General features: G+C 69.2%; 39 protein-coding genes (1 of these 39 running past the window's edge). 16 read left to right on the top strand and 23 right to left on the bottom strand.

The genetic code is table 11. The features are described 5' to 3' along the window. On the bottom strand, positions 1-273 hold the 5' portion of the coding sequence (locus tag ACWFR3_RS17580; protein ID WP_453735466.1) for an ATP-binding protein. The gene continues 147 nt to the left of window position 1, outside the view; the window shows 273 of its 420 coding nt (coding positions 1-273); the start codon lies at positions 271-273; its stop codon lies beyond the left edge, outside the window. A gap of 255 nt (positions 274-528) precedes the next feature. Between ACWFR3_RS17580 and ACWFR3_RS17575 the strand changes: the two genes are divergently transcribed. Continuing rightward, positions 529-1,422, top strand: a complete 894-nt coding sequence (locus ACWFR3_RS17575) for a helix-turn-helix domain-containing protein (protein ID WP_453735465.1) — start codon at positions 529-531, stop codon at positions 1,420-1,422. Beyond that, the gene (locus ACWFR3_RS17570) at positions 1,419-1,631 is read left to right on the top strand and encodes a DUF397 domain-containing protein (protein ID WP_453735464.1); all 213 of its coding nucleotides are present in this window, start codon (positions 1,419-1,421) and stop codon (positions 1,629-1,631) included. Before ACWFR3_RS17575 ends, ACWFR3_RS17570 begins: the two co-directional genes overlap by 4 nt. A 66-nt stretch (positions 1,632-1,697) precedes the next feature. Here ACWFR3_RS17570 and pglX read toward each other — a convergent pair whose 3' ends face one another. The 3 genes from pglX to pglW form a co-directional block, all read right to left on the bottom strand. Next, complete coding sequence (pglX, locus tag ACWFR3_RS17565) at positions 1,698-5,336, bottom strand: BREX-2 system adenine-specific DNA-methyltransferase PglX (RefSeq protein ID WP_453735463.1); 3,639 nt, start codon at positions 5,334-5,336, stop codon at positions 1,698-1,700. Positions 5,337-5,441: 105 nt separating this feature from the next. After that, the gene (locus ACWFR3_RS17560) at positions 5,442-12,188 is read right to left on the bottom strand and encodes a DUF3320 domain-containing protein (RefSeq protein ID WP_453735462.1); all 6,747 of its coding nucleotides are present in this window, start codon (positions 12,186-12,188) and stop codon (positions 5,442-5,444) included. A gap of 196 nt (positions 12,189-12,384) precedes the next feature. Then, on the bottom strand, positions 12,385-16,809 hold the full coding sequence (pglW, locus tag ACWFR3_RS17555) for a BREX system serine/threonine kinase PglW (protein ID WP_453735461.1): 4,425 nt from the start codon (positions 16,807-16,809) through the stop codon (positions 12,385-12,387). Between the two features lie 439 nt (positions 16,810-17,248). Here pglW and ACWFR3_RS17550 point away from each other — a divergent pair, with 439 nt between their 5' ends. Next, complete coding sequence (locus ACWFR3_RS17550) at positions 17,249-17,536, top strand: hypothetical protein (RefSeq protein WP_453735460.1); 288 nt, start codon at positions 17,249-17,251, stop codon at positions 17,534-17,536. 190 nt (positions 17,537-17,726) lie between these two features. Further along, positions 17,727-19,607 (top strand): DNA/RNA helicase domain-containing protein, encoded by a 1,881-nt coding sequence (locus tag ACWFR3_RS17545; RefSeq protein ID WP_453735459.1) that lies wholly within the window; start codon positions 17,727-17,729, stop codon positions 19,605-19,607. Positions 19,608-19,874: 267 nt separating this feature from the next. Here the strand turns inward: ACWFR3_RS17545 and ACWFR3_RS17540 are convergent, their stop codons facing one another. Together ACWFR3_RS17540 and ACWFR3_RS17535 are read right to left on the bottom strand one after the other, a co-directional pair. Beyond that, positions 19,875-21,251 (bottom strand): SWIM zinc finger family protein, encoded by a 1,377-nt coding sequence (locus tag ACWFR3_RS17540; RefSeq protein WP_453735458.1) that lies wholly within the window; start codon positions 21,249-21,251, stop codon positions 19,875-19,877. Beyond that, a complete protein-coding gene (locus ACWFR3_RS17535; RefSeq protein WP_453735457.1) occupies positions 21,248-24,301 on the bottom strand; it encodes an SNF2-related protein in 3,054 nt (1,017 codons plus the stop codon). Before ACWFR3_RS17535 ends, ACWFR3_RS17540 begins: the two co-directional genes overlap by 4 nt. Before the next feature lie 168 nt (positions 24,302-24,469). Between ACWFR3_RS17535 and ACWFR3_RS17530 the strand changes: the two genes are divergently transcribed. Beyond that, a complete protein-coding gene (locus ACWFR3_RS17530; protein ID WP_453735456.1) occupies positions 24,470-24,889 on the top strand; it encodes a RidA family protein in 420 nt (139 codons plus the stop codon). A gap of 18 nt (positions 24,890-24,907) precedes the next feature. Here ACWFR3_RS17530 and ACWFR3_RS17525 read toward each other — a convergent pair whose 3' ends face one another. The 3 genes from ACWFR3_RS17525 to ACWFR3_RS17515 all read right to left on the bottom strand — a co-directional run bounded on the left by ACWFR3_RS17525 (position 24,908) and on the right by ACWFR3_RS17515 (position 28,277). Continuing rightward, complete coding sequence (locus ACWFR3_RS17525; protein ID WP_453735515.1) at positions 24,908-25,888, bottom strand: glycoside hydrolase family 6 protein; 981 nt, start codon at positions 25,886-25,888, stop codon at positions 24,908-24,910. Between the two features lie 191 nt (positions 25,889-26,079). Then, complete coding sequence (locus ACWFR3_RS17520) at positions 26,080-26,796, bottom strand: aspartate/glutamate racemase family protein (protein ID WP_453735455.1); 717 nt, start codon at positions 26,794-26,796, stop codon at positions 26,080-26,082. Further along, on the bottom strand, positions 26,796-28,277 hold the full coding sequence (locus ACWFR3_RS17515; protein ID WP_453735454.1) for an NCS1 family nucleobase:cation symporter-1: 1,482 nt from the start codon (positions 28,275-28,277) through the stop codon (positions 26,796-26,798). Before ACWFR3_RS17515 ends, ACWFR3_RS17520 begins: the two co-directional genes overlap by 1 nt. Before the next feature lie 157 nt (positions 28,278-28,434). Here ACWFR3_RS17515 and ACWFR3_RS17510 point away from each other — a divergent pair, with 157 nt between their 5' ends. Continuing rightward, the gene (locus tag ACWFR3_RS17510) at positions 28,435-29,094 is read left to right on the top strand and encodes a GntR family transcriptional regulator (protein ID WP_453735453.1); all 660 of its coding nucleotides are present in this window, start codon (positions 28,435-28,437) and stop codon (positions 29,092-29,094) included. 101 nt (positions 29,095-29,195) lie between these two features. Here the strand turns inward: ACWFR3_RS17510 and ACWFR3_RS17505 are convergent, their stop codons facing one another. The 3 genes from ACWFR3_RS17505 to ACWFR3_RS17495 are packed head-to-tail and all read right to left on the bottom strand — an operon-like array spanning position 29,196 to position 33,306. Continuing rightward, complete coding sequence (locus ACWFR3_RS17505) at positions 29,196-30,395, bottom strand: MFS transporter (RefSeq protein ID WP_453735452.1); 1,200 nt, start codon at positions 30,393-30,395, stop codon at positions 29,196-29,198. After that, a complete protein-coding gene (locus ACWFR3_RS17500) occupies positions 30,392-31,918 on the bottom strand; it encodes a YfcC family protein (RefSeq protein WP_453735451.1) in 1,527 nt (508 codons plus the stop codon). The genes ACWFR3_RS17505 and ACWFR3_RS17500 overlap by 4 nt, the downstream gene beginning before the upstream one ends. Then, a complete protein-coding gene (locus ACWFR3_RS17495; protein ID WP_453735450.1) occupies positions 31,915-33,306 on the bottom strand; it encodes a M20/M25/M40 family metallo-hydrolase in 1,392 nt (463 codons plus the stop codon). Before ACWFR3_RS17495 ends, ACWFR3_RS17500 begins: the two co-directional genes overlap by 4 nt. Positions 33,307-33,496: 190 nt before the next feature. Between ACWFR3_RS17495 and ACWFR3_RS17490 the strand changes: the two genes are divergently transcribed. Beyond that, the gene (locus ACWFR3_RS17490; RefSeq protein ID WP_453735449.1) at positions 33,497-33,994 is read left to right on the top strand and encodes an RNA-binding S4 domain-containing protein; all 498 of its coding nucleotides are present in this window, start codon (positions 33,497-33,499) and stop codon (positions 33,992-33,994) included. Positions 33,995-34,093: 99 nt separating this feature from the next. On the opposite strand, the gene ACWFR3_RS17485 is transcribed toward ACWFR3_RS17490, so the two are convergent. The 3 genes from ACWFR3_RS17485 to ACWFR3_RS17475 form a co-directional block, all read right to left on the bottom strand. Next, on the bottom strand, positions 34,094-34,555 hold the full coding sequence (locus ACWFR3_RS17485) for a DoxX family protein (protein ID WP_453735448.1): 462 nt from the start codon (positions 34,553-34,555) through the stop codon (positions 34,094-34,096). A 239-nt stretch (positions 34,556-34,794) separates the two neighbouring features. After that, positions 34,795-35,511 carry a class I SAM-dependent methyltransferase gene (locus tag ACWFR3_RS17480; RefSeq protein WP_453735447.1) on the bottom strand — a complete coding sequence of 239 codons (717 nt, stop codon included), beginning with the start codon at positions 35,509-35,511 and terminating at the stop codon, positions 34,795-34,797. A gap of 58 nt (positions 35,512-35,569) precedes the next feature. Then, entirely contained in the window at positions 35,570-36,478 is a 909-nt protein-coding gene (locus tag ACWFR3_RS17475) for an acyltransferase domain-containing protein (RefSeq protein ID WP_453735514.1), read from the bottom strand. Between the two features lie 281 nt (positions 36,479-36,759). Between ACWFR3_RS17475 and ACWFR3_RS17470 the strand changes: the two genes are divergently transcribed. Beyond that, positions 36,760-37,032 carry a DUF6343 family protein gene (locus ACWFR3_RS17470; RefSeq protein ID WP_453735446.1) on the top strand — a complete coding sequence of 91 codons (273 nt, stop codon included), beginning with the start codon at positions 36,760-36,762 and terminating at the stop codon, positions 37,030-37,032. On the opposite strand, the gene ACWFR3_RS17465 is transcribed toward ACWFR3_RS17470, so the two are convergent. From ACWFR3_RS17465 to ACWFR3_RS17455, 3 genes are all read right to left on the bottom strand, one after another. Beyond that, positions 37,029-37,430: a tetratricopeptide repeat protein gene (locus tag ACWFR3_RS17465; protein ID WP_453735445.1), complete on the bottom strand. Its 402-nt coding sequence runs from the start codon at positions 37,428-37,430 to the stop codon at positions 37,029-37,031. The two genes, ACWFR3_RS17470 and ACWFR3_RS17465, sit on opposite strands and share 4 nt — an antisense overlap. Positions 37,431-37,480: 50 nt before the next feature. Then, complete coding sequence (coaE, locus tag ACWFR3_RS17460) at positions 37,481-38,143, bottom strand: dephospho-CoA kinase (protein WP_453735444.1); 663 nt, start codon at positions 38,141-38,143, stop codon at positions 37,481-37,483. Positions 38,144-38,210: 67 nt separating this feature from the next. After that, positions 38,211-39,149 carry a PAC2 family protein gene (locus tag ACWFR3_RS17455; RefSeq protein WP_453735443.1) on the bottom strand — a complete coding sequence of 313 codons (939 nt, stop codon included), beginning with the start codon at positions 39,147-39,149 and terminating at the stop codon, positions 38,211-38,213. A gap of 258 nt (positions 39,150-39,407) precedes the next feature. Between ACWFR3_RS17455 and ACWFR3_RS17450 the strand changes: the two genes are divergently transcribed. Beyond that, on the top strand, positions 39,408-40,379 hold the full coding sequence (locus ACWFR3_RS17450; protein ID WP_453735442.1) for a right-handed parallel beta-helix repeat-containing protein: 972 nt from the start codon (positions 39,408-39,410) through the stop codon (positions 40,377-40,379). Positions 40,380-40,542: 163 nt separating this feature from the next. On the opposite strand, the gene rpsA is transcribed toward ACWFR3_RS17450, so the two are convergent. Beyond that, positions 40,543-42,063: a 30S ribosomal protein S1 gene (gene rpsA / locus ACWFR3_RS17445; protein ID WP_365822523.1), complete on the bottom strand. Its 1,521-nt coding sequence runs from the start codon at positions 42,061-42,063 to the stop codon at positions 40,543-40,545. Between the two features lie 398 nt (positions 42,064-42,461). On the opposite strand from rpsA, the gene ACWFR3_RS17440 reads away from it, so the two are divergent. After that, positions 42,462-43,292: a class I SAM-dependent methyltransferase gene (locus ACWFR3_RS17440; protein ID WP_453735441.1), complete on the top strand. Its 831-nt coding sequence runs from the start codon at positions 42,462-42,464 to the stop codon at positions 43,290-43,292. 4 nt (positions 43,293-43,296) lie between these two features. Next, positions 43,297-45,906 carry an ATP-dependent helicase HrpB gene (gene hrpB / locus ACWFR3_RS17435; RefSeq protein ID WP_453735440.1) on the top strand — a complete coding sequence of 870 codons (2,610 nt, stop codon included), beginning with the start codon at positions 43,297-43,299 and terminating at the stop codon, positions 45,904-45,906. Here the strand turns inward: hrpB and ACWFR3_RS17430 are convergent. From ACWFR3_RS17430 to polA, 4 genes are all read right to left on the bottom strand, one after another. After that, positions 45,896-46,888 carry a DUF3068 domain-containing protein gene (locus tag ACWFR3_RS17430; RefSeq protein WP_453735439.1) on the bottom strand — a complete coding sequence of 331 codons (993 nt, stop codon included), beginning with the start codon at positions 46,886-46,888 and terminating at the stop codon, positions 45,896-45,898. The two genes, hrpB and ACWFR3_RS17430, sit on opposite strands and share 11 nt — an antisense overlap. Positions 46,889-46,925: 37 nt before the next feature. Beyond that, positions 46,926-47,060 carry an SPW_0924 family protein gene (locus ACWFR3_RS17425; protein ID WP_160504431.1) on the bottom strand — a complete coding sequence of 45 codons (135 nt, stop codon included), beginning with the start codon at positions 47,058-47,060 and terminating at the stop codon, positions 46,926-46,928. A 193-nt stretch (positions 47,061-47,253) separates the two neighbouring features. Further along, the gene (locus ACWFR3_RS17420) at positions 47,254-48,954 is read right to left on the bottom strand and encodes a lytic murein transglycosylase (RefSeq protein ID WP_453735438.1); all 1,701 of its coding nucleotides are present in this window, start codon (positions 48,952-48,954) and stop codon (positions 47,254-47,256) included. A gap of 376 nt (positions 48,955-49,330) precedes the next feature. Continuing rightward, the gene (polA, locus tag ACWFR3_RS17415) at positions 49,331-52,075 is read right to left on the bottom strand and encodes a DNA polymerase I (protein WP_453735437.1); all 2,745 of its coding nucleotides are present in this window, start codon (positions 52,073-52,075) and stop codon (positions 49,331-49,333) included. A gap of 122 nt (positions 52,076-52,197) precedes the next feature. On the opposite strand from polA, the gene ACWFR3_RS17410 reads away from it, so the two are divergent. From ACWFR3_RS17410 to ACWFR3_RS17390, 5 genes are all read left to right on the top strand, one after another. Next, the gene (locus ACWFR3_RS17410) at positions 52,198-54,477 is read left to right on the top strand and encodes an FdhF/YdeP family oxidoreductase (protein WP_453735436.1); all 2,280 of its coding nucleotides are present in this window, start codon (positions 52,198-52,200) and stop codon (positions 54,475-54,477) included. 45 nt (positions 54,478-54,522) lie between these two features. After that, positions 54,523-54,996, top strand: a complete 474-nt coding sequence (locus ACWFR3_RS17405; RefSeq protein ID WP_453735435.1) for a PaaI family thioesterase — start codon at positions 54,523-54,525, stop codon at positions 54,994-54,996. A gap of 85 nt (positions 54,997-55,081) precedes the next feature. Continuing rightward, a complete protein-coding gene (locus ACWFR3_RS17400) occupies positions 55,082-55,477 on the top strand; it encodes a hypothetical protein (protein ID WP_453735434.1) in 396 nt (131 codons plus the stop codon). After that, complete coding sequence (locus tag ACWFR3_RS17395; RefSeq protein ID WP_453735433.1) at positions 55,468-56,121, top strand: Tat pathway signal sequence domain protein; 654 nt, start codon at positions 55,468-55,470, stop codon at positions 56,119-56,121. The genes ACWFR3_RS17400 and ACWFR3_RS17395 overlap by 10 nt, the downstream gene beginning before the upstream one ends. 256 nt (positions 56,122-56,377) lie before the next feature. Further along, on the top strand, positions 56,378-57,622 hold the full coding sequence (locus ACWFR3_RS17390; RefSeq protein ID WP_453735432.1) for a branched-chain amino acid ABC transporter substrate-binding protein: 1,245 nt from the start codon (positions 56,378-56,380) through the stop codon (positions 57,620-57,622). Positions 57,623-57,671 lie beyond the last annotated feature (49 nt).

The following is a 57,671-nucleotide window of genomic DNA, read 5'->3' as shown; positions in this document are numbered from 1 at the left end:
AGGTGGCTGGTTCTCGGTTCGCGTGTCGGTGACTTCGATGCGGAGAGTACGGAGGTGGGGTGTGCCTGCGTCGCGGTCGGTCGCAGTCAGGCGGAGGCTGAAGTCCCGTCCGGGAACGTGGCCGTGGGTGACGGCGTTGGCGGTGAGTTCGGCGGCGATGAGGGTGACGGTGGTGTTCGCTCCGGCTTCGTAGGGGTGACCCCAGGTGTCGAGGCGGTGGGATACGAGGCGTCGGGCGAGTCGTGCGCCGCGTGGGGTTGACGTGAACCGCATGACGAACAGCCTTGCGGGTTCAGACTGTTGTGGCATATGCCCGTCGAGTTGAGTTGCGTGCTTCATGGGGTCGACGGTCCCGGTACGTGCGTAGCTTTGACCAGGAGGAACGTGCTGGCGAATGCGGTCTGTACGTGTTGGCGGTGCGCTTGTACGTGGGGTGGGGCGTGACCGACTCCGAGGCTTTGCGTTGGGCGCGCGAGGTGCGGTGATCGGTTCGGTGCGTCCTTTTACGGCTGTACGGAGGTGCCTGGCATGGATGAGCAGGGGCAGCGACGGGCGGAGTCTGGGGTGGGGGCGGACTCGGAGGGCTCTGAAGGGTCTGAGGGCTTGGGGGCTGCGGAGTACGAGTTCGGGGCGGGGATTCTGCATGTGTTCGGGCGGCAGTTGAAGTTGTGCCGGCTACGGGTGGGGATGGAGCGGGCGGAGTTCGGGGCGTTGACGGGGTACTCGGCATCGACGATTGCGTCGTTCGAGCAGGGGCGGAGGATTGCGCCGCCAAAGTTCATCGACCGGGCCGATGAAGTGCTGGATGCGGGTGGGGTGTTGAAGGCGGGGAAGGAGGAGGTGGCTCGGGCGCAGTATCCGGCGTTCTTTCGGGATGCGGCGCGGTTGGAGGGGGAGGCGGTTGAGCTGCATGTGTACGCGAATCAGGCGGTGCCAGGGCTGTTGCAGACCGAGGAGTACGCGCGTGCCGTCTTCATGATGATGCGACCGCCAATGGACGAGGAGATCATCGAGCAGCGAGTGTGCTCACGGCTTACGCGACAAGAGATCCTGTGCGGTCGCCCTGCCCCCCTCGTAAGTTTCGTTATCGATGAGGCAGTACTGAGGCGCCCGATCGGCGGCCGACCGGTGCTGCGAGGCCAGCTTGAGCACATCCTCTTGACTGGCCAGCGACGGAACGTTGAGGTTCAAGTCATGCCTCTCGCCCAGGAGGAGAATGCTGGTATGGCCGGTCCGTTCACCTTGATCGAGACACGGGAAGGGCGGAGGATCGCCTATGTCGAGGTGCAGAACGTCAGCCGCTTGCACACCGAGCGACAACTTGTCAGGGCTCTTGAGGTGAAGTACGTGATCATCCGGGCTCAGGCGCTCACGCCTCGCAAGTCATCGGCGTACGTCGAGAAGGTGCTGGGAAAGGTATGAGGGCCGACGAATGTGTTCAGGGAGCGCCCCGGTTGATATGGCGCAAGAGTAGCTACAGCAGCGAGGAGGGCGGCGAGTGCGTCGAGGTTGCGCCCTGCCCCGAAACGGTGCACGTCCGTGACTCGAAGGATAGGACTCGACCGCCCCTGCACGTTTCACCTCAAAGCTGGATGACCTTCATAGGGTTCGCCGCGCAAGGGCCGAGGTGAACAGCCGTCTGCTTGCGGCTCATGGAATGTAGCCGAAGAGCCGCAAGCCTTACCAGGACAGAGAAGTCAGGGGCGCCACGCCTTGAGGTCATCAGCAGAGAGCCCGTACTTTGTGCCCTGCTCGTCGAGGAACATCTGGTACTCCTCAGCCGGAGTACCACCCCATTCCTCGTCGTGTTGACCGTGCCACTGGTGCACCCAGGGCATAATTTCTTGAATACCGGCGAGCAGCGGTGCGAGGCGGGGCGCCTCCCAAGAATCTTTGTCCGTACGGTCGTTAATGAGGTTTACCAAAGCCTGGACCTGGTCTTTGTGGTCCCAACCCGCCCAGCCGAGCAGGAGGGTGGGGTCGGAATCCGGCGACGCGCCCAGGTAGGAGATGAACCGCTCCTTCGGGATGTCTAGCTTTCCGCGGTGGGACCAGTAGGAGGTCCTCAAGAAATCGCCAGAGGCGTACTTCGGCGGTACGGGGATACCAAGCGGCTTACCGGTACGGTCTTCCTCACGCTGTAGCTCCCATACGTTCTCCCATTGCTCACGCGCACGGAGGCCGGAGTCCTTGTAGCGCATGGCGGCTAGGTAGGGCACGTGCTCGGTGGCGATGACGTCGGCCAGCACAGTCGCCAGGGTCGCGTCCCGCTTGCCGAGGTGATCGGCGGCATACAGCTCGGCAACGGCCTGTACGTTTGCGTCCTGGCGGAGGACATCCGCAAGTTGGGACACAGTGAGGGTGCGGGGCTGCCGCATCCCATCCCGCAGACCGAACCAGAGCTTCTCGTCCTCGCACCGGTCGAGCAACCAGGTGCGGAGGGCTTCCTTCTCCTTCTTCTCCCAAGGATCGGATGCCCATCGACGCTTACATTCGGGTCGCTCGATAAGGGCGATATCCATACGGGATGTGATGATATCGATTCGGGCTTGCACGACGCCCTTGTAGGCATCAGGCCAGTGGGCGGGAATCTCGGTGGTGGGATCTACACCATGATGCGAGAACCATCGCGTGTGGACTCGGCCGGCCTCCACGTCTCGCGCAAGCACAATCTCAAATGCCCGCTCTCCCGCGACAATTTCAGGGATGTCGACCTGGCTGAGCAATGTTGTACGAGCCACTTCATCGGGGGTGAGGAGGTTGTACAGACCGTAGACGGTCCAGTCCAGTTCTTCTTGGAGCGCGATCATCTGGGCACGCACAGAGGAATACACCTCACGCGCCACCCTAAAGCTGGCGCGGCCAGGGATCCCAGCCGCGGCAATAGCAAAAGGCTCACAATCAGCCCCCTTTTGAGCCAGCAAATCCAAGCTGCACCCGAGATTAAGGGGCAGCTCGGCGGGTAGTGGGAAGTCCAGCAATTTAGTGCCCGTGAACTCCCAGTTCCAGGACCACGGTTGATCTGGCATCCCGCTCGATGCGGTGGCATTGCCCTTGCTGTGGCTCACCTGCTTGAGCCAGAAACACCCCACCGACGAGTTCAACACTCCCAACAACTCCAGGTGCTGCTCCTCCGACGCGCCCTCCGGCAGCTTGATAACCGGAGCGGACTGCTTGAACACCTTCCCGCCCCGGTCGAGCACAAAGTGGTTGTGCGAGGCCACAAATGCGAACGTGATCGACAGCGGCGTCCGATAGGCGGATGCCGTATGCTGCATATATTCCCACCACTGCAGCCCTGCCGCTGCAATATCCCCTTGAAACGTCCGCCGTGCAGCCAAAAACGTCCGCCACGGAAAGAGCTCCGCCTCAATCGCCACAGGCGTCACCGCACTGTCATACGGATACCAAATCCCGTCCACGGGGTCGGCAGCCCAGTCCCGCACGACCTCCCCAATCATCAGGGGCCTCAGCGCCCGCCGATCCAGAACTGTCCGCAAGGTCGGCCGCAACGGCCGCACGAACGCCTCGTCCGCTCCCGCCCGGATCGCCCTCCCAATCGGCTTCTCGATGCGCGTACGCAGCGGCTCGCACGACCGAGTGATCCGCTCGGCCAGCTCACCGGCACCACCACCGCTCAGCGACCACGGATGCGTCGCGAACGCCTTATAGGCCGCGTCGATCGAAGACACCCACTCCGATTCACTTTCCTGCTCGCCGGTCTGGTCACGGATCGCCCTCCAGACCCGCCCCTCGGCGGCAACCTTCGGCTGCTCCGGCTCGCCCCTAACACCCAGCACCGCCCTAATCGTATTCTTCTCGCTGGGCACGCGGTTACGCCCTGCCAGAATCACGGTGGGCGTACTGTGCCCGGGAATGTAGGCACCCGACGTGTCGACGACATGCGTCAGCGTCACGCCTACGCGGTCGCTGACGAAGTACTCCTCGATCAGCTTCTTGCCGAACTCTCGCTTCATGAAGGAATTCGCCGTGATCTGCCCGGTGAACCCGGCAGGCTGCAGACCCTCGCCGCGTACGGCCAGTTCGAAGATCCGCTGGGCGAACGGCACCGACAGCGCATACGTCCCCGCGCACGCGTCGTACGCCTTGCGATAGTTCTTGTTCTCTTGCTTGTCCTTTACCGTGATGTACGGCGGATTGCCCACCACGACGTGGTAGCTGCCCCGTCCCAGCAGGTCGACCCCGTCCGAGAAGTCCCAGACATCCTCGGTTCGGTACGCGAACGTCCGCTCGTCTCCGTCTCCCGCGAACAGCGTGTCGAGCGTCTCTGTCACGGACTCGATCCCACGCCCGTGCAGCAAGGAGTCCCCCACCGCCACGTTGATCGGAAACCCGGGAAGCGCCGCCAACCGCCGCTCGTCGTCGCCACAGGCCTTCAGTACTGCAACAAGCAGCCGGAATCGGGCGATCCCCACCGCGAACGGGTTCTTGTCGCACCCGTGGACGGAGTCCAACGCCCGCCGCACCAGTACCCAGTCCTCGGTGCCCGGCTCAACCGCCCGCCACTTCTGCAGGAGCCGCTCGAACATGCCCAGCAGGAAGTGGCCGGACCCGCAAGCGGGGTCGATACACCGCAGTCCCCGCGCGACGGGCTCGCGGCCCTCCCGCTTGCTGGGCACGTACTTCCATTCGGGGTCGAGACCGAACTCCTCGACCGCAGGCTCCAGCGTCAAGTCAAGGATGAACTCCTCGACGAACTCCGGCGTCTGCAGCAGCGCATACGTCTTCCGCGCATGCTCGCTCAGGTCCTGATACAGGTCGCCGAGGAACCGCGTGTCCAGCTCTTCCTGGTCCGTGAAGTCGTACCGGATGTCACCCTCGGCATCCCGCTCCCGCCAGAACGCGAGGAGCCGAGTCGCCGCCTCGTACGAGGGGCTCAACTCCCACAGCGGGTTGTGCCCCCGATCGAAGAGCCCGCCCACAGCCTCATGCGACTCGGCCAGCGCCTCAAAACCCGCGACCAGCCAGTCCCTGTCATTCAGCTCGGGCCGCTTCCGGAAGAACGCCGCCTGTAGCTCCTCCGCATCCGTGAGCCGCTCGCCCGGCCCTGCGATGAACGGGTCCTCGACCAGCCCGTTGTCCTCGCAGAACCGCACGAACACCGTCGCGAGGACCCACGCGGCTGCAACCTGAATGACCCGCTCGTCGCGCCACGCCCCGTACGTCGCCGCAGTACGGTTCGCTTCCCGCGCCGCCGCATACTCCCGCTCAAAATCCGCGCGGAACTCGTCGACCGACTCGGTCCGCTCCCGCAGATCGTCTTCCAGTGCGGTGACCTGCTTCCGCAGATCCTTCAGCAGTGCGGCCTTGTCCACCGGGGAGTCCTACCTTCGCTCACGTTCCATCGCATGACTGCTCACCCAATCGTGCCAGCTCAGCGGGTCGCCTCCGGGCGGCTGGAGACAACCCACAGTCATACTTCAGTCACCTTGTGCAGGCATCAAACCACCGTCTGTTTCCTCTACGAATCCCTGCTCGATCAGCTCGTCGACATCCCCCGTCAGCGCGTCCCTGATCTCCGCGCCCAGGCGGGTCCAGCCGAAGAAGCGAGCCACCTCCCGCAACAGATCCTCGCGCTGTACGCCGAGCTGTTCCTCGGCCACACGGCGCAGCGCCAGCTGCCGCTCTACCGCCGGCACCAGCCCGACCCTCCGCTCAGACCACTCCGTCGGTGTACGCGCGAACTCCACCTCACGCCCCGGGCGGTCGTACGCCGTACCGATCCGGACGATCGTGCCCCGGCTGACCATCCGCCGCAGGACCTCTCGGATGCGGTCCTGGACGATCTGTCCCGAACGGGCGAGACCCCAAGCCGAGCGGACCCGCGTGAAGATCAGGTCCTCCACGATCGGACCCTCCACCTGGATGGCGTGCAGTGCGACATCGGCGACGACGTCCGCGGCCTCGGGATCCTGCAGTTCGATCCCTTGCAGCATGCGTCGACGGGCCGACGCGATCCGTATCCTGACCAGCTCGGCGGTCTCCGCTTCCTCGTACTCCCGGCTCCACGACGACGGCCCCTCGTCCACCGTCACGAACTCCACCCTGGCCGACGCACTCACCCTGACGACCGAGGCAGCAACAGCGGCAGACTCAGCCACCCTCTCCTCGACCAGATCATGATCAGGCTCGGGCGCCGCCGCAGGCGCATCCACCGCGTCCGCCCTCACCGCGTGCGGATCCTCCGCGCACGCCGCTTCCACGGCAGCCTTCAGCCGCGCCATGGCATCCCGCCGGTTCCGGTACCAGTCCGTGCCCCAGATCCGGTGCAGTTTCCAGCCCAGGTCCCGCAGCACCGACTCGCGCAACCGGTCGCGGTCACGGGCCGCGCGCGACGAGTGGTACATCGCGCCGTCGCACTCGATGCCCAGGGCGTACGTCCCCGGGGCGCCCGGATGACGTACAGCCATGTCGATTCGGAACCCGGCTACGCCTACCTGCGGCTGGACCGAGTAACCCCAGTCCCGCAGCACGGCAAGGACCTCTTCCTCGAAGGGACTCTCCGGCTCCGCGTCGAAGTCGGCCGCCTCGGTCTGGAGAATTTGGGGGCCGTGCTGCGCGTACTGCAAGTACCGCTTGAGGTGCCAGACGCTTTTGTTGGCGCTGTCCGGCAGGTCGCCTCCGTAGAACGAGGCGACGACCTCCATCCTCCGTCGCGCCCGGGTGACGGCGACATTGAGGCGCCGCCAGCCGCCGTCCCTGTTGATCGGGCCGAACGTCGAGCGCAACTTGCCCTGGTGGTCCGGGCCATAGCCGACCGAGAGGATGATGACGTCTCGCTCGTCGCCCTGGACGGTTTCGAGGTTCTTCACGAAGAAGCCGTCGAGTCGGTCGTCGGTGAAGAACCGGTCCAGGTCGGGGCGGGCTGCCCGTGCCTTCTGCACCGCTTCCTCGATGGCCTCGGCCTGCGCCTTCGAGAGAGCTACGACGCCGAGTGTGCGGCCGGGGCGGGTCGCGAAGTGGTGGATGACTCGCTGGGCGACCATCGCGGCTTCGCCCGGGTTGTTGCTGCGCCCTCCGCGGTCGTAGACACCGTCCGACTTGAAGAACTCCACCCCGACGTCCGGACTCTGCTCCAGCGCGCCAGGGAAGGTCACCATGGAGTTGTCGTAGAACTCGTGGTTGCTGAAGGCGATGAGGTTCTCGTGGCGGCTGCGGTAGTGCCATCGCAAGGGCAGACCGCGCAGTACCCCGCTGGCCTTGCAGGCGTCGAGAACGGACTCGAAGCCGTCGCTGCCGTCCTCGTCCCACTCGTCGTCATCGTCGCTGTCACCGGCGGCGCTGAAGAACGACGTGGGCGGCAACTGCTTCTGGTCGCCGGCGACAATGAGCGCGCTGCCGCGGTACACAGAGTTCACCGCGTCCTGCGGCAGCACCTGAGACGCTTCGTCGAAAATGACGACGTCGAACCTGAAGTCCGGCGGGAGGTATTGGCTGACGGTCAGGGGGCTCATCATGAAGCAGGGCTTGATCAGCCGGGTCACTTCGCGGGCTTCGCTCAGGAGTCGGCGGACCGGCATGTGCTTGCGTTGCTTCTCCGACTCACGCCGGATGATGGCCGCCTGGCCGACCGACGTACGGCGCGGGCGACGGGAGTTGCACACCGCGATGACGTCGGCGTGGGCAGCCTGGACCAAGTCCCGGTCCGCTGTACGGAAGCGCTCCACCAACTGGTCGCGTTCGATGGCACGCATGGGCCGCAGCCGGACGTCGACGGCCAGCTGGTGTTCCACCCAGGCCGTGAGAACCGCGCGCTCCACGGCGGCGGGGAAGTCCTCGGCTGAAACGTCCCGCTGCGCAAGCTGGGCCGGTAGCCCCTCGAGCCCGTAGCGTCGCAGTCGGTTGAGGGCATCGGCGCGAGTGGTCCAGGCTTCGGGACCGTGTGGATCGTCGTCCAGACGGGTGAGCAGCTTCCGGGCCTTGTGCAAGGAGCGTCCGAGCCCACGGCGAACGCTCTCCGCACGTTCGTCCTCGAAGAATCCCGCGAGGGTGGCACTCTGCTGCACCCACTCGTCATGGCGGCGCGCAACGGACGTGTCCGGAGCAGCGGTCAGCATCGTGCGCGCGGCTTCCGGAGACAGTGCGGCCGACCGACCACCCTGCGCTGTCCGTCGTACCTTCTGCGCCCAGTCCAAGGCATCCAGGACTTGCTCTCGGTCTGTATCCGTCCCTCGATAGAGGTCGCCGAGCAGCTCTCGATACGTGGCGTCGTTCTCCGCGAAGCTCGCCTCGGCAGCACGCGCGGTCACGACTGCGCGCACCGCTCCACGCGCCCGGGAGAGAGGCAGACCGATCGAGCCGTCAGCCACACGGGCAACGGAGTGAATGAGGTCGGCCGCGTCCTCGAAAGGCTCTACATGAGCGCGAAACCACCGTGCGACCTCGTCGAGAGGGCGCGCGAGGAGCGCGGAGGCCATCGCCGTGAGAAGCGGCTGTTGCGCCTGGCTGTGCCAGTCATCCAGTTCGGCGCGCACCCGCTCCGCCTGCCGCAGCAGCTCGCCCGGCACCGGCCGACCGTCTGCGAGTGATTCCGAGAGCCGCGTCCGACGGACGGGATCTGCCAGCGTGGCGGGCGCCAGACGCGCGACAACCCGTGCCGCGTCGAGCGCGGTGCACAGCGCTTGAGTGTCGGGGCAGCCGTCGTCGACGTAGCGTCCCAACAAACCACGCTGTTGCTCGGTCGCGCTCGAGCCCTGCTTCTGTCGACTCACGTCCAGTGCTCGGCGCAGCAGTTCATGAGCGGAATCCCAATCGCTCGCGCCACCCGGTGCGGCGACACCCAGTCCGCCCGCATCCGTGCCGAGCCCCTGGTACCAAGGGCCCAGCAGCTGGCGGTCCGCCACCTGCCGAGCATCGAACGCAGCCGTTTCCCGCTGTGCCGCGTGAGCGAGAGCGATGGCGGTGCGAGCGGACGAGAGGGTGTGCTCTGCGCCGGCCTCATCGCTACGACGGCCCACGGTCGTAACGGTGTCAAGGAGTGTGATGGCGTGATGGAGCGGGCCGAGGTGGGCGCGCAGCCAGTTGCCGGCGTCGCCCAGAGTGCACTTGATCAGCTCATCTGCGTTCACCGACAGGTACGGTCGGGTCAAGTCCATCCGCCAGGTGCGGAGTTCACCACCGAGCACCGCACCCTGCTCGAGGAGTTCGGCTGCCGGAGCATTGCCGTCGGCCACCTGAGCGGCCAGCAGGCCTCGACGGTACGGGTCCGTGACCGTTCCTGGAGCGAGCCGGTGGACGGATTCCGCGTGCGCCAAAGCATCCTGCAGCCCGGCATCGTCGGGCAGTTCTGTTCCCGCATACCGGCCGAGAAGGTCGGCGTGGGCGATGGCAAGCGACCTCAGGCGGTGGTAGGCGGAGTGCCATGCGACAGCGAGCGGCAGTTTCTCGTAGAGCTCGGTGCGCCACACACCCGTGACGGTGAGCCCCGCGATGACCTTCCGGTCCGCGCGGACACTGCCGGAAAGCATGCCGCCGATGCCCCGTGAGCCGTCCAGCAATCGCTGGACCGTCTCCCGCAACTCCGGTGCGGAGACTGACTCGGGCCGGAACGTGTCACGGGCCGCCTGCTCCGCCTCGGCCAACTCGCGGGCAGCATCCTTGATCTCGGCAACGGCTTCTCGTACGAGCAACAGCACACGCGGGTCCAGCCACGCAGCCAGAGTCCGGTTCGAGGCGCTCGCCAGCTCTACGAGTGCGACCAGTTCCTCGGCCTCGGCCGTGGTCGCGGGCTCAGCGCAGCCGAGCAGCGCGGCAGCGGAGGCGGCGCGCTGCCCTGCCACCTCCACTGTGCGGGACAGCACGTCGAACCACTCGGCCAACTCGCCTGCTCGCCGCCAAGACAGGGACGTCGCGTCCAATCCCGCGGGCTGCAGTTGGGCGAGGGCACTCTCACTCGCCGGTGGTTGTGTGGCCAGGTCCGGGCCGAGGTCCGCCCACCCCGGACCCGCTTGGGCGGTCGCCAGCGCCTGCGCGGACAGCACCTGATCGCGCCGGGAGAAGAAGGCGCTGAGAGCGTCAGCGGTCACGCCCTCGGCCGCCTGGTCGGCCTCGGCCAGCCCTGCGGGATGCAGCCATGGCTCCAACGGGCGATGCGCGCCGCCCGCCAGAGCCACGATGCGGCACACGTCTTTGGCACCTTCGAAAGTGCCAGGGGTGTCGAGACCCATCGACTGGCTGATGCCCATCAGGCCCTGGTGCATGCGATCGAGCGCGTCCGCTGCCGCCGCGAACTCCCGGGACAACTCCCCTGCCCGCTCCTCGGTGAGCTCCAGCGGATCGACCCCGCAGGGCGCGAGTGCTTGCAGCGCACGCTCCTTGTCGCCCACCTCCGGCGTCAATCGGGTCGACAGCTCTTCCCACCGCTCACCAGCCGCTGCCCGCGCGGCGGTCTGAGTGCGGTGCACCTTCCTCAGCTCAACGGTGAAGGCATCGACCGGACCGTCCACCACATCGGTGAAGTCCTCGTTCGTCAGCCAGTGTTCAGGGGCTTCGTGCCGCGAGTCGATGAGCTGCAGCAACGCCTTCAGCCTGCTCAGACCGGGCTCGTCGGAAATCAATTCGCCGTCGGGGGCAAGGGCCGGGTAGCGGGCCACCGCAGTGGTCAGTCCGTCGAGCGCGGCCTTGGCCTGGTCGAGGGCGGGCCGTGGATGAACCTCACCCGCCCGCAGGTCGCGCCACGGGAATGTCGGGTCGGCGACCGCTTCCCACGCGACGGAGATCGCCTTCGTCGCGTCAACGATCAGCTGCAGATCCCGGGCGGTGAGCCGCTCGGCCTGAAAAGCTTCCTGCTGCTCGGCATCAGCGGCCGAAGTGGTCAGGTAGGCCACCGGCGCATCGGACAGGCGCCCCACCTGACCGATCACGTCGTGAAGGGTCTGCCTCAGCGGTTCACGGGCCTCGTTCATCGCCTCGGCGTACGCGTTCAAGGCCACGCGTGCTTCGCGCGCTTGGGCAATGGCCTGCTGTGAGAGCTGCGGTGCGCGCGGTTCCTCCTCCAGCGCACGCCCCAGCTCCTGAGCTACTGCTCTCCGGCTCGTGTTGTGGCTGTGCAGGGCGAGGGCGTACGAATCGAGACCGACGGAGCGCAGGCGGTCGAGCACTACATCCAGGGCTGCGGCCTTCTCACTGACGAAGAGCACACTGCGGCCCGCGTGCATCAGACCGGCGATCATGTTGGTGATCGTCTGGCTCTTCCCGGTTCCGGGAGGTCCGTCCAGAACGAAGGACCGCCCCGCCACGGCCGCGGCTACGGCCTGCCGCTGAGAGGCGTCCGCGTCGAGGACCAGCGGGCTGTCCTCAGGTGGACTCAGTTCGTCGATACGGTCGAGCTCGATCTCTTCGAAGTCGAAACGGTCGGGAGCCAGCCCCGCCCGCGGCCCGAGGGCCACGGCTTTCACCAAGTCGCTTCCCAGGACGTGGCTCTCGTTTTCCAGCAGGTCCTGGTACATGGCTTCTTTGTGCGAGGCGAACAGCGACACGACCGCTCGCGGCCGAACCTGCCACCCCGGCTTGCCTGCCACCGAGCTGGCAGCTGCCCTCAACACCCCCGCGATGTCTGTGGGTTCCTGCTCGATGACCGGAGTCCAGTCGATGTGGAACTGCTCCAACTTCACCTTGAGAGCCGGATTGAGCCGTGGTTCCTCTTCATCGTTCGCGATGAGCCGGACTCGGCCTTTCGCGGTGCGCTCGACTCGGACCGGCAACAGAATCAGCGGCGCGTCGCTGCCCGATTCCGCCCCGTCCTCGCGCCAGTGGAGCATGCCGACACCGAGATGGAGGGTCCACAAGCCGTAGTCGTTGAACAATTGCGTCGACTTGCTGCGCAGACTGAGCAGCGCGCGGTGTAGTGCAGGACTCGTGGTCTTCTGCGTGACGATTCCGCCATCACGATCGACGCGTTCGACCGGGCGCTGAGGCTGCCCTCCGTCCCCCTCCTCCGACTCAGGCTCTTCGTCCGGCAGCGGGGCGAAGTCCCATCCGCGAACCAGCCCCCCTGCGAGAATCTCGGCCGAAGGGGAGGTGATCTCGAGGGTCGCGCTCCGGGTGTGCCGGAAATTCAGCAGGCGGTTGCGTCCGCTGAGGTCCACGAGGGACGTACGCCACCCCGCCAGGACTTCCCTGAGCCGAGCCAGATCTTCGCCGCCGCCAAAGGTGCCCGGAGTCGTCACGTTCGTCCTTGCTTGTTGTCACCTCTGGGGTCGTCGGCATGCAGACGTCCCCAACGTCCCATGTGCGACCAGGGCAACACCGCGACCAAGGACGTTCGTCCCGCACACCAGCCGCGTAAATCCCGCTGATCCCCCATAAGCGTAGAATCCTACGGCCATCACTCCACTGAGTGAAGGGTTGATCACAGCCGTATCGTCACGCCACGCCTGCGCGAAGTCCCTTGAGGAAGAGCGAGTCCAGTACGGCCCACTCCGTAGCCCGGTCCACCACCTCGACCGTCCGGCCGTCCAGGGACGGCGTCTGCTTCGGGTCCTCCATGGGACACAGCCACCACAGCCCGTGCGGGGCCTCGGCAGGGCGGCGGGCAGACTGCTGGAGGCCGACCAGGAGGTCATGACCGCCGCCTTCGTAGTAGCGGCTGATCAGGCCGGCGTTGTGGACGAAGAGCACCGCCTTCGGGCCCGACTCCTCCGCCATCGACCTCAACCGCTCGGCAAGTCTGTCCGTGACACGCTGACTGTACGAACGCAGACCGGGCTTGAGCTCGCCCGACTCCGTGAAAACAGTGTCCGCTCGCAGGACCTTCGACCAGTCTGTGCCCAGCTCGTCCGCGAGCATACGAAACGTACCGAGGAATTCGGCGTTGAGGTCCACCGGCGTCACGTTGAATTCGGCAGCCAGCATCTCGGCCGCGCCAGGCAGATCGACGCCCTTGAGCGTGAGAGCGAGGAAGCCACCTCGCTGGGCTGCCGTCGCAAGCTTTGCTCTCAGCACCAGCTGCGGATCGCGCCCCGCCGCCACCGCGGCCTGCGCTTCGGCGACGAGCACACTCGTCCGCGTATAGGTGGAGCTCGTCCAGCGGGCGCCCTCAGCGGCCGGCGGGAAGAAGCGCTTGCGCGCGGCGTCCCATTCGAGTGGGAAGCCCGCCTCGGCCAGTGCGTCCTCGACCTCGATGTGGGTGGGTGCGTCGGCGATGGCCAGCGACGGAAAACGCGCGTTGACCCTGGACAGCAGTTCGGTGATCGAGATGCCTGTCTCGCGGCGTACTCCGGCAGCGGCCTGGGAAATGCGCAGAGCGCGGGCGAGGCCGAGAGCCTGGGGGTAGAGCTCAAGACGCGGAGAGGCCGCTGCGTCCTGGGCGACCGCCGCAGCCAGTGCCACCAGGCGGGTGTCGGCAAGCGGCGTCATGCCCTCCGGCGCGGCGACCGCGCGCAGGGTGCGCACGACCGTGCCGCGACCCGGCAGCGGATCCTCGTCCGCGAGCCGATCGGCAGCCGTGCCGAGCGCAGCGGCGTAATCGGCGAGCTCCTGCGGAGTGGGGTCATCGGTACCGGGCAGCGACTCCAGGGCGAGCAGCACGCGGGAGCCGCGGCGGAGGACGGCGAGGCGCGGCTCATGGTCGGCGTCGACACCGCGTTGAAGGACTTCCGCGTCGGCAGCGGCACGGACAACGGCCAAAGCCCTGGCGAGGGTTCGATCAGCAGCGTCATCGCCGGCTCCATGCCGGATACGCAGCTCGGCCGCCGCCTCCTGCACCGTGAGAACGCGTCCCGCCTGGACGAGGGTCTGCACCAGCTCATCACGGACCGCGGCGAGCCAACCGGTTGCGCTCCACTCCTCGATCGCGGCGACATGGTGGCGCGAGACGGTCGGCTGGCTGCTGCCGAGGTGCTTTGCGACGGCCGTCTGCGGGGGCCAGTGGCCTAGTGGAGAGAGCGCGCCTCCCTCTGCCTTGGACCGCGGGAGACCGAGCGTGAGCCTTACGACCTCGGGACGGAGATTCCCCTTGCGTGCCGGGGCCGGGGCGAGCCGTGCGGCCAGAGAATCCACTGACTCACGCGCGATGCGCTGCGCCTCGGCTTCCGGATCCCCTGCGTCGGACGCCGGACTCTCCGTCGTCGACGGGACGGAGGGCTCGGGCTGCGCGGCGCTGCGGGACAGCATCGCCGTCCACTGCTTGTGCCGACGGTTCAGCTCCCTGCGGACCAGTGCGCCGGCGCCACGCGCACGGGAGATTGTGTGCGGAGGGATGTCAAGCAGTTCCTCGACGGTACCGGCCCCCAGGCCGCCCGCGACGGAGACCGCACGCAGAGAGAGGCCTGCGGCCTCCAGTCCAGTGCTGAGCTCCGCCGCCGCAGCTGCTGTCTCTCGCGCCTCCTCCGTGGTGGCGGCCACAGCCCCGACGGTGGCCTGCGTCGTGGCAGGCTTCGCCGAATCCGCCGTACGGAAGATGCGCCGCCAGGCGTCTTCCATCTGCTGGAAGCTGTCGAAGCGCCGGTCCACGTCCCGGTGTAGCGCGCGCTGGAAGAACGCCGTCAGACCGTCGCGCAGTCCGGGCTCGAAGAGTTCGGCGGCGACGTAGAGCTCGATGGCCTCGCTCATGCGTGGATCAGTCTGTCCGTCTCCCCATACAGGGCGCTCACCGGAGGCCATTTCGTGGAGAGTGACGGCGGCGGCGTACCGCTCGGCGTGATCGTCGTAGAAAGAGCGGCGGACGCTGCCGAGGAAGGGGTCGAGATATCCCCGGGTCCCGGCGCTGATGTCGCGCTCGGAGGCGTCAGCAAGGGAGAAGTCGAACAGCATCAGCTGCCATGAGCCGTCGCTGCGCTTGTGCAGGCCGAGATTGTCCGGCTTGATGTCGCGGTGCCGCATGCCCTTGGCGGAAAGCTGGTCCAGGGCGATGAAGAGATCGTTGCCGTAGCGCTCCAACTGATCGTAGGTGAGCCGACCTTCACCCCGCAGTCGGGCGCCGAGAGAGCTCTCCCCCGCATACTCGAGTTCCAGAATCGTGTGGCCCGCGATCTCACGGGGCTCGTCCAGGAGGCGGATGATGCGCCCGCCGCCCACTGCCTTGAGTGCTAGGGCCTCCGCGTACAGACGTGCGTCCTTATCACGGTCGAGTGCGACCTTGAAGACTCGCTCCTCGTAGGCCGGTTCGCCTGCCGGGCCTTCGAGTTCGTCCACCACCCGCTCTACGAGCAGGGCTCTGGCAGTAGCTCCGGTACCAAGGACGCGCTTAACGCTCCACTCGGCATCGAGAGGCTGGCCGGGCAGAGCGGTGAGAGGATCGCTCTCCGTGGAGACCCTCTCCGGAACGGCCGTGTCCTGCTCTGCCTCGTCGAGGAGGTCCAGGAAGCGCTCCGCCGATGGAAGCCTGTCGTTCACCTCGGCCCGGGTGGCTTGGAAGACCAGGTCGTCCAGCTTGTCGGAGAGCCCGTCGGCGACGGCGTAGGGGTGCAGCCCGCCTTCCGCCGACAGACGCTCGATCAGGGCGCTTCGCTGGGCGGCCGGGCGCTCGCCGGTGAGCAGGAGATAGGAGAGCGCGCCGAGCCCGAACAGGTCCAGGTCCACAGGATCGGCGAACTCGTGGTCCGTCTCCGGTGCGAGGAACACCTGAGCGGCGTCCTCGATGAGGTTCGGGTCGAGCGGAGTGTCGCCGATGGACCGCATCGAGGTGGTGTCGAAGTCGCGGGCCGCGGTCTGCCAGTCGGTGATGCAGACGACAGGATCGCGGCCGTCGTCCTTGGCCGAGACGTACACCGAACGGGCGGCCAGAGCCCGATGGTAAAGGGACCGGTTGTGGGCGTACCGGAGTGCTTCGGCGAGCTGGCGGACCAGGTCCAGACGGATCTCCGGAGTGAGCCTGCCTCCGTACGCGTCGAGGTAGGCGTCAAGGCGCAGATCGCTGTGGCGGTGCCGGAAGAGGATCGCCGGTCCGCCCTGATGCTCGCGGATCTGCACGGCCTGCGCGATCCCGCGGTGGGTGATGCCTTGCAGGACCTGGTACTCACGGCGGGCTGCACGGTCGGCGGCCTGCTTGGCCGCCTCCGTCGCCATCTGCTCGACGAGGTAGAGACGGACCCTGCCCTCTTCCTGGACCAGCCCATCGTCGCGTGCGGCAAGGCGGTCCTCCCAGCCGGGGCCCGCGTCCAGGGCGCGCGGCTCGAGCTTCCAGTCGTCGCCGAAACGCAGATGGGCGATGGAGTGGCTGATGCCGATCTTCTGCATCAGCTGCTCGAGGAGTTGGGCGGTCTGCGGGGTGACCCGCCAGCTCTCCCTCTCGGGCGGCCGGCCGAGTAGGTCGTCCCAGACCTTGTCGAGACCGCTGGATCCGTCGTTCCGCCCGTAGACGTTGATGCGCTGGAACTCATCGAGACCGCTGGCGAGACCCGAGGCGTGCAGGAAGACGGCAGGTTTGATGAACGGGACCCGCCGGGGGTCGACACCGACGGACCGGGCGGCCCGTTCCAACTGACCCTTGAGTTCCTTGCACTTCAGGTCCGTGAGATGCAGCGGGTTTTTCATGGTCCGGACACGGTCGGCGTGGAACTGCCAGGTGTCCCCGTGGTTGACGACGCTGCCGGGGTGGCCCTTGAGCTCGAGCAGGTAGAGGCCGCCCGGCACCGCGATGAAGAGATCACACTCGTTCGTGCGGCCGGAAGCAGCGGTGAAGGAGAAGGTCGCCCAGGCCCGGTACGGCTCGTTGGCCGGCATGAGCTGCCGGATGTGGTCGAGCCCCTCCTGCTCCCACGTATGGCTCGAGCGGCGCGGCTGGAACCAGCGCTGTTTGTGTGGAGGTGGGCCCGGCTTGGGGGGCGAGGGCGTCTCTGCTGCCGTCACGATCCGACCTCCACGGGTGTCCGACCCGTCGTGTGGGTGTGGTGTGCCTGCATGACACTACATCGCTGAGCAGGCACGCCGTCCGGGTATTCGCACTGCTCAGACTCGGTCGGCAAGCCGATTCAGTTCGCGGTCAAGGACGCGGTTCCGGCCCCGCCTCCAGCCCCGCGAGCGCCAGATCAAAATCCTTTGGCCACAGGTCACATCTACCGTGCTAACGTTCGAATGCACTGCTTTACGGCCCGCCAGACGTCCGATTCAGGAACGTCTCCACCCGTAACCTGGAGATTTTGCATGCCTGTTCTCAGTGGCTCACCATCTTCCGTGGCCTCATATCCGCCCGGACCATCCGCATCGTTCCCACTCGGGGAAGACCGCGTCTTCTGCTTCGGTGGCTCCGCACGCCACCTCTCGGCCTGATCCGGCCACAACCAGCCAGATGACAATTGTGCTCGGATCAAGGCGAATCGATTTTTCGTCGGCTGTCCGGCACCTCTTCTCCGAAGGTGTTTCCGTGCAGACCCCAGAGACGACCATCGTCGCCGTCATCGCCGTTATCGCCGCAGCCTTCACAGTGACTGCGTGCTACGCCCTCGCATGCTCCACAACCAACAAGATCGCCAAGGTCGCGCTGGACGGTAGCCGCTCGGCCGACCGCGCGCAGATCCTCAACGAAGTCGGCGCCATCCTGCGGCACTTGCCTGCACTCCGCTGGCGGCGCAAGTAGTCCGGTAGGAACGGGTGACGCGGGTCGGGTTCAGCGAAACGGCCCGCCCCGCGCGCCCTGCCCTCCCGGCAAAGGAAACCGATGAACACCGATATAGGCTTCTTCCGATCACCGGTGCGGCCCGCCGGGCTTCCGCTGCAGGACACGCCCTCACCCGCGCGACTCATATCGTGCTGCCCGGGAGCCCGTCTTGCTGCGTGAATCCGTCTCCACGGCCCTCGAACAGGCCTACAGCAGTCAGCTCTTCCTGCGGCTGCACGATCATTTCGTCGACGATCACGGTTACCGGCCCAGCGCGGCAGAAGCAAGGTCGTGGGAGAAGAGCCTGCCTGCGCTCCTCAACGTACTGGTGGAGGCGGGGCTCGATCGCGTTCACGCCCTCTTCGAATACCAACTGCCGCTGACCAGTAAGCGCACGGACGTCATACTCGCCGGTGTACATCCCGATACAGGTGAACCGTCTTACGTCGTCGTGGAGTTGAAACAGTGGAGCCAGGCCGAACCGGATGACGACGACGCACTGTTGTGCCGAGTCGAGTCCTATTCCCGCCCTGTACTGAACCCGATCGAACAGGTCCGGGGCTACTGCGACTACCTGACCTCGTTCAACGGCGCCCTGGCCGAACATCCGCACCGCGTCGCCGGTGTCGCTTACCTTCACAATGCGACGGAGTTCGGCATCAACGGCCTCTACGCCGTTGAACAGAGCGAGCGGGGTCAGCTGTTCAGTGAAGAGCGCCGAGGACTGTTTGTGGAGTTCCTCAAGTCACGGCTGGCGCCTGTCTCAGGAGCGATCGCCGCCGATGAACTGCTCGCCGGAAAGGTCCGCCCCTCCAAGCAGTTGATCGCCGTAGCCGCAGAGGAGATCCGCGAACGCGAACAGTTCGTGCTCCTGGACGAACAGCGAGTCGCGTACGAGCTCGTCATGCGTGCGGTACACCGGGCTGCGCAAGCCGACCACAAGGAAGTTCTCGTGGTCGCCGGCGGCCCCGGCAGCGGCAAGAGCGTCATCGCCCTGTCCTTGCTCGGCGAGCTGTACCGCCAAGGACGTTCCGCGCTCCACGCGACAGGCTCTCAGTCGTTCACGAAGACCATGCGGAAAGTAGCCGGGGCCCGGAAGCGTGAAGTGCAAGATCTGTTCAAGTACTTCAACAGCTTCATCACGGCCGAGCGGAACGGCTTGGACGTACTGATCTGCGACGAGGCCCACCGTATGCGGCTCACGTCAGCCAATAGGTACACGCGCGCCGAGAACCGCACGGGTAAGGCGCAAGTGGAAGAACTGATCGACGCCGCCAGGGTGCCGGTCTTCTTGCTCGACGAGCACCAAGTGGTACGGCCCGGAGAGATGGGCAACGTCGAGGAGATCGAGGCGGAGGCCACGAGAAAGGGACTCGACTGCCGAGTGGTGTCCCTGGAGGGCCAGTTCAGAAGCGGCGGCAGCGACACGTACCTGCAGTGGGTGGTACGTCTCCTCGGACTCCAGCGGGGCGGAGCTGTGACCTGGACTCCGGACGGCAGAATGCAGCTCCGGGTCGCGGACAGCCCGCAGGAGATGGAGGACTTCCTTCAGTCCCGCCGCAACCAGGGCTACAGCGCCCGCATGTCGGCCGGCTACTGCTGGAAGTGGACCACGAAGTATCCACCCGGACAGGCCCTGCCTACAGATGTGGTCATCGGCGACTGGGCACGACCGTGGAATGTCTTCGGCGAACGCGGGGTCGCGGGAGCCCCTCCGGCCGCGCTCTGGGCCACTGATCCAGCCGGCTTCGGCCAGGTCGGATGCGTGTACACAGCGCAGGGCTTCGAGTATGACTGGAGCGGTGTCATCATCGGCCCCGATCTGGTCTGGCGAGGGGACCACTGGGTCACCGACCGCACAGCATCGAAGGATCCTGCGTTCAAGAAGACCACATCGGACGCGGACATGGACCAGCTGATCCGCAATACGTACAAGGTCCTGCTGACACGCGGCATGGTCGGCACAGTCATCTACTCGACCGATACCGAGACACGCGAGAAGCTGCGGGAACTCGTCGGGGCCGCAGAGGCAGTCGCGCTGTCTGGCTGACACGGACGCCGATGGGAGCGGCGAGCGAGTTGATGTGGGCAAACACCGAGGCGATAAGCCACCGCAGCGCGTCCAGACGGATACCGTCGGCACTCGGCCACGGCTGCGGCCGGTGTTGTCGTGATCTCCATGCCAGGCGCACAGCGAACGAACGCACCAGCCTCTTAGCGAGTTGCAGGAAAGTCCCACTGCCACCCGTGGTTCACAGCGTGTCAGCGGGACTTTCCTGCAACTGGCATCGGCAGCCACGGGGGCCCACCCCGTCGGTTACGAGGCGATCATCCCCGTGACCGCCCCCACCGGATCCGCGTCCGCCTCCCCCTCCGGCCACCAGTCGTCCCGGCCCGGCTCGCTGCGGTACGGGTACCAGCGGCCGTCTCTGCCGTAGCGGAGTTGGAGGGAGCCGGGGGTGTTCGTCAGGTGGTTGTGGTGGATCGTCATGCGGGGGAGGTCTGCCGTGATCAGGGCGCCCCTGGCTCGGTCGAAGGGGCCTGCCGGGGGGTCCCAGGGGGATTCCAGGACCGCCAGGCCCTCCTCGCCGCCCTGGCGCCAGGCCGCCGCGGCGCGGGCCAGGTCGGCGGGGGTGTGGTCCACCGACGTCGCAAGCTCGGCGAACTGGCGGCTGAAGCTGCGGCGGCCCGTTAGGCCGGGGTGGGAGGCGGCGAGGCGGACCGCGTCGTGCCAGGGGTCGGCGGTGGGGAAAGGGTCCGCGCCGGTGGTCAGGTACGCGTGGGCGCGGCTCGCCGTGTCCGTGGCCAGGAACTCCAGGGATGCGGGGTCCGGGGCGCCGGGGACGGAGGGGAGCAGCGGGGGTTCGCCCGGGTGGGCGGGGGGTGGCAGCGGGGCCGGGAGCGGCGGGCGGTAGGTCGTGGACAGGACGTCCCTGGCCAGGGTGCCGGGGAGTGTCGCGGCGCCGGCGCCCTGCGTGGTGGCGGACTGTTCGCGGGCCGCCCGGTGCGCGTTGCGCGGGGCCAGTTCGTCGAGGAGCGCCTGCTCGTCGCCGCCTCGCAGGAGGAGCAGTACGAAGGGGTCGGCGTCCAGCAGTCTCGCTGTCTGGTAGGTGAGGGCTGCCGCGTGTTTGCAGGGGCGGCCGTGATCCGGGCAGGTACAGGACGGGACCAAGTCGCCTGGCCCCGGCAGGAGTTGGACGCCGGAGCGTTCCGCCGCGTCCACCAGCGCGTGCGGCATGTCCTTGTCCAGGAGCGCCGCGATGTGCGCCGGTTCCGTGGCCACCGCGTCCAGGAAGTTGTCCCAGTCCTCCGGCGTGAGGGTGCGCATCCGGATCTCGGCGCGGTACGGCCGGGGCCTGCTGCCGTGTACGTACGCCACGATGCGGCCCGGTGCGACCGTGATCGTGTCGACGTGTCCTTCGCGGGCGTAGGCCCGGCCGCGGGCCAGGCGTCCCGCGTCGAGCGAGGTCCCCTCCAGGGCTCCGATCCAGGCGTTGCCCCACCAGGACGTGGCGAACGGGGCGTGAGGGTCCGGGTGTTGAGGGAGTGGAGGGAAGACGCGGCCGGTGCCGGTGCCTGTCCCACGGCTGACGGCGGTGATTCCGGTGCGGCCGCCATCGCGCGCACCACCCCTGCCGGTGCGGCCGCCATCACGCGCACCGCCCCTGCCGACACCCCCGCCCCTCACGCTCACACCACCCTCCTCAGCGACACCAGATCCGCCAGTTCCGCATCCGAGAGTTCCGTCAGTGCCGCCTCGCCGCCGCCGAGCACGGCGTCCGCCAACGCCTGCTTCGCGGCGAGGAGTTCGGCGATGCGGTCCTCCACCGTGCCCTCCGTGATCAGGCGGTGGACCTGGACCGGCTGGGTCTGGCCGATGCGGTAGGCGCGGTCCGTGGCCTGTTCCTCCACCGCCGGGTTCCACCAGCGGTCGTAGTGGATGACGTGGCCCGCCCGGGTGAGATTCAGGCCCGTGCCCGCCGCCTTGAGGGACAGGAGGAAGACCGGAGCCTCGCCCGACTGGAAGCGGTCCACCATCTCCTCCCTCTTCGGGACCGGCGTACCCCCGTGCAGGAGTTGGGTACCGATGCCGCGCGAGGCCAGGTGCGACTCCAGGAGGCGGGCCATCTCCACGTACTGCGTGAAGACCAGGACCGCGCCGTCCTCCGCCAGGATCGTGTCGAGGAGTTCGTCGAGCAGTTCCAGTTTTCCCGAGCGGGAGCGGCCCCCGCGGGTCGTGATCCCGCCGTCCTTCAGATACTGCGCCGGGTGGTTGCAGATCTGCTTCAACGCCATGAGCAGCTTCATGACCAGGCCCCTGCGCGCGATGCCCTCGGACGCCTCGATGCGGGCGAGCGTCTCGCGTACGACCGCTTCGTAGAGCGACGCCTGTTCGCGGGTGAGCGTCACCGGGTGGTCCGTCTCCGTCTTCGGCGGCAGTTCCGGCGCGATGCCCGGGTCGGACTTCTTGCGGCGCAGGAGGAAGGGGCGGACCAGGCGTGCCAGGCGCGCCATCGCCTCGTCGTCCTCGCCGCCCTCCACCAGACGGGCGTGGCGCGCCCGGAACGACTTGAGCGGGCCCAGCAGGCCCGGTGTCGTCCAGTCCAGCAGCGCCCACAGTTCGGAGAGGTTGTTCTCGACCGGAGTGCCGGTGAGCGCCACCCGCGCCGCGGAGGGAATCGTGCGCAGCGCCTTCGCCGTCGCCGCGTGCGGGTTCTTGACGTGCTGCGCCTCGTCCGCCACCACAAGACCCCAGGGCTGAGCGGCCAGTTCGGACGCGCTCGTACGCATCGTCCCGTACGTCGTCAGGACGAAGCCGCCCGACAGGTCGCCGTCGAGGCTGCGGCCCGTGCCGTGGAAGCGGCGCACCGGGACCCCCGGTGCGAACCGCTCGATCTCCCGCTGCCAGTTGCCGAGCAGCGAGGCCGGGCAGACCACGAGCGTCGGTTCGGGGCGGGCCCGGTGCAGGTGCAGGGCGATCAGGGTGACCGTCTTACCGAGGCCCATGTCGTCGGCGAGGCAGCCACCGAGGCCGAGGGACGTCATCCGGTCCAGCCAGGCCAGGCCGCGGAGCTGGTAGTCGCGGAGGGTGGCGGCGAGCGCGGGCGGCGGGGTCACGGGGCGCAGGTCGTCGGTCAGGCGTTCGCGGAGCTGGGCCAGGGCGCCGATCGGGACCGCCTCGACGCGCTCGCCGTCCACCTCCGCCGCCCCCGTCAACGCGACGGACAGCGCGTCCACCGGGTCCAGGAGGCCCAGATCCCGCTTGCGCGCCTTGCGCACGAGCTCGGGGTCGACCAGAACCCACTGGTCACGCAGGCGTACGACCGGGCGGTGCGCCTCCGCCAGGATGTCCATCTCCGCCTCGGTGAGGGGTCCCCCTCCTCCCTCCCCCTCTCCGTCGCCGGAACCCAGCGCCAACTGCCAGCGGAATTCGAGCAGTTGCTCGGCCTTGAAGAAGTCGAAGTTGTCGGCCGCCGTGCCGGGCGCGGGGCGGACGACAGCGGTCGCCGTGAGGCCGCGCGTCAGCTCACGGGGCCAGTGCACGGCCACGCCCGCCGCGCCGAGCCTGGTCGCCGCCACGCCGAGCAGTTCGTACAACTCGCCTTCGCTCAGGGGCAGCACGTCGGGGACCGGCCGCTCCAGGAGGCGGGCGAGCGGCTGCCACACGCGGGCCGCGCGCCGCACCGCGAGCAGGGTGTCGACGCGGGCACGGGGTCCGAAGTGGTCCGCCCCGGACCAGAGTTGGGCGGCATCCGCGACGAGGGTGGGGTCGGCGAGGCTGTGCACCTGTACGACGGCCGCCGCCGGGCTCGCCACGCTCTCGCCGGTACCGCCCCCCTGATCACCGGGCGGCACACCGTTCGAGGCAGCGGACACGTCCTCCGGCGTCCCCCCGTCGAACACCTCGTGCGCCTCCAGATCGAGCCGCAGCGACACCCGCACCCCGGCATCCATCCCGGCCGCCACCTCCGCGGCCCACTCCCGCGCGTCCGGCAGCCGCTGCGGCTCCCGCGCCGCGAAAGGCGCGCCGACCGCGTGCGCCGCGGCGGGCGTGCGCGGCAGGGTGTCGACCACCGCATCGACGAAGGCCCTGACCAGGGCGAACGGCTCGGGCAGCAGGACGGGCCCACGACCGGGCAGCGGTACGGCGTGCGCCTCCGCCGGCAGCGCGGCGGCGATCCCCCGCAGCTGCGTGACGTCCGCGGCGTCCAGCGGTCCGGCCCGCCACGCGTCCAGGTCGCCGCCGGTCAGACCGGGCAGCAGCCTGCCCCGCGCTGCCAGATGCAGGGCGTGCCGGACGGCCGCGGCCCAGCAGGCCACCGCGGGGTGCGCGGGACCGGCGCGCAGCAGGAGCGCGGCGGCTTCCGCCACGGGCAGGATCAGCGCGGGGACGGTACGGGTACGGACGCCCTTGCCGTGCGGTCGTACGACGGCGATCTCGCCCTCGACGGCGCCGGGAAGTCCGCCCGCATCAGCCGCGGCCCCAGTCCCAGACCCAGCCCCCGCCTCCGCCCCGGAAAGCCCCGCCGGAAGCTTCCCCTCCGGCGCCCAGAACGCGACCCGCCCCTCGCGCGGCACATCGGCCGGGAGGAAGACGGCGGCGCAGGAGCGTACGAGCCCGAGCTCTGTGAGCCGCCGAGCAGAAGGCGCGTCAGAGGCAGAGACAGAGACAGCAGCGGAAGCCGAAGCAGAAGCAGAAGCGGCACCCGCAGCGGAAGCAGTGCCCGCGGCAGCCCCGACCATCACTCTCACCACCTCGCTCACCCTGAGTAACGCCGAGTCGCCCCGAGTCACTCGCGGGCCGTGCCCGCACACCGTTCCCGCACACCATTCCCGCACGCCAGCCTAGGCCAGCCGCACCGGAACGAAATTCAGCTGCGCGCCGCCGCCCGCCTCCCCCAGGATCAGGCCATGGCCCCCTCTCGCCGCACCGTCGTGCCCACCCTCTTCCCGCCGCCCGGATACGCCCACGCCGCCCTCGTAGAAGCAGGCACCAAGCTCGCTTTCATGGCGGGCTCCGTGCCGCTCGACCCCGAGGGGAATCTCGTGGGAGAGGGCGACGTGGTGCGCCAGACCGAGCAGGTCATCGCCAACCTCGACGAGGCCCTGCGCGCGATCGGCAGCGACCTGACGCAGGTGGTGGCGAGCACGGTGTACGTGGTGAGCGGCGAGCAAGGGCCACTGGGCGAGGTCTGGCAGGTCGTCCGCGCGTCCGACCTGCTCGCGAAGGGCCCGCACACCTCCACGCTGCTCGGCACGACGTGCCTGGGCTACACCGGCCAGCTGGTGGAGATCACCGCCACGGCGGTGGTCCCGGAGTCACGCCCCTAGCCCCTCACCCTCAACCCCTCAACCCCGCGCCCTGCTCGCAAGCCCCAGCGCGTACTCCGGCCACCACTCCCCCGCCCGCGGCCCGCCCCGGCAGGTCCCGTCGGACTCACCGGGACGCTTGATCCACAAGTAGGCGTCGAGCGCGGGGTCGCCGGTGGCAGTGGTGGGCGGGGTGCCGAGGGCACGGCCCGGCGGGTTGCACCAGGCCTCGTCGCCCCCGCCGGTGTAGGGGCCGTTGCCGTTGCGGCTGCTGTCCACGACGAAGTGCCCGGCGCCGCCGAGCGCCGCGGCGATGCGGTGCCCGTAGGCCGAACTCTCCGCGTCGGTGCGGTAGTTGGAGACGTTCAGGGCGAAGCCGTCGGCCTTGGCGATCCCGGACTGCCGCAGCGGGGCGAGCAGGCGGCCCACGTCGGGGATCCAGCCGGAGTTGCCCGCGTCGAGATAGACCTTGGTGTTCGGGCGGGCCTTGATGCGGTCCACGGCGTAGGCGAGCAGCCCGTACCGCTCGTCCGCGTCGGCCTTCGCGCAGCCCGCGATCTTCTGCGCGACGGCGTCCGGTTCGACGACGACGTACGCGGCGCGGTCACCGATGCCCGCGGCGAACTCGTCGACCCACCGCCGGTACTCCGCCGCGTCCGCCGCCCCGCCTCCGGAGTAGTCGCCGCAGTCGCGGTCCGGGATGAAGTACGCGACGAGCACCGCGGTCTGCCCCGCCGCGGACGCCGCCTCGGTGGCCGCGCGGACCGCCGGGCCCGGCCCCGGGCCGTGCAGCCACAGGGCCTGGGGCCGCCCCGCGATGCGCTCGATGAGCCGGGCATCGGCGGTCCGGCGCTGGCTCCGCCACTCGGTGACCTGCCGGGCGGCGAGACTGTCCGGGTCCACCCAGAAGGTGGTGCCCGGAGCAGCCGCCCCGTCACCATCGCGCGCCACGGCACCGGCCGCCTCCGCTCCGAACGCTGTCGCGCCCAGCAGCAGCGCGGCGGCCAGGAGTCGGGACAGTCCGGGGCGACGGGAGCGGCGGGGGCGAAGGGGGCGGCGGACTCGGCCAGGGTATGGGAAGGGCGGTGTCGGCACCGGGCGCCTCCAGTTGCTCGGCGCCGGACCGGCCCGGCGCGTTCCCCGGAGTCTGCGGCGGCCCGGCCAGCGTCAAGCCTCGTACACCGCCGATCGGGCGGCAGATCGGGGAAGAATCACTCCGACGGCCGTGCCCAAGTACGTGCCTTCGGCAGGGGTTTGGCGTATCCCCCGGCGCGGCTCGTGGTCAGACCGAGCCCCACGAGCGACTCCGCGAGCTTCACCGCGGCGGCCACCCCGTCGACCACGGGCATGTCGAGGGCGGCACCCACCTTCTCCTGCAACCCGGTCATTCCGGCGCAGCCGAGCACCAGGACCTCGGCCCCCGCGTCGCGGGCCCGTTCGGCGGCGGCGAGGAAGGCGCGGACGGTGACCTCGCCGTCCCCGAGGTCGAGGACGCCGAGTCCGGTGCCCACGACTGCCGCGCAGTTCTGCGCGACGCCCGCCGCGTGCAGGCTGTCCTCGATCTGGCCGCGCGCCCGGTCGAGGGTGGTGACGACGCCGTAGCGCCGCCCGACAAGACAGGCCAGGTGTGCGGCGGCCTCGGTGATGTCGACGACCGGCACGTCCAGGAGTTCCCTGGCGCCCTCGCGTCCGTGCTCGCCGAACCCGGCCATGACCACGGCGTCGTACGGCTCCTCGTAGCCGCGCAGGGTGTCGAGGACGGCGGCCGCCGAGAGGTAGCTGTCGAGCCACCCCTCGGCGGACTCCGGTCCCCAGGCCGGGGTGAGGCCGGTGATCGTGGTGCCGGGGGCCGCCGCGTCGCGCGCGCCCCGCACGATCTCCTCGGTCATGGCCCGCGTCGTGTTGCAGTTGGTGACGACGATGCGCACTAGCCCTCTACCTCCACCGCGTCCGCGTCCGTGAGCGCCGCGGCCCGCTCGGCGCGGCAGAGCACCGCGTAGAGCAGTGCGGCCGTGGCTGTACCGATGAACCAGGAGTACGGCGCGACGTAGTCGAAGAACGGCACGAGCGCGCACACGGCGGCGAATCCGGCCGTCGGCACGAAGGCGGCGAGCGCCTTCGGATTGACGCCCCGCTTGTAGTAGTACGGCGATCCCGGCTCGGCCTTGAACAGCGCTTCGGCGTCGATGCGCCCGCGCTTCACCCAGAAGTAGTCGACCGCGATGATCCCGAACAGCGGCCCGAGGAAGGCGCCGAGGCCGCCCAGGAAGTAGTTCACGACGGTCGGGTTGGAGTAGAGGTTCCACGGCGTGACGAGCAGGGCCGCGACCGTGGAGATGATCCCGCCGATCTTGAAGGTGATCTTCTGCGGCCAGACGTTGGCCAGGTCGTACGCGGGCGAGACGAAGTTGGCCACGATGTTCACGCCCATCGTGGCGACGGCGAAGGTGAGCGCCCCGAAGATGAGGACCCAGGTGTTGCCGATCTCGGCGACCAGTTCGGCGGGGTCGGTGATGGCCTTGCCGAAGACCTCCAGGCTGCCCGCGGTGACGACGACGGAGAGGATCACGAAGGCCGTGGAGTTGATGGGCAGGCCCCAGAAGTTGCCGCGCTTGACGGTGCGGTAGTCGGGGGCGAAGCGCGAGAAGTCGCAGAAGTTGAGCATCAGCGTGCCGTAGGTGGCGAGGATGAGCCCGATGGCGCCGAACCACTGCCGCACCTGCTCGCCGGTGGAGACCGGGTTCGGGGTGCTGGTGAGCGAGATGGTCCAGCCGGCCTTCCAGAGGATCCAGACGGCGAGGGCGATCATCACGACCCAGATGGCGGGCCCGCAGAAGTCCTGGAACTTCCGTACGGACTCCATGCCTTGGGTCATGATCAGCCCCTGCACCAGCCAGAGGGCGACGAACGAACACCAGCCGAGGGCGTGCAGCCCGAGGAAGGAGTGCTCGGTCCACGACTCCAGGCCCGGGAAGGCGGCGATCAGCATCACGTTGACCGCGATGGAGGCCAGATAGGTCTGGATTCCGTACCACATGATGGCGATCACGGCCCTGATCAGGGCGGGGATGTTGGCGCCCCAGACGCCGAAGCTGATGCGGCTGACGACGGGGAACGGCACGCCGTGGCGCTGGCCGATGCGCCCCATCATGTTCATCCCGACGTAGATCAGCATGAAGCCGACGAGGAGCGAGGTGAAGATCTGCCAGACGTTGAGGCCGAGGACGAGCAGCCCGGCCGCGAAGGTGTAGTTGCCGAGATTGTGGACGTCGGACATCCACAGGGCGAAGAGGTCGAAGACCTTCCACTTGCGTTCGGCGGAGGGGGCGAGGTCTTCGTTGGTGAGGCGGGGGTCGGGCACGAAGTCGGTCGCGGCGCCCGGGGCGTCGGGGCGCTGGGTGAGGGACACGGGGCCTCCTGCAAGGGGGGACGGAGGTGCGCGTTTTGGTATACCAAAGTTTGGTATACCAAAGATTCCGTCATGCTCCCGCTCCCGAGGGCGCCCGGCAATGTCCGTACGGTTACGAATCGGTAAATCGATGCGGGGTTCGGCAATGATGGACACCATGACGACCGTGGAACAGCCGCTGGCCGCCGTACGCGAACGAGTGCTCGCCGAGCTGCGGCAGGAGATCATCGCCGGACGCCTCGGGCCCGGCGACCGCCTGGTCGAACGGGAGCTCGCGGAGCGCCTGGGGGTGTCCAGGGTTCCGGTCCGCGAGGCGATCCGGGCCCTGGTCGCCGAGGGCTTCGTCACCTTCGAGACCCCGCGCCGGACCGTGGTCCGCCGCCTCACCCGCACCGACGTGACCGAACTCTTCGAGCTGCGCGAGGCGTTGGAGGTGTTCGCGGCGGGGCGCGCGGCGCAGCGGGCCACGGAGGAAGGCCTCGCGGAACTGTCCGCCCTGCTCGACAGCGCGGCCAAGGCCACGCGCACGGCGGACGCGGAGGCGATCACGGACATCAACACGCGCTTCCACGACCGCGTCCTGGCGATGGCGGGGAACGGTCTGCTCACGTCCGTCATGGAGCCGGTGGACGGGCGCCTTCGGTGGATGACGCGGCGGAACGAGGAGTGGACGCACCTTCTGGCGGAGCACCGGGAGTTGTACGAGGCGGTGGCGTCCGGGGACGCGGAGCGCGCGCGGCGCGTGGCGCTGGCCCATGTGCGGACGAACTACCGCTCGACGGTGCGGCATCTCTTCGGCGACGAGGAACAGGACTAGTCACCGATCCGGCCGGGCTGGACATTCCCAGCCCGGCCGGAAACTTCCAGCCCGTCCGGCGCTTGAGGACGAACTCGGCGAAGCCGGTGACGAAACGCGGCTTACGAGGCTCGCAGCCCCCGCATTCGTCCGTACGCGTACACGCACCCCGCGAGCGCCAGGTCCGAGAGCAGCATGAAGCCGATCGAGTACGAGTCCTTGGCGCTGTAGATCGCGCCCATGACCAGCGGCGGGACGAAGCCGCCCAGGCCGCCCATCGCTCCCACGATGCCCGTCACGGATCCGACCTGCGCCTGTGGCGTCACCTGCGACACGAGTGCGAAGACGCTGCCGCTGGCCGTGCCGAGTCCCGCCGCCATCACCAGGAAGCAGATCGTGCCGCCCGGATTCAGTCCCGGTTCGAAGGCCTGCACGATGGCGAAGGCGGCGACGACGGCCAGCGCGACCGAGGTGACCGACGCCGGGTGGATGCGGTCGGACAGCCAGCCGCCGATGGGCCGGAAGATGACCGTCACCAGCGCGAACCCGGCCGCCTTCGTGCCCGCGTCCGTGGGCGAGAGGTCGTACCAGGTCTTCAGATACGTGGGCAGATAGACGCCGAAGGCCACGATGCCGCCGAAGCCGATCGCGTACAGCGCGGAGAGTTCCCACGTCACCCGCAGCCGTCCCGCCTGTCCGAGCCGGGTCGTGAGCGGGCTCGTCGGCACCGGCCGGTCGGGACGGTCGGTGATCAGGAGCGCCGCGAGCACCGCGTAGGCCGCGAGCGCGATCGCCACGACCAGGAACGGCAGGTTGTCGCCGTGCTTGGCGATCCGCGGCGTGAAGTACCCGGAGAGCGCCACGCCTCCCATGCCCATGCCGAAGACACCGAGCGCGAAGCCCCGGTGCGCGGGCGGGAACCAGGAGTTGACCAGCGGGATGCCGATCGCGAACGTGGTGCCGCCCAGGCCCAGCAGGAAGCCGACCGCGAGCATCGCGACGTAGTTGTCCCTGGCCGGGATGATCAGGAGCACCGGCACGATCGTGAGCGCGGAGACGAGCGGGAACATCCGCTTGGCGCCGTAGCGGTCGGTGAGCGCGCCGACCGGCACACGGCCCAGCGAGCCGACGATGACCGGCACCGCGACGAGCAGGGACTGCGCGAACGAGGAGAGGCCGAGCCGCTCCCCGAAGTCGCTGCCCAGCGGTGCGATCAGGTCCCACGCCCAGAAGGTGAGGGTGAACCCGACCGTGGCGACAGCGAGATTGCGATACGCGGCGGCCGAGGGTTTGGCCACCGCAGCTGGTGAGGTCGTTGTCATGTGAGAGCCGCTCCAAGCGCAACGAAGACGCAGATCAATACGAACAAAATGGCGAGCAACGGCCAGACGAAGCGAAGGTACTTGTCGTAGCCGACTTTCGCGAGCGCGACGCCGCCGATGGTCACGGCGGTGGTCGGCACCCACAGATTCATCCAGCCGCTCGCCGCCTGCCAGGCCGTGACGACGACCGAGCGGGAGACCCCGGCGAAATCGGCCAGCGGGGCGAGGATCGGCATGGCCAGGGTCGCGTGGCCGGAAGTGGACGGGATCAGGAAGGCGAGCGGCAGGTTCACGACGAAGACGATGACCGCGAAGAGTCCGGAGGACGTCCCCTTGACCACGCCCTCGATGGAGTGCAGGACGGTGTCCGTGACCTTGGAGTTGTTCATGATCACCGTGACACCGCGGGCGAGCACGATGACCAGCGCGGGCGAGATGAAGTCGGCCGCGCCCTGGATGATCGTCGAGCTCAGCTTCTGCTCGCCCATCCGTGCCACGCATCCGACGAGCACGGCCGCGACGAGGAAGAGCGCCGCCAGCTGCGGGAAGGACCAGCCGAGCTCGAAGCCGTACGGCGTCGCGTCCGCCTTGCCCGTCAGCGCGCTCGACCAGGGCACCACCGAGAAGATCATGAAGGCGAAGACAAGGGCGACCAGGACGAGCAGCGCCTTGTGCAGGCCCGTCAGCTCCGGTACCTCGCCGGCGTCGGCGGAGGTCTGCTCACGGTCGCCGGGCAGGAAACCGGTGAGGGAGCGTTCGGGGTTCTTCTGTACGCGCTTCGCGTACCGGATGACGTAGGCGATGGTGACCGCGGTCAGGACGACCCACATCACGAACCGCAGCACGATGCCGTCGCCGAGCGAGATGTCCGCGGCGGAGGAGGCGACCCCGGTCGCGAACGGGTTGACCGTCGAGCAGAGCACGCCGACCCCCGCGCCCAGGATGATCGCGCCGACCGCGACCATCCGGTCGTAGCCGAGGGCGAGCATCAGGGGCACGATCAGGCCGTAGAAGCCGAGCGTCTCCTCCGCGAACCCCTCGACCGTGCCGAGGACGGCGAAGACGAGCATGACTCCCGCGATCAGCATCGCGCCGCGATCGCGCAGCCGGTGCGCGAGGCGGCCGATGCCGCGGTCGAGGGCGCCGGTGGCGAAGACGACCGTGATGAACGCGCCGATGGCGAGCACGAAGAGGAACACGCCCGCGCTGCCGTACAGCTCCCCGGCCATGTCAGGACCGACGAGGCCCGACTTCTCGTCCTGGACCCCGTACAGGCCGTTGACCGGGGCGAGGAAGAGGTCGTTGAGCCGGTCGACGAAGCTCTGGCCCGAGTCGACGCGGTGGTAGCTGCCCTCTACGGGGGCGCCCTTGTCGTTGCGGTCGTAGGCGCCGGACGGGATGAGGAAGGCGAGCAGCCAGACGGCGACGGTGACGATCGCGAGGATGGTCAGAGCGCTGGGGAAAGTGAACTTCCGTCTGTGCTGCGGCTCCTGCGTGCCCGGGTCGGTCGCGGTGCTGCTCATGCGCCGCTCTCCCCGGCCGCATCACGACCGGCGTCACGGCCGGCATCACGGCCGCTGAAGTCGGCGGCGTACTCACGCACGAAGGCGGCCATGGCGACGACCGTGTTGCGCAGCTCGGAGAAGAGGACGCGTTCGTTCGGGGCGTGCAGGTTGCACATGCTGTCCTGGGCGCCGAAGAGCAGGACCTCGGCGCCGGGTGCCGCCTTCGCGAGGCCGTTGACCAGGGGGATGGAACCGCCGGTCGCCACGTACGAGGCCTCCTCGCCCCAGGCCTCCTTGAGCGCGGCGCGTGCGGCTCGGTAGGCGGGGCCGCCGGTGGCCGCTTCGTAGCCGGGGCCCGTGTCGCCGGGCGTGACGGTGAGGTGGACGCCGAACGGTGTGAGCGTGCGCAGGTGGTCGACCAGCTTGCCCATCGCCTCCTTCGCGTCCTGACGGGGGTGGAAGCGGAGGTTCAACTTGGCGCGCGCGTACGGCACGACGGCTGACGCGGCGTGCTCGACGGCAGGCGCGTCAAGGCCGATCACCGTGATCGCGGGGCCGCTCCACAGCCGTTCGCCCAGGCTGCCGCTGCCGATGAGCGGCACCCCCTCGCGCACACCCGCGAGCGAGCGGAACTCTTCCTCGGTGTAGCTCGTACCGCTCCAGTCCTCGCGCCGCAGCCCTTCGACGGCCACGTCTCCGTGTACGTCGTGGAGGGTGGCCAGGGCCTTGATGAGCACGAGCAGCGCGTCGGGCGCGGCGCCCCCGAACTCCCCGCTGTGGCGCGGCTCGTCGAGAGTGCGCACCTCCACGACGACTTCGGACGCGCCGCGCAGGGCGGTGGTGAGGGTGGGGGTGCCGGGGCGGAGGTTGCCGAGGTCGGCGACCACCATGGCATCGCAGGCGAAGCGCTCCGGGTCGGTGGGCGGATAGTCGTCGAAGGCGCTGCCGTACTCCTCCTGGCCCTCGATGACGATCTTGATCCCGACGGGCGGGCGGCCGCCGTAGGCCCGCAGCATTCCCAGGTGCGCGATGACGTTGGACTTGTCGTCCGCGATGCCGCGGGCGCGCAGGCCCCCTTCGATCGGGGTCGGCTCGAAAGGCGGCGACTTCCACAGCCTCTCGTCGCCGGGCGGCTGGACGTCGTAGTGGCCGTAGAGCAGGACCGTCGGCGCGTCGGGGGTCGGCGGCGGGATCTCTCCGTAGATCACGGGCGAGGTGTCCGGCAGGTCGAGCCGCTCGACGGTCGGCACACCCGCCCCGCGCAACAGCTCGACCAGCAGGTCGTGCGCCTCCTGCACCGGTGCGGCCGGGAAGCCAGGGAAGGCGATGGAGGGGATCGCGGCGAGCCGTTCGAGGTCGGCGCGCAAGGTGTCCATCAGGTCATCGACGGTGGCTTCGAACTTCATAGGCGGCACCCCTGGGTCAGCATCCTGCTTTGCGGCGATTAGCCCGAATTATCAGACTCCGAGGGGAACGGTTCCCTGACGGCTCGCCGTACGGGCGGGGATGCCGCACTGCTGCCGCACACCGCGTGCGCACTTCGCCGGGCGCCGCGACCCCGGCCAGGGGCCACCGGGCAGGCACTAAAGTCGGGGCATGGCTTCGGAGACTTCAGGCGGTGGCGGCAGCGGGAACGGGGCCGGCGGTGCTCCGGCAGGCGGTGGCGCGGGGGCTGGTGCCGGTGCGGGTACGGGTACGGGTGCCGCGGCAGGTGCTGGCGGAGGCTCCGTACGGACCGACGTCTGGATCTGGTCCGTCCGCCTGGTGAAGACCCGCTCCATGGGCGCGGCGGCCTGCAAGGGCGGCCATGTGCGCGTCAACGGCGAGCGCGTGAAGCCCGCCTACGGCGTACACGTCGGCGACGAGGTACGCCTGCGCCACGCGGACGGCCGTGAACACGTCGTCGTCATCAAACGCCTGATCCGCAAGCGCGTCGGCGCTCCGGTGGCCGTCGAGTGCTACGTCGACAACAGCCCTCCCCCGCCGCCCCGCGAGGCCGTGGCCCCCGCCGGCGTACGCGACCGGGGAACGGGCCGCCCCACCAAGCGCGACCGCCGGGAGATGGAACGGCTGCGCGGCTTCGAGGGGCCCTAGCGACCTTTCACCGGCTCCGTCCCCGCATCGAGGACTCACCCGGCAACGCCCGGTGGACCCTCGACACGGGGACGGAACTCCCTCCCGGTGTACGGATTTTCACGCCCCGCGCCGCAGGAGGAGACGGAGCAGCCCGAGCAGCTCGGTCGTCTTTTCGCGCCGGGCCAGGGCGATCCACACCAGCGGCACGATCAGGATGAGCGGCGTGGCGGCGTTCTCCCCGCCGAGCGCGGTCACGCTCACGATGAACGCACCGACCATCAGCCCGACGAGGGCCGCCGCACCGACGGAACCGAGCACCGGAATCAGCAGCGCGATCCCACCGAGCACCTCCAGCGCGCCGATCGTGTACATCCCCGGCTCGCCCCACCCGAGCCTCTCGAACGCCTCGACGGCCGTGGGGTGCGCGATCAGCTTCGGCATCCCGCTGGCGAGCGCGAAGAACAGACCGAGCAACACCTGAACCGCGCGCAACGCGATACGGACGGACCGGCGACCGGCGACGGCGGGGGTGGCGGCGGCCGTGGGGGTCTCGGCGGCAGTGGGAGCGGTGGCGGTCATGGTGAACTCCTCGCTAAGCAGGGGCTGTTGTGCTGTCACCGTGATAGACCGCCCCGCCCAGCAGAACTCATCGCCCGGCAGCACAGCACTTCCATGCAGCACCACATCACCTGCCGCCCCGCCCTACCCCACTGCACCTCCCCGCCCTACCCGGCTTCACCGCCCCACCACACGCCTCTCCACCTGCCCGCCGCGCACCTCTGCCTTCCCCCACCGTGCGCCCCCGCAACCGAACCGCGTCAGCGCACCGGCACCGGAACCGGCACCGCCCGTACCCAGATCCCGTCCTCCGTCAGATATTCGTCGACCCTCAGTCCCGCCTCCCCCAACGCCTCCTCGAACTGCTCCTTCGTGAGCGGCCGGGCGCGGAACGTCTGGGTCCATACGGCGTCCGGGAAGACGTACTCCGCGTGCACCTCGTTCACCCCGTCCCCGAGCGGCTCCGCCGACACGATCCGCACCGTGTACCCGCCGGGGTCGACCCGCTCCCTCGGCAGGTTCGTGTGGTAGTCCGCGCCCTCCCGCTGGATCAGCACGCAGCCGTCGTCCGTCACGTGGCTCCGGCAGGCCCGCAGCATCCCGCGCCGCACCGCAATGTCGCCGTCGTGCACGAGGAACGACGCGAGCATCACCACCTCGAACCTCTCACCCAGGTCGAGCTTCTCGATCGGGCTCAGGATGGTCCGCACCCGCCCATCCAGCGCGGAGACCTTTTCCAGCATCTCGGCGGACTCGTCCACCGCCGTGACCCGGAACCCCCGCTCAAGCAGTGGACGCGTCACCCGCCCCGCACCGCTGCCCAGTTCCAGGATGTGCGCCCCGGCCGGCACCGCACCGGCGATGACATCCGGCTCCTCCCCGACGGACAGGCGCGCGTACAGGTCCACCGCGCAGCCGTCCGGCGTGATCGCTCCGGGGCCCGTCCCCTCGTATCCCTCACGCATCTCAGCAGTCATGCCCCGTCAACGAAGCGCTCCGAGGCCCCGTTCCCACCTCTCCCCGTGGCCGCGCGGTCTACAGCGGGAACCAGCCATGCCCTCCGTACCAATGACCGCCCGCCCTCAAGTGGTCCCCCACCGCCCTCTCCACCCTTGTCCGCCTCGGCAGTTCGGCCACGGGACGGTCCCGGTCGCCGAAGACGAAGGCGACGGGAGTGCTGTCGTCCGGCTCGGGCTCCGGCTCATGTCCGTCCACCGGGCGGAAGCGCTCCTGGAAGCGGACGATGTTGGAGTCCGGCGGCAGATACCGCTTCAGCTGTGGATCGAGCAGCCAGGAGTGGCACATGGCTGTCTCATACCGCTCCTCCGGAAAGTGCCGCGCGAAGAACTCCCGCGCCAGCGTCACCGACCGGTCGCACGCCTCGGGGGACAGCGGACCCCGGAAGTCGGCTATGTGGAGGTCCAGACACGGGTCGCCCCGCCTGGCGGAATGGCTTGCCTCCGCCACCGCAGCGCCCATCCGCTCTCCCAGCACGGAGCGCTGGAACTGCAGCCGCCCCAGTTGGTAGAGCTCGCCACGGAAATGCAGGGAGTTCCAGCCCGGGTGCAGCAGCCCCGGGCCACCGCGCGCCCGGCGGTGCACGGCCATGTGCCGTCCGAGGTCGGCGAGCGTACGGCGGGAAATGTCGTCCGGGATGCCGCGGCTCCGGTGATACGCCCGGACATAGGGCAGCGCCGCCACGAAGACGAACACATGGAAGAGCGCACCCAGCGCACCCGTCTCCGCCGGCAAGGGAGGGTAATCGCGGTCTACGCCGACCTTCCCCATGTCCCGCACCGTCCCGTCGACACTGCGCTCCAGCAGCCGGCGCGCCTCCGGGTCCCTCATCAGCCGCCCGCGCAGGGCCACAAGGTCGTTGATGTCCTCGTGCGGCACCGCCAGGTCGAGCAGCACGTCCGGCAGCTCGTCCGCCGAGGGCAGCACCGCCTCGACCCGCTCCCCAGCGCATTCCGCGCCCTCAGCGCCCTCAGCGCCCTCAAGATCCTTCAGCCACGCGGCGAGCCGCTCGTCCGTCCTCGCCCGGTCCCTCAGTACGTCCAGCACAGCCATACCCCCGATCGATACACATCTACGATCTTGAAGCCTCAGCCCTTTCCGGTCCACCACCCACGGGTGGATCCTGGAAGGTGGAGACCGGACAGCGGCAGGTGGAGAAGGGTGGAGACGCGGCGGTAGCAGGGTGCGGAGGGAGAAGGTGGCCTCGCATGGGACGCATGAAGCGCACAGGCAGTGAACCGGTGACCGCGCGCAGCCCGCTGCGCCTGCGGCTCTGGTTCAGTGCATGGGGCCTGGCCTGGGCCACGTTCGGCACCATCGCGTTCGCCCTCGTGGGGCGCCCCGGCTGGGCCGCGGTCTGCGGGGTGCTCTGGCTGATCGTCACCGCCGACATGGCGGTGATCCTCCGCCACATCCGCCAGGGGCCGCACTACCAGCCGGACCGGAACATCCCGCCGTACGAGCCCCCGACCGCCGGTTAGCCCTCAGCGCCCCCGCCGCCGGACTCACCGGATCCGCCGTCGTCGAAGCGCGCCGCCGCCAGATACTCCGGCTGCGGATCGAGCGCCGCGGCCAGCCGGAAGTGGCGCCGGGCCTGGTCGGGCCGCGCCGCGCGTTCGTACGTGCGGGCAAGCGCGAAGTGGGCGAACGCGTTGTCCGGTTCGCGCTCCAGCACGATGCTGAACTCAAGCTCCGCAGCGCGCAGTTGAGCGGCGGCGAAGAAGGCACGGGCCCGCAGGAGCCGCGCCGCCGTGTTCTCGGGGTGGGCCGCGATGACCGTGTCGAGCAGCTTCACCGCGCCTCGCGGATCTCGGGCGGCAAGGAGCTGCTCCGCCGCACGGAAGTCGATGACATGGGTCTCCGGGGTAATTTCGGGCACGCGTGACTCCTTCCCTCGCTGCTCTGTGTCAACGCCCCTCACACGGACGCCTATTCCGTGAGGTGTCCTGTCGGGCGTCCGTCGGGCCGGGACGGCGAGGACAGCCCCCGCCAGGCCGCCCGCGCCCGCCGCACGAGGTCCGCCCATACGGCGCCCACGCGCTGCTCCAGGCCCTCCAGCGGACCGTCGTTGTCGATCACGACATCGGCGATCTCCAGACGCTTCTCGCGCGTCGCCTGGGCGGCCATCCGCGCCCGGGCGTCCTCCTCGCTCATGCCGCGCAGCCCCACGAGACGCTCCAGCTGGGTCCCGGGGCTCGCGTCGACGACGATCACGAGGTCGTACAGCGGCGCAAGGCCGTTCTCCGCGAGCAGCGGCACGTCATGGACGACCACCGCGTCCTGCGAGGCCGTGCTCTCCAGTTCGGCGGAGCGGGCGCCGACCAGCGGGTGCACGATCGAGTTCAGTACGGCCAGCTTCTCCGGGTCGGCGAAGACGACCGAGCCCAGCTTCGGCCGGTCGAGGGAGCCGTCCGGTCCGAGGATCTCTTGGCCAAAAGCTTCAACGATCGCCGCCAGACCCGGAGTTCCCGGCTCCACCACCTCGCGGGCGATCTTGTCGGAGTCGATCAGCACGGCTCCGGATGCGACGAGGAGACGCGACACTTCACTTTTGCCGGCGCCGATTCCGCCGGTCAGGCCCACCTTCAGCATGCCCGGCAGCTTAGAGGGTCGCCTCCTGCCGATGCCTCCGGGCTACGAGACCGCCGATGACTCCCGGCTACGCGTCGCCCTCACGCTCCGCGAGGAAGCGCTCGAATTCCTGACCGATCTCGTCGGCCGACGGAATGTCCACGGGCTCGGCGAGCATGTTGCCGCGCGCGTCGCCGCCGGCCGCCGCGTCGTACTGGTGCTCAAGTCCCTGCACCAGGGCGACCAGCTCTTCGTCGCCCTCCTGGATCTGCCGGTCGATCTCGGTCTGGGTGCGGTGCGCCTCGGTGCGCAGGCCGTGCGCGACGCTCGGCAGCACGAGGCCCGTCGCGGCGGTGATCGCCTCGAGGACCGTCAGGGCGGCGTCCGGGTACGCGGAGCGGGCGATGTAGTGCGGGACGTGCGCGGCGACACCGAGCACGTCGTGGCCCGCCTCCAGGAGGCGGTACTCGACGAGCGACGCCGCGCTGCCGGGGACCTGCGCCTCGTCGAAGGGGCTGCGGTGCCCCGGAATCAGGTCGGTGCGGTTTCCGTGCGGCGTGAGGCCCACGGGGCGGGTGTGCGGCACGCCCATGGGGATGCCGTGGAAGTTCACCGCGAGGCGCACGCCGAGCCGCTCCACGATCTGCTCGGTCGCCGCCGCGAAACGCTCCCACTCGATGTCCGGCTCGGGCCCGGAGAGCAGCAGGAAGGGCGCGCCCGTGGCGTCCTGGAGCAGCCGCACGTCGAGCGTGGGCACCTCGTAGTCGGTCCAGCGGTCGCGCCGGAACGTGAGCAGCGGGCGCCGCGCGCGGTAGTCGACTAGCCGGTCGTGGTCGAAGCGCGCGACCACCTGACCGGGCAGGCTGTCCGTGAGCTTCTCGACGATCTGGTCGCCGGTCTCACCCGCGTCGATGTAGCCGTCGAAGTGGTAGAGCATGACAAGGCCGGCCGACTCCTGGGCGAGCGCCATGTCTACGACAGCGAGGCCCTTCGGCTCCCATTCGTACAAACCCTGCGGATCAAGCACGGTGACCGCTCCTCGCCCTCTTCGTCGTGACTCGTACAGCAGAACGCCGGCAGCGGCGTCGGCATTCCCTCCCGCGTCTCTTCACAGCGGCTTCTTGCAACACCCGTGGCCGGATGCCGAGTTCACGGCGGTCGGCCGAGCCACCCTCACGTGGCCCGGCTCACGCGGCCTGGTCCAGACCTTGACGCGGACATGACCCACCTCTACGTTCATATGCACACCCAGTGTTCATGTACAAGAACCGGAGGGTCACCCCACATGCGTATCCGACGCACCTTGCTCATCTCCGCGCTCGCCGCGACGGCCGCCACCGGAGGCCTGGCCGTCGCCGCCACCGCTTCCCCCGTGCCGGCAGCCGCCGGGACCATCGAGGTCTCCACGGCGGCCGAGCTCAAGTCCGCGCTGACCAGCGCCTCCCCCGGCGACACGATCCACCTCGCCGACGGCACGTACACCGGGAACTTCAAGACGAGTACCGCCGCGAGTTCAGGCGCCCGCATCACCCTGACCGGCTCGTCGAATGCGGTGCTCACGGCCGGCGGCGGATACGGCCTGCATCTGAACGGCGCCTCGTACTGGACGGTCAAGGGCGTGACCGTCACGGGCGGACAGAAGGGCATCATGATCGACTCCGCGAAGGGAGTCGTCGTGGACGCCGTCACCGTCCACGGCCTCGACATGGAGGGCGTGCACTTCCGGAAGTCGAGCAGCGGCGGCGTCATCAAGAACTCGAAGGTCTACGACACCGGCAACGACGGTCGCGGCATGGGAGAGGGCGTCTACGTAGGCAGCGCCAACACGCTCTCCGACAAGAGCGACGACGTACAGATCCTCGGGAACACGATCGGCCCGGACGTCGGGGGCGAGGCGATCGACCTCAAGGAGGGCACCACGGGCGGCAAGGTCTCGGGCAACACGTTCGACGGCAAGGGCCTGACCGGCAACAACTACGACGACTCGTGGATCGACGTGAAGGGCAACAACTACGTCATCGAGAACAACACCGGCAAGAACACCACGAACAACGGCTACGAGACCCACTCCCAGCAGTCCGGCTGGGGCTGCGGCACGGTGTTCCGCGGCAACAAGACGAACCTCTCCGGCTCGACGGGCGACAAGCAACTGGCGATCAACGTCACCAACTACAGCGCCAACTGCAAGACGACCGTCTACGCGAGCAACACGGTGACGGCGGGCAAGGGCCTGACGAACATCACGGTGACTCCGTAGGCGGGGCGTGCCCCGGCAGGGGCGCGGGGAACTGCGCGCCCAGCCCCCACCGGACCCGCACGAAAAAATCGGCCCCCGTACCCAAAAAAGAACTGCGGGCCCGCACCCCCGAAGGGATGCGGGCCCGCAGTCTTCAACTGCTACTACCGCCTAGGGGCGAGCCTCAGCTCTGGCCGCCCGCAAGCTTCTCGCGAAGAGCGGCAAGCGCCTCGTCCGACGCCAGGGCGCCGGAGTTGTCGTCCGACTCCGAGGAGTACGAACCGCCGCCGCCACCGCTGCCACCGGCAGCCGGGGCACCGGTCGAGGACGCGGGAGCCGCAGCGCCCTCGGCCTCGGCCTGGGCGTCCGCCTCGCGGGACTTGATGACCTGGGCCTGGTGCTGCTCGAAGCGCGTCTGCGCCTCGGCGTACTGGCCCTCCCAAGCCTCACGCTGGGTCTCGAAGCCCTCGAGCCAGTCGTTCGTCTCGGGGTCGAAGCCCTCGGGGTAGATGTAGTTGCCCTGGTCGTCGTAGGACGCGGCCATGCCGTACAGGGTCGGGTCGAACTCGACGGCCGACGGGTCGGCGCCGAAGGACTCGTTGGCCTGCTTCAGCGACAGCGAGATCCGGCGACGCTCGAGGTCGATGTCGATGACCTTGACGAAGATCTCGTCGTTGACCTGGACGACCTGCTCCGGGATCTCCACGTGGCGCTCGGCCAGCTCGGAGATGTGCACCAGGCCCTCGATGCCCTCGTCGACGCGCACGAACGCACCGAAGGGAACGAGCTTGGTGACCTTACCGGGAACAACCTGCCCGATCTGGTGCGTGCGGGCGAACTGCTGCCACGGGTCTTCCTGCGTCGCCTTGAGCGACAGGGACACGCGCTCGCGGTCCATGTCCACGTCGAGAACCTCGACGGTGACTTCCTGGCCGACCTCGACAACCTCGGAGGGGTGGTCGATGTGCTTCCAGGAAAGCTCGGAGACGTGCACGAGACCGTCGACGCCGCCGAGGTCCACGAACGCACCGAAGTTGACGATCGAGGAAACGACGCCGGAGCGGACCTGACCCTTCTGCAGGGTCGTGAGGAAGGTCTGGCGGACCTCGCTCTGGGTCTGCTCGAGCCAGGCACGGCGGGACAGGACCACGTTGTTGCGGTTCTTGTCCAGCTCGATGATCTTGGCCTCGAGCTCCTTGCCCACGTAGGGCTGGAGGTCGCGGACGCGGCGCATCTCGACGAGGGAAGCCGGAAGGAAGCCACGGAGGCCGATGTCGAGGATGAGACCACCCTTGACGACCTCGATGACGGTACCGGTGACGATGCCGTCTTCTTCCTTGATCTTCTCGATCGTGCCCCAGGCACGCTCGTACTGAGCGCGCTTCTTGGACAGGATCAGACGGCCTTCCTTGTCCTCCTTCTGGAGAACCAGGGCCTCGATCTCGTCACCAACCGCGACGACCTCGTTCGGGTCGACGTCGTGCTTGATGGAGAGCTCGCGGCTCGGGATGACGCCTTCGGTCTTGTAACCGATGTCGAGCAGGACCTCGTCCCGGTCGACCTTCACGATGACGCCGTCGACGATGTCGCCGTCGTTGAAGTACTTGATCGTCTCGTCGATCGCGGCGAGGAAGGCTTCCTCGTTACCGATGTCGTTGACCGCTACCTGCGGGGTGGTGGCGGTGGTCTCGGTGCTGCTCGTCATGTGGGTAAGGGCTCCGGTACGGACAGTGAGTCGTAGGTACTGCTAGCGCCGGAACCGATTTCGCTCTGAAGAAGCCGGACAGCCTTGGAAGCGCCGATTCTGTTTCCGGAGAAACGGAAGGCGCCTCGACAACCGAGGGGACATGCAACAGATGCGAGCGCATCCCGCTAGGTCTGAGGACGGCAGGCTCGCAGCGCAACTTGTAGCATACGGGGGCAGCCGGACAGGGTCAATGCGCGAAGGCGCACACCCAGGGGCGGAACGCCGCATACCCGGCACAAATGCTGTCGCATGAGGCCACACGGGCCGCACCGCGCCCTGTCGCGACCGCTTTTCGGACCGCCCCTGCACTGTCCCGCCGCGACGAGCCGCGACCAGCCAGACGGAAGAGTACGACGATGGAGCCGATCATCCAAGAGTCCGAGCTGCCCGAGACGCCCGAACCGGAAGCCACGCGCCGTGACGCCGGTGTCACCGAGAGCAGTCGCGCCAATCGTGGCTGGTGGGACAGGAACGCGGACGACTACCAGATCGAGCACGGCACCTTCCTGGGTGACGACCGGTTCGTGTGGGGTCCCGAAGGGCTCGACGAGGTGGAGGCCGAGCTCCTCGGTCCGCCCGAGGAGCTGGCGGGCAAGGACATCCTGGAGATCGGCGCGGGTGCGGCGCAGTGCTCACGCTGGCTCGCCTCGCAGGGCGCGCGTCCCGTCGCCCTTGACCTCTCCCACCGCCAGCTCCAGCACGCGCTGCGGATCGGCGGCGGGGTGCCGCTGGTGGAGGCGGACGCGGGGGCCCTGCCGTTCGCGGACAACAGCTTCGACCTCGTGTGCTCGGCCTACGGAGCGATGCCGTTCGTGGCCGACCCGGTGCGGGTCCTCAAGGACGTGCACCGCGTGCTGCGGCCCGGTGGGCGGTTCGTGTTCTCGGCGACGCATCCCATGCGGTGGGCCTTTCCCGACGAGCCCGGTCCCGAGGGTCTCTCGGTCGCGGCCTCGTACTTCGACCGCACTCCTTATGTAGAGCAGGACGAGGACGGGAACGCCGTCTACGTAGAGCACCACCGGACGATCGGTGACCGGGTACGGGACGTGGTGGCCGGAGGTTTCCGGCTGGTGGATCTGGTGGAGCCGGAGTGGCCCGCGTGGAACACGCAGGAGTGGGGCGGCTGGTCTCCGTTGCGCGGGAATCTGATCCCGGGGTCGGCGATCTTCGTCTGCGTACGAGACTGAGTGCGTGATCCGTCTCCGTAACGAAGCCCTGGACCTGCCCGTACGCAGTGCGCTGCCCGCGCTGCGTTCCGCTCTGGAGGGGCCTGGCGGCGCCGTGCTGTGCGCGCCTCCCGGTACGGGCAAGACGACGCTGGTGCCGCTGGCCCTGGCGGGGCTTCTCGGGGACGGCCCCGAACGTCGTGTGGTGGTCGCCGAGCCGCGGCGCATCGCAGCCAGGGCCGCCGCGCGACGGATGGCGTGGCTGCTCGGCGAGAAGGTCGGGGAGAGCGTCGGGTACACGGTGCGCGGCGAGCGCGTGGTGGGGCGCCACGCACGCGTGGAGGTCGTCACGACCGGTGTCCTGCTGCAGCGGCTCCAGCGGGACCAGGAGTTGACCGGCGTCGACGTGGTGATCATCGACGAGTGCCACGAGCGGCATCTCGACGCCGACACCGTGGCGGCGTTCCTGGTCGACGTACGGGCGGCGCTGCGGCCCGAGCTGCGCCTGGTGGCCGCGTCCGCGACGACGGACGCGCAGGGGTGGTCGCGGATCCTCGGGGACGCTCCGGTGGTGGAGGCGCGAGGCACCTCGCATCCGGTCGAGGTCGTCTGGGCGCCGCCGGCGCGTCCGGTGCGGCCGCCGCACGGGATGCGGGTGGATCCGGCGCTGCTGACGCATGTGGCGTCGGTGGTGCGGCGGGCGCTGGCCGAGCGGGAGGGGGACGTCCTGTGCTTCCTGCCGGGGGTCGGTGAGATCTCGCGTGTGGCGGGACAGCTGGGGGACGCGCCCGCCGAGGTGCTCCAGGTGCACGGGCGGGCGCCCGCGGCGGTGCAGGACGCGGTTCTTGCGGGCTCGGCGGACGGGCCCCGGCGGGTGGTGCTCGCGACTTCGGTGGCGGAGTCGTCCCTGACGGTGCCCGGAGTGCGGGTGGTCGTCGACGCGGGGCTCGCGCGTGAGCCGCGCGTGGACCACGCACGCGGGTTGAGCGCGCTGACGACCGTACGGGCTTCGCAGGCGGCGGGGCGGCAGCGGGCAGGGCGTGCGGGGCGTGAGGCGCCGGGGGCCGTGTACCGGTGCTGGGCGGAGGCGGAGGACGCCCGTCTGCCGCGCTTCCCGGCGCCGGAGATCAAGCTGGCGGACCTCTCCGCGTTCGCCCTGCAGACGGCCTGCTGGGGGGATCCTGACGCCTCCGGGCTCGCCCTGCTCGATCCACCGCCGGGCGGTGCGATGGCGGCGGCCCGGGGCGTCCTGACGGCGGTCGGCGCGGTGTCCCCTGAGTCGGGGCGGGTCACGGAGCGGGGCGCGCGGATGGCGCGGGTCGGCCTTCACCCCCGCCTGGCGCGGGCCCTGCTGGACGCGGCCCCGCTCGTGGGGGCGCGCCGTGCGGCGGAGGTGGTGGCCCTCCTCAGCGAGGAACCGCCGCGCGAGTACGGGGACGACCTCGCGGCGGCGTGGCGTGCCGCCCGGCGGGGCGGGGACGGGTACGCGGCGCGGTGGCGCACGGAGGTGCGGCGGCTTGCCGCTGCCGCGGAGGCCTCGGGGGGCGCGTCGGTCCCGGCGCCTTCAGTGCCCGCGCCTCCGGCGCGAGATGTCTCCCACCGGCCCACCCGAAACCCCGCATCAGGCAGACAGCAAGAGACGACAGCCAGTGGGGATGACCATGTCGCCGGGCTCGTCGCCGCCCTCGCCTTCCCGGAGCGCGTTGCCCGGGGGCGCGGAGACGGCACGTATCTCATGGTGAACGGGACCCGCGCCGAGGTGCGGACGGGGTCCGCGCTGACCGGCGCCGAGTGGATCGCCGTGGCCGTGGCCGACCGGCCGGTGGGCGCCGGGCACGCGCGCGTGCTGCTCGGCGGGCACATCGACGGGGACGTCGCCCGGAGCGCTGCCGCGTCCCTCTACGGCGAGGGGGACGAGGTCGCCTGGGCCGACGGCGATCTCGTCGCGCGGCACGTCGAGCGACTGGGGGCGGTGGAGCTGACGGTGCGCCCCATCAAGAAGCCCGCCCCCGCACTCGTACGGGAAGGGCTGCTCGCGGGCCTCAAAGAGGAAGGGACCTCGCTCCTGAACTGGTCGCAGGGCGCGCGGGAGCTGCGGGAACGGCTCGCCTTTCTGCACCGGCATCTCGGGGCGCCCTGGCCGGACGTGTCCGAAAGCGCCCTCCACGCGCGCGTGGACGAGTGGTTGGAGCCCGAGCTGTCCAAGGCACGGCGCCGGGCCGACCTGCGGCGCATCGAAGCGGGGCAGGCACTGGGCCGGCTTCTGCCGTGGGCGACCGGCGAGGCCACCCGCCTAGACGCGCTCGCCCCGGAGAGGGTGGCCGTGCCCAGTGGGTCAAGGATCCGGATCGACTACTCCGACCCCGAACAGCCCGTGCTCGCCGTGAAGCTGCAGGAGATGTTCGGGCTCGCCGAGACCCCCCGGATCGCGGACGGCGGCGTACCCCTGCTCGTCCACCTGCTGTCTCCCGCGGGGCGGCCCGCAGCCGTCACCGCCGATCTCGCGTCCTTCTGGCGGGACGGCTACCGCGCCGTGCGGGCGGAGCTGCGCGGGCGTTATCCGAAGCATCCGTGGCCGGAGGATCCCGCGGCCGCCGAGGCGACCCGGTTCACCAACGCGCGGCTCAGGCGTTGACCGGTTCCGGCTCGGGCGCCGCCGTTGCCTCCGGGTCGCCGGGCCTGCGGCTGCGGGCCTCCAGCCAGAGCGAGAGGGCGAGCAGGAGCAGGCCGAGGCCCAGGAAGCCCCAGGGGAGATAGGACGTCATGAGCAGGACCAGGACACGCTGGGACTTCACCAGGTCGACGGTGCTCTCGATGTAGTCCTCGCGCATCTTCACGTGCCCGGCGAAGACGGTGACCTTGTCGCGGCCCCCGAGGAGCGTGCCGCCGCGCAACTCGTTGCGCTGGATCTCCTCGCCGTAGACGGGAGCCCCGGTGGTGGGGTCGACCCAGAACTTGCGGACGGTGGTGTACCAGCGCGTGGTGCCGGTCTTGGCGAGGGACTCCGGAGTGATGCCCTTGACCGGCATGGTCTTGGGGAAGGGCACCTTGGTCCAGGGGATGGTCTGCTCGAAGTAGTAGACCTCCACGCCGCGGAACGTCTGCGTGCCCTTGTAGTGGATGGGCTTGGTGACGCGGGCCTGGGCGTCGAAGTACTCGTAGTCCCGCTTCTCGGTCAGGAAGGGCCACTTGAACTCGATGCCCTCGCGCTTGACAGGGTCCCCGTCGACCATCTCGCCGGTGGCGTGCACGGGCTCCTGGCTGTGTGCGTCGAAGATGTAGCGCTCGGGGATCTTGGAGACCATCTTTCCGTCGCCGTCCTGGACGTAGGAGAGGGCGTCCCAGACGACGACGTCGCGGTCGGCGCTCTTCTCGATCTTCTCCGACGCCTCCACGTTGCCCTTGAGCGTCTGCACGATGGTGACCTTGTCGATCTTCTTGGCCCGCATGGTGCCGTAGTCGATGAGGGTCGGGTTCTTCGCCTCGAGGACCGCCTCCTGGTACTGGCTCGGCGGGATCTTGGCGAGGCGCGGGAAGGCGTACCAGCGCATGAGCGGGGACATCGCCGTGAAGAACACGGCGAAGGCGAGCAGGATCAGGCTGGCCTTACGGCGCATCGCGGCGGCCCTCCCTACGGAGACGGGCGGTTGACGGTCAGGGGTGCTTGGGGACAGTGGTGAGCAGCGGCTCGGGCGACGTCTCGCCGGGCGGGGCGCCCATCGCCGTGATCGTCAGGACAAGGGCGAGGGCGACGGCAAGACCGGTCGCGGCGGCGATGAGAGCGCGCATGCGGATCCTCCCGGCATGAACTGACAGGGCGTCAGGGCTGGGGCACCGTAGCAACGCGGCGGCCAGATGAGAACACGTTGCACACACACGAACGCCCCTGCGCCGGGCGGGCGCAGGGGCGTTGCGTACGGGGCGTGCGTGGCGGCACGCGGGGCGGGTCCGGCGGGGCGGGTCCGGCAGGGCGGGTCCGCGGCTAGGCCGCGGGAGCCGCCACCTTCAGTTCGACCGTGAGCGTCGCGCCGCCCGCGGTGGTGATGCGCAGGACGTACGTGCCCGCGGCGTCGTCGGCGTACATCTTGGGGAGCTTGAGCAGGCCGTTCGCGTCCGTCTTGAGGGCCTTGAGGGTGCGGACCGGCTTGCCGTCCGCGTCCTTGAAGTACGGGCCCTTGTCGTTGGCCGTGGCGTCGGTCGCCGACTTGACCATGGTGGCGGTGGCCGCGACGCGGTCGGCGACCTTCCCCTTGTAGGTCGCCTTGACCTCCACCTGGTCGGCGAACTCCTTGCCCGGCTCGCAGGTCAGCGCCTTGTCGCTGGTCCTGACGAGATCGTCGGCCTGCCGTGCGGTGACCGTCGCCTTGTAGCCGAGGCCGGGCAGCGAGCGGCCGACGACCGTGGCGCGGACCGTGAACTCGCCCGTCTTCTCGCCCGCCCCGATCACCGGGGCGGTGGCCCTGCCCGACGCGCTCGTGGTGACGGTCGCGCTGGTGGCGCCGCCCGGGAAGCGCGCGTCGGTGTCACCGACGATCGTGAACTTCACCTTGGCCTTGGCCACACCCGAGCCCGAAGCGGACTCCGTGCGCACCTGGACGCGCTCGGCGAAGGCGTCGCCCGCCGTCGCGGAGAGCTTGCCGGTGCCGGCGTCCTCCAGGCTCTTGACCCGGTCGGTGGGCGAGGGGGTGGGGTCAGGGCTCTCGGAGCCGCCGCCGCTCGACGGGGGCGGCGTGGTCGGTTCGCCGCTGCCGCCGCCGTTGCCGGGCTTGGACGGCTTGGTCGGCTTGTCGGTGCCGGGCTTGGACGGCGAGGGCGAGGGCGAGTTGGTCGCCGGGGGCGTGGGGCTCGGGCTGATGGTCGGGCCGTTGCCGTCGCTGCGGTCGCCCGGCAGGTCGCCGGTGCCGTCGGGGATCTCGTGCGCGCCCCTGCGGAAGGTCTCCAGCCACGTCAGGACGAGGTTCAGATAGTCGGTGGAGTGGTTGTAGCTGAGGATCGCCTTGTGCAGATCGGCCTCGACGGACAGGTCGCGGTCGCTCGCGCAGAGGTAGTGCCCGGCGGCGAGCGCGGCGTCGTAGACGTTCTGCGGGTCCTTCTTGCCGTCTCCGTTGCCGTCCTGCGCCCAGGTTTCCCACGTCGAGGGGATGAACTGCATGGGGCCGACCGCGCGGTCGTGCGTCTTGTCGCCGTCGTACACGCCGTTGTCGGTGTCGGTGATCTTCGCGAAGCCGTTGCCGTTGAGGGCCGGACCGCGGATGTCCTTGATCGCCGTGCCGTTCGCGTCCACGCGACCGCCGCGGGCCTGACCCGACTCGACCTGACCTATCGCGGCGAGCAGCTCCCAGGGGAGGTTGCAGCCCGGCTTGGTGGTGCCCAGGGAATCCGCGGCCTTCTTGTACGCGTCGAGGACGGTGGCCGGGAGCTCCGACTTGGCGTCACTGCCGCCGCCGGGCGCTCCGGTCGGCGGGACCGGGCTCTTCAGTTCCGGCAGATCGGTGTAATAGGGGGAGTTGCCGGTCGCCGAGTCCTCGGCCGACGGTGTGCTGCCGGAGGCTCCCGCCCGCTCGTCGCGAGGGATGTCCGTCACGCCCGGGGCCTGGGACGCGGCGAGCGCCGCCACCGCCGCCGCGGCCACCGCGGTGGTCACCGCTCCCCTGCGCAACCGCCTGCCGAATACCGCCGCCATGACCGTGGACCCCTCCCGTGGACGACTGTGTGTGCCACCGCCCGCTCTGCACTACTCCCCGTAGCACTTCTCCCCGGCGGGCCGACTCAGGCGACACTACGACAACTTCCGGCGCCCAGACACCCGTTCGTGCCCCATTTTCACCGGTTGGCCGTGTCCTGTCGGCCCCCGTACAAGAGTCACAAACGCCGGACGGACTGGATAGCTCCAGCCCGCCCGGCGTTTGTAGTTCCAGCGCGCCCGGCGTTTTGGTTCCAGCCCGCCCGGGCGTCTGTTCCAGCCCGTCCGGCGTTTGAGGACGAACCCGGCGAAGCCGGTGACTCTCCGGGGCACACACATCCGGGGGCACAAAGAAAACTGCTCAAGCCAGACGCAGTCAGTGCGCAGCCGACTCCCAGTCCGCGCCCACGCCCACCGAGACGTCCAGCGGAGCCCTCAGCGACACCGCGCCCGCCATCTCGTGGCGGACGAGCTTCTCCACCTCGGCGCGCTCGCCCGGAGCGATCTCCAGGACGATTTCGTCGTGGACCTGAAGCAGCATGCGCGATGCGAGCTTCGCCTCGGTCAGCGCGCGGTGCACGTTCAGCATGGCGATCTTGACGATGTCCGCGGCCGTGCCCTGGATGGGCGCGTTCAGGGCCATCCGCTCGGCCATCTCGCGGCGCTGGCGGTTGTCGCTGTTGAGGTCGGGGAGATACCGGCGGCGGCCCAGCATCGTCTCCGTGTACCCCGTCGCGCGGGCCTCGTCGACGGCTCGGCGCAGATAGTCGCGTACGCCGCCGAACCGCTCGAAGTAGGTGTCCATCAGCGCACGGGCCTCGCCCGCCTCGATGTTCAGCTGCTGGGAGAGGCCGAACGCGGAGAGGCCGTACGCCAGGCCGTACGACATGGCCTTGATCTTGCGGCGCATCTCGGCGTCGACGGCGGAACCTTCCACGCCGAACACCTGGGAGGCCACGGTCGTGTGCAGGTCCTCGCCCGACTCGAAGGCCTCCAGGAGGCCCTCGTCCTCGGAGAGGTGGGCCATCACGCGCAGTTCGATCTGGCTGTAGTCCGCGGTCATCAGGGACTCGAAGCCCTCGCCGACCACGAAGCCGCGGCGGATCGCGCGGCCCTCGTCCGTGCGGACCGGGATGTTCTGGAGGTTCGGTTCCGTGGAGGAGAGGCGGCCCGTGGCCGCGACCGTCTGGTTGAACGTGGTGTGGATGCGGCCGTCCGCGGCGATCGACTTGATCAGCCCCTCGACCGTGACGCGCAGCTTCGCCTGCTCGCGGTGGCGCAGCATGATGACCGGCAGTTCGTTCTCGGTCTGGGCCGCGAGCCAGGCCAGGGCGTCCGCGTCCGTGGTGTACCCGGTCTTGGTCTTCTTCGTCTTGGGGAGGTTCAGCTCGCCGAAGAGGACTTCCTGGAGCTGCTTGGGCGAGCCGAGGTTGAACTCGTGGCCCGCCGCCTCGTGCGCCTCCTTCACCGCCTGCTGCACCGCGCCCGCGAACTGCTGCTCCATCGCCTCCAGATGGGCGCGGTCCGCCGCGATGCCGTGCCGCTCCAGGCGGGCAAGGAGGGTGGACGTCGGCAGTTCGATGTCCGTCAGGAGATTGCCCGCGCCCACCTCCGGCAGCTTCTCGCCGAAGGCCGCGCCCAGGTCGAGGATCGTGCGGGCCTGCGACATCAGCGCGTCGGCCTCGGCCCGGTCGTCCTCTTCCGTACCGAAGGCGAGCTGTCCGCCGTCGGTCGCCGATGCGGGGGCCAGCTCACGGCCCAGGTACTCCAGGGACAGGGCGTCCAGGGCGAAGGAGCGGCGGCCGGGCTTGACGAGGTATGCGGCGAGGGCGGTGTCCATGGTGACGCCGTCCACGGTCCAGCCGTGCTCCGGGAAGACCCGCATCGTGGCCTTGGCGTTGTGCAGGACCTTGGGCTTGTCGGGGTCGGCGATCCAGGCCGCGAAGGCGTTCTCGTCGGCCTCGTCCAGGCGGGACGGGTCGAACCAGGCCGCGGCTCCCCCGGCCGCCGCGAGGGCGACCTCGGTCACCGAGCCCGTGCCGAGCTGCCAGGTGTCGACCGTGGCGACGCCGAGGACCGCCTTGCCGTGCTCGGCGAGCCACGGCGCGACCTCACCGGCGCCGAGCACCGAGCCGTCCAGCTCCACGCCCGGCTCGGCCGGGGTCTGCTCGGCCTCCTCGGCGCCGGGGTCGACGGCCAGGAGACGCTCGCGCAGCGAGGGGTTACGGATCTCCAGGGTGTCCAGGACCATGGCGAGGGCCGTGCGGTCGTACGGAGCGCGCTCCAGGTCGCCGACGACCTTGGGGAGCTCGACGTCGCGCACCATCTCCGTGAGGCGGCGGTTCAGCTTCACCGCGTCCAGGTGGTCGCGGAAGTTCTGGCCGGCCTTGCCCTTGACCTCTTCGGCACGCTCGACGAGGTCGGCGAAGGAACCGAATTGGTTGATCCACTTCGCGGCGGTCTTCTCGCCCACTCCGGGGATGCCGGGGAGGTTGTCCGACGGGTCGCCGCGCAGGGCCGCGAAGTCGGGATACTGGCTGGGCGTGAGGCCGTACTTCTCCTCGACCTTCTCCGGCGTGAAGCGCGTCAGCTCGGAGACGCCCTTCGTGGGATACAGCACCGTCACGTGGTCGGTGATCAGCTGGAAGGAGTCGCGGTCGCCGGTGACGATCAGGACGTCGAAGCCGGCCGCCTCCGCCTGCGTGGCGAGCGTGGCGATGACGTCGTCCGCCTCGAAGCCGTCCACCGCGAAGCGCACCGCGTTCATCGCGTCGAGCACCTCGCCGATCAGCTCGACCTGGCCCTTGAACTCGTCCGGGGTCTTGGAGCGGTTCGCCTTGTACTCCGGGAACTCGGTGGAGCGCCACGTCTTGCGCGAGACGTCGAAGGCCACCGCGAAGTGCGTGGGCGCTTCGTCGCGCAGCGTGTTCGCCAGCATCGACGCGAAGCCGTAGATCGCGTTCGTCGGCTGGCCCGTCGCGGTCGTGAAGTTCTCCGCGGGCAGCGCGAAGAACGCCCGGTAGGCCAGGGAGTGCCCGTCCATGAGGAGCAGGCGCGGACGCTGCTCGCCACTCGGCTTCGTCGCGGTCTCGGACTTCTTCTTCGCTGCTTTTTCTGCCACGTCCCCGATCCTGCCACGCCCCACTGACACTCAGGCCCAACCCTTACCCGCGGCCGCGCTGTCACTGCCGCGTGGGAGGATCGGAGGCGTACCTCACGCACGTGCTCGAAGGGGAGCCGATCATGGCAAGGAAGTCGCCCAAGGGTGATCCGGTCCAGGACGCGCCGCAGGTCGCCGAGGTGCAGCATGCCGCGGCGGGGCTTCCCGCCATCGGGCACACGCTGCGCATCGCCCAGCAGCAGATGGGCGTGCGGCGCACGGCGCTGACTTTGCTCCGGGTCAATCAGAAGGACGGCTTCGACTGCCCCGGCTGCGCCTGGCCCGAGCCGGAGCACCGACACAAGGCGGAGTTCTGCGAGAACGGCGCGAAGGCGGTCGCCGAGGAAGCCACCCTGCGCCGCGTCACCCCCGACTTCTTCGCCGCGCACCCCGTGGCCGACCTCGCGACCCGCAGTGGGTACTGGCTGGGTCAGCAGGGCCGCCTCACCCACCCGATGTATCTGGCGGAGGGTGCCGAGCGCTATGAACCCGTCCCCTGGGAGCGGGCCTTCGACATCATCGGCGAGGAACTGGCCGAGCTGGACAGCCCGGACGAATCCGTTTATTACACCTCGGGCCGCACGAGCAACGAAGCGGCGTTCCTGTATCAGCTGTTCGCCCGCGAGCTGGGCACGAACAACCTGCCCGACTGCTCGAACATGTGCCACGAGTCGTCCGGCTCCGCCCTCACGGAGACCATCGGCATCGGCAAGGGCAGCGTCCTCCTGGAGGACCTGTACAAGTCGGATCTGATCATCGTCGCGGGGCAGAACCCGGGCACGAACCATCCGCGCATGCTCTCCGCCCTGGAGAAGGCGAAGAACAACGGCGCGAAGATCATCACGGTCAATCCGCTGCCCGAGGCCGGCCTGGAGCGCTTCAAGAATCCGCAGACCCCGCAGGGCATGCTCAAGGGCACCGCCCTCACCGACCTGTTCCTGCAGATCCGCCTCGGCGGCGACCAGGCCCTGTTCCGGCTCCTGAACAAGCTCATCCTGGAGACGGACGGCGCGGTCGACGAGGAGTTCGTCCGCGAGCACACCCACGGGTACGAGGACTTCACCGAGGCGGCGCGCACGGCCGACTGGGACGAGACCCTCGCGGCCACCGGGCTCGATCGCGCCGGCATCGAGGAAGCCCTCGCCATGGTGCTCGCCTCCGAGCGCACCGTCGTGTGCTGGGCGATGGGCCTGACCCAGCACAAGCACGCCGTGCCGACCATCCGCGAAGTGGTCAACTTCCTGCTGCTGCGCGGCAACATCGGCCGCCCCGGCGCGGGCGTGTGCCCGGTGCGCGGCCACTCGAACGTGCAGGGCGACCGCACGATGGGCATCTTCGAGCGGCCCGCCCCGGCCTTCCTCGACGCCCTGGAGAAGGAGTTCGGCTTCGCGCCGCCGCGCGAGCACGGCCTGGACGTCGTCCGCGCGATCGAGGCGCTGCGGGACGGCAAGGCGAAGGTGTTCTTCGCGATGGGCGGCAATTTCGTGGCGGCCTCGCCCGACACGGAGGTGACGGAGGCGGCGATGCGCAAGGCCCGCCTGACCGTCCACGTGTCGACGAAGCTGAACCGCTCGCACGCCGTCACGGGTGCGCGTGCGCTGATCCTGCCGACGCTCGGCCGCACCGAGCGGGACCTCCAGGGCAGCGGCGAGCAGTTCGTGACCGTCGAGGACTCCATGGGCATGGTGCACGCCTCGCGCGGCCGCCTGGAGCCCGCGAGCCCGCAGCTGCTCTCCGAGCCCGCGATCGTGTGCCGCCTCGCCCGCCGCGTCCTGGGTCCCGAATCGGCCACGCCCTGGGAGGAGTTCGAGAAGGACTACGCCACGGTGCGCGACCGCATCGCGCGCGTGATCCCCGGCTTCGAGGACTTCAACGCCAGGGTGGCCGACCCCGCGGGCTTCGCCCTGCCGCACGCCCCGCGCGACGAGCGCCGCTTCCCCACGGCCACCGGCAAGGCCAACTTCACCGCGGCGCCCGTCGAGTTCCCCGCCCTGCCGAAGGGGCGTCTGCTGCTCCAGACGCTGCGCTCGCACGATCAGTACAACACCACGATCTACGGCCTCGACGACCGCTACCGCGGCATCAAGAACGGCCGCCGGGTCGTCCTGGTCAACCCCGACGACGCCCGCGAGCTGAACCTCGCCGACGGGTCGTACGCCGACCTGGTGAGCGAGTGGAAGGACGGCGTCGAGCGGCGCGCGCCCGGCTTCCGGATCGTGCACTATCCGACGGCCCGGGGCTGTGCGGCGGCGTACTACCCGGAGACGAACGTGCTGATCCCGCTGGATGCCACGGCCGACACCAGCAACACCCCCGCCAGCAAGTCCGTCGTCGTCCGCCTGGAACAATCGGGTACCGACTGAGCGTTCGCTCAGCGACTGGTGAGGACGACGAACGGAGCCGGGCCCATGGGCGAGCAGCACAGCGTGAAGTTCCCGCAAGAGGTCATCGACGAGTACGCGGCGCTCGGCATCGACCTGCCCGCCCTGTTCTCCGCGGGCGATCTGGGCACCCGGATGGGCGTCCAGATCGTCGAGGCCTCCGCCGACCGCGTCGTGGGCACCATGCCGGTCGAGGGCAACACCCAGCCGTACGGCCTGCTGCACGGCGGCGCGTCCGCCGTCCTCGCCGAGACCCTCGGTTCGGTCGGCTCGATGCTGCACGGCGGCAGCAAGAAGCTCGCCGTCGGCGTCGACCTGAACTGCACGCACCACCGCGGCGCGCGTTCGGGCCTGGTCACCGGTGTGGCGACGCCCGTGCACCGGGGCCGCTCGACGGCGACGTACGAGATCGTCATCACCGACGAGCAGGACAAGCGGGTGTGCACCGCGCGGCTGACCTGCCTGCTGCGCGACGTGGAGCCCAACGGCTCTGCCGGATAAGGCGGTCGGGTGCGGCGCGCCCTCTCAGGGCCCGGGTGCGCCGCACTCATTGTCGGAGCGTGAGGCTCCGGTCTAGCGTCTGTGCATGAGGCACCGGAAACAGCTCTGTGCGCTCGCCCTCACCGCCTCCCTGGCCGCCGCCCCCGCCATCACCGGATGCGACGGCTCCGCTCCCGCCGACGAGGCCCGCAGCGAGTCCCCCTCCCCCGCCACCACGCCCCCCGAGGACCTCTGCACGACCCTGATCACCAAGTGGGGGCGGCAGATCTACGACGCGGGCAAGGAGACCTACGGCGACTACCAGTCGATGGGCCTCTCCAACGGGCAGTACATGATCCTGCGGGACACCCTCGATCTGGCCCGCGCCGAGCGCGAGCGCCACGGGGCGGACGCGGGACGGAAGTTGCTCACCCGTGAGGCCCGCGAGCGGTGCGAGAAGCGCTACCGCCACGGGGAGCCGAGCGGCGGGCCGTGGGTGTGAACGCCATCGGCCCCATCGAGCCCGGCGACAACACCTACGAGACCCGCGCCGCCACCGCTGACGAGATCGAGGCGCACCCGGCCGGACCCCGCCCGCTGCTCGCCCGGCGCCTCACGCGACGCCTCACCCGGCACCGGAGGACCGTCCTGGCCCTCGCCACGGCCGCGGTCGTCGGGGCCGCCGGGCTCAGCCTCTACCTGACCCGCCCGCGGCCTCCGGAGCCGCCGCCACCGCTCTATCCGTCGCAGACCGTGTCCGTGACATACCGGGGCGAGATGACGCAGCCGCGGGCGGGCGAGAGCACGTTCAGCTTCTCCGTCAGCATCGGCCAGGACTCGGGGCCGCCGGTGTCCGTCAGACGGATCGCACAGCCGACAACAGCGCTTTCGGTCACTGCCGCCCCTGATACCCCATTCACGGTGGAAACGGGAAGCCCCCGTACGGCACGTATCACCATGCACATTCGCGAATGTGGAAATGTGCAGCGGAATGCCGGACTCCCTTTCCTGATCGTAACGCTGCGTAATGCGCGCGCAATGCAGATACAGAGCTTCATCCTCGGCTCGGAGTACGCAAAGGATCTTTCGGAGGCCCTGACAGCCGCATGCCCCCCGAACACTGATGTCATGAGTAAAACACCCTGACAGTCCTGCAAGTTCTCAGCATGCGGGATACGCCGAAGATGGCCTATTCCGGCACAACCGCCCCCTGAGTTCCAGCCCGGAATACTCCGTGGCATAACAAGAGCGTCACACCTTTGGCCTGACCACTCCACCTGGAACAAAGCGCGCCTTAGAGTCACGGCCAGTCACCGCGCCCACCGGATTCCTGTCAGTTCGGTTCTGCGCTCGACCCGGCCCACCCAACAGGGGACGGCCGTGCCAGGGGAAAGGACTGATCGTGCGTCAACGTTCGCTCATAGCCATCACCGCTGCACTCACCGCGGGGGCACTCACCCTCACCGCCTGTGGCTCACGCGACGACAAGGACAAGGAAGAAGCCGGGGGCGGCACCACCGTGGTCATCGGCGTCGACGCGCCACTGACCGGCGACTTGTCCGCGCTGGGCCTCGGTATCCGCAACTCCGTGGATCTCGCCGCCAAGCAGGCCAACGAGAAGAAGTACGTCGACGGCATCACCTTCAAGGTGGAGTCCGCCGACGACCAGGGGCAGCCCGCGTCGGGCCAGACCAACGCGACCAAGTTCGTCGCGAACAAGGACATCCTCGGCGCCGTCGGCCCCCTGAACTCCTCCGTCGGCGAGTCGATGCAGAAGGTCTTCGACGACGCGAAGCTCGTCCAGGTCTCCCCCGCCAACACCAACCCGGCCATGACCCAGGGCCAGGACTGGAACGGCGGCAAGAAGGTACGCCCGTACAAGGCCTACTTCCGTACGGCCACCACGGACGCCATCCAGGGCCCGTTCGCCGCGCAGTACCTGTTCAACGAGGCCAAGAAGAAGAAGGTCTTCGTCGTCGACGACAAGAAGACCTACGGTGCCGGTCTGGCCGCCACCTTCAAGGACGAGTTCACCAAGCTCGGCGGCAAGGTCGCCGGCACCGAGCACGTGAACCCGGACACCAAGGACTTCGGCGCCGTCGCCACCAAGATCAAGAACTCGGACGCGGACGTCGTCTACTACGGCGGCGAGTACCCCGCGGCGGGCCCGCTCAGCAAGCAGATGAAGAAGGCCGGGGCCAAGATCCCGCTCGTCGGCGGTGACGGCATCTACAGCGCCGACTTCGTCAAGCTCGCCGGCAAGGAGGGCAAGGGCGACTACGCCACGTCCGTCGGCCAGCCCGTCGAAGAGCTGCCCTCGGCCAAGGAGTTCATCGCGAACTACAAGAAGGCCGGCTACAAGGAGGCCTACGAGGCCTACGGCGGCTACTCGTACGACTCGGCCTGGGCGATCATCGAAGCGGTCAAGAAGGTCGTCGAGGACAACGACGGCAAGGTGCCCGACGACGCTCGCGCCAAGATCGTCGAGGCCATGCAGGGCGTCTCGTTCGACGGTGTGACCGGCAAGGTCTCCTTCGACGAGTACGGCGACGCGACCAACAAGCAGCTCACCGTGTACCAGGTGAAGTCCACCGAGGACCCGACCAAGGGCTGGAAGCCGGTCAAGTCCGGCACCTTCACCGGCTGATCCAACCCCGCAGCCAACGACACCACCGCGCGGGGCGCTGCCTCTGCAG

This window comes from Streptomyces sp. NPDC055189, from assembly GCF_053606765.1.
Note: the sequence above shows the minus strand (reverse complement) of the source record. Positions and strands in the feature narration are given on the sequence as shown.

What these genes read in the sequence shown, in the direction of transcription:
- ACWFR3_RS17575 (WP_453735465.1), top strand. Translation starts at nt 529, where the DNA reads ATGGATGAGCAGGGGCAGCGACGGGCGGAGTCTGGGGTGGGGGCGGAC.
- ACWFR3_RS17570 (WP_453735464.1), top strand. Translation starts at nt 1,419, where the DNA reads ATGAGGGCCGACGAATGTGTTCAGGGAGCGCCCCGGTTGATATGGCGC.
- ACWFR3_RS17550 (WP_453735460.1), top strand. Translation starts at nt 17,249, where the DNA reads ATGACAATTGTGCTCGGATCAAGGCGAATCGATTTTTCGTCGGCTGTC.
- ACWFR3_RS17535 (WP_453735457.1), bottom strand. Translation starts at nt 24,301, where the DNA reads ATGGTCGGGGCTGCCGCGGGCACTGCTTCCGCTGCGGGTGCCGCTTCT.
- ACWFR3_RS17530 (WP_453735456.1), top strand. Translation starts at nt 24,470, where the DNA reads ATGGCCCCCTCTCGCCGCACCGTCGTGCCCACCCTCTTCCCGCCGCCC.
- ACWFR3_RS17510 (WP_453735453.1), top strand. Translation starts at nt 28,435, where the DNA reads ATGACGACCGTGGAACAGCCGCTGGCCGCCGTACGCGAACGAGTGCTC.
- ACWFR3_RS17505 (WP_453735452.1), bottom strand. Translation starts at nt 30,395, where the DNA reads ATGACAACGACCTCACCAGCTGCGGTGGCCAAACCCTCGGCCGCCGCG.
- ACWFR3_RS17500 (WP_453735451.1), bottom strand. Translation starts at nt 31,918, where the DNA reads ATGAGCAGCACCGCGACCGACCCGGGCACGCAGGAGCCGCAGCACAGA.
- ACWFR3_RS17495 (WP_453735450.1), bottom strand. Translation starts at nt 33,306, where the DNA reads ATGAAGTTCGAAGCCACCGTCGATGACCTGATGGACACCTTGCGCGCC.
- ACWFR3_RS17490 (WP_453735449.1), top strand. Translation starts at nt 33,497, where the DNA reads ATGGCTTCGGAGACTTCAGGCGGTGGCGGCAGCGGGAACGGGGCCGGC.
- ACWFR3_RS17485 (WP_453735448.1), bottom strand. Translation starts at nt 34,555, where the DNA reads ATGACCGCCACCGCTCCCACTGCCGCCGAGACCCCCACGGCCGCCGCC.
- ACWFR3_RS17480 (WP_453735447.1), bottom strand. Translation starts at nt 35,511, where the DNA reads ATGACTGCTGAGATGCGTGAGGGATACGAGGGGACGGGCCCCGGAGCG.
- ACWFR3_RS17470 (WP_453735446.1), top strand. Translation starts at nt 36,760, where the DNA reads ATGGGACGCATGAAGCGCACAGGCAGTGAACCGGTGACCGCGCGCAGC.
- coaE (WP_453735444.1), bottom strand. Translation starts at nt 38,143, where the DNA reads ATGCTGAAGGTGGGCCTGACCGGCGGAATCGGCGCCGGCAAAAGTGAA.
- ACWFR3_RS17450 (WP_453735442.1), top strand. Translation starts at nt 39,408, where the DNA reads ATGCGTATCCGACGCACCTTGCTCATCTCCGCGCTCGCCGCGACGGCC.
- rpsA (WP_365822523.1), bottom strand. Translation starts at nt 42,063, where the DNA reads ATGACGAGCAGCACCGAGACCACCGCCACCACCCCGCAGGTAGCGGTC.
- ACWFR3_RS17440 (WP_453735441.1), top strand. Translation starts at nt 42,462, where the DNA reads ATGGAGCCGATCATCCAAGAGTCCGAGCTGCCCGAGACGCCCGAACCG.
- ACWFR3_RS17430 (WP_453735439.1), bottom strand. Translation starts at nt 46,888, where the DNA reads ATGCGCCGTAAGGCCAGCCTGATCCTGCTCGCCTTCGCCGTGTTCTTC.
- ACWFR3_RS17425 (WP_160504431.1), bottom strand. Translation starts at nt 47,060, where the DNA reads ATGCGCGCTCTCATCGCCGCCGCGACCGGTCTTGCCGTCGCCCTCGCC.
- ACWFR3_RS17420 (WP_453735438.1), bottom strand. Translation starts at nt 48,954, where the DNA reads ATGGCGGCGGTATTCGGCAGGCGGTTGCGCAGGGGAGCGGTGACCACC.
- ACWFR3_RS17410 (WP_453735436.1), top strand. Translation starts at nt 52,198, where the DNA reads ATGGCAAGGAAGTCGCCCAAGGGTGATCCGGTCCAGGACGCGCCGCAG.
- ACWFR3_RS17405 (WP_453735435.1), top strand. Translation starts at nt 54,523, where the DNA reads ATGGGCGAGCAGCACAGCGTGAAGTTCCCGCAAGAGGTCATCGACGAG.
- ACWFR3_RS17400 (WP_453735434.1), top strand. Translation starts at nt 55,082, where the DNA reads ATGAGGCACCGGAAACAGCTCTGTGCGCTCGCCCTCACCGCCTCCCTG.